The organism is Streptomyces sp. NPDC037054 (assembly GCF_055606745.1).
Genome location: NZ_JBVJSJ010000018.1, coordinates 56,290 through 112,098, shown reverse-complemented (window position 1 = coordinate 112,098; position 55,809 = coordinate 56,290). Strand labels below are relative to the sequence as shown.

The window sequence follows — 55,809 nt, the reverse complement described above, 5'->3', positions numbered from 1 at the left end:
CCGGCGGGCCAGCGCGGCGCCGATGCCGCCTCCCGCACCGGTGACGACGACTCCCGCATCCTGCACGGCTTCCACCATCGGTCTCCTTCGACACGGCCTGACACGAACCGGCGCTGACACGATCCGGCACGGCGCGGCGCGCACCGCCGCGACGCCAGACTAACCAGTCGGTATGTGACGGGGGAAGGGGTGCGCCGCAAGGGGTACTCACGGACGGGACACGGACAAGAAGGGCAGCTCGGAGTGGTATGGACCCGTGGTAAAGACCAATCTGCTCCGCACCGTTCCGCCGGGGCGCACCGCGCGCTAGCGTGCGTGGCCACGACACGGCCGCGATCACGGAGGTCACCGCATGAAGTTGTCGAGACGGAGCCTGCTCGCCACCACGGCCGCGGTGGCGGCCTCGCCCGGGGCCCTCGCGTCCGCCGCGCACGCGGCACCCGAGGGCGGCCGCCGGCTGCGCACCGGCTTCGAGACCCTCGTCGCCGACGGGTACGCCGTGCTCGACGGGCAGCGCGTCGGCGTCGTCACCAACCCGACGGGCATCACCCGCGACGTCCGGCACATCGTGGACGTCATGCACGCCGACGACCGCGTGGACCTGATCGCGGTCTTCGGGCCCGAGCACGGCTTCCGCGGCACGGCGCAGGCGGGCGGCTCCGAGGGCCGCTACGACGACCCGGCGACCGGCCTGCCGGTCTACGACACGTACCTCAAGAGCGGCCGGGCGCTCGCCGACATCTTCACGGCGTCCGGCGTGGACACGGTCGTCTTCGACATCCAGGACGCGGGCGCGCGCTTCTACACGTACATCTGGACCCTGTTCGACTGCATGGAGGCGGCGCGGCTCGCGGGCAAGCGGTTCGTGGTGCTGGACCGGCCGAACCCGGTGACCGGGCGCTCCGCCGAAGGCCCGGTGCTGCACAAGGAGTTCGCGACGTTCGTCGGGCGCCAGCCGATCTCGCAGGCGCACGGCATGACGGTCGCGGAGCTGGCCCGGCTGTTCAACGCGGAGTTCCTGACGGCGCCGGTGCCGCTGGAGACGGTGCCCATGTCGGGCTGGAAGCGGTCGGAGTTCTACGACGCCTCCGGGCTGCCGTGGGTGCCGCCGAGCCCGAACATGCCGACGCCGGAGACGGCGCTGGTGTACGCGGGGACGTGCCTGTTCGAGGGCACGAACCTGTCCGAGGGGCGCGGCACGACCCGGCCGTTCGAACTGCTGGGCGCCGAGGGGATCGACGGGCGCTGGGCCGCCGCGGCGAACGAACTCGGCCTGCCGGGCGTGCGGTTCAGGGAGGCGTACTTCGCGCCGACGTTCTCCAAGTTCCAGGGCAAGACCGTCGGCGGTGTGCAGCTCCACGTGCACGACCGGGACGCCTTCGACCCGGTCCTCACCGGGATCGCGCTGCTGGTGACGGCGAAGCGGACGTGGAGCGGCTTCGCCTGGCGCTCGGACAACTGGATCGACAAGCTGACCGGCTCGACGCAGGTGCGCACGGCGATCGACGCGGGCGCGGACCCGGACGAGGTGGTGGCGGGCTGGCAGGAGGAGCTGGCGGCGTTCCGGACGATGCGCGCCCAGTACCTGCTCTACAGGTGACCCTCTCCAGGTGATGTCCCACCGTGACCCGGAACGGGCCGGGGCAGGTTCCCCGGCCCGTCCGCCCGGTCAGCGGTGCGAGGTGAACTCCACGACCTGCTGGTAGGTCGGCCGGTTCTGCCAGCCGATCTTGCCGTGCTTGATGCCGCCGAGGCTGCGGTGGTTGATGGCGTCGGCGCACCACTGGTCGCCCGCCGAGCACACGTCGTCGCCGGGGTAGACCTGCGCGGCGGTCCGTCCGGCCGCCTCCTTGAGGGTGCTCAGGAGGATGTCGCGGCAGGCGTCGGCGTCGCCGCCGCCGCAGTACTCGCGGGCCAGGGGTCCGCGCACCTCCTCGCCGAGCACCGCCCTGATGTCCTTGTCGACATAGCTCCACCAGCCGTACTGGAAGGCGCTCCCGGCGTGCGCGCCGGTCGGGCCGTGCCCCGCCGACGGGGACTCGTCGACGGGCAGGTTGGCGGTGAAGGCGCCGTACAGCTCGCTGCCGAGGCCCGGTTCGAACTGGGCCCTCACCAGCAGCGGCCACCACGCGTCGAGGACACGGATCGCGTCGGCGTGGGCGTACGTCTTCGAACCGGCCGTCGTCTCGGTGCGCCGGGCGCCGTCGGCCAGCCAGGCCTGGAGCCTGCCGACGGCCGCGGCGGCGGTGGTGTCGGTGACCGGCGCCCTGTCGATCACCTTGAGCAGCTTCGGCAGCACCTGTTCGGCGCGCAGGTCGGCGAGGCCCGCGTCGGCCATCGCGCGGACCAGCGAGGCCCGGGTCACCCCGCCGTCGGCGACCAGCGCCCGCACCCGGTCGTCCAGCAGGTCGCCGCGGTGCACCGAGCCCTCGCCCCAGGGCGCGGCCGTGTAGTCCTTCGCCTGCTTGTTGTTCCAGGAGATGTAGTAGTCCTGGTCGACGGAGCTGGGGTGTTCGGCGGGTGGTGTGTACGCGGCCGTGTTGGTCGCGGGGTCCCAGTCCCGCCACTCGTGCGCCGGCCGCGCCCACACCGGGAACTCGGCGTCGACGCCGTTCGCCCGGACCGGGTTGTCGCCGCTGTTGTAGTACGCGCTGTGCTCGGAGTCGACGTAGAACCAGTTGAAGGTGAAGTTGATGTGCTGGACCGCCTTCTGGAAGGACGCCGGGCCGGTCACGTAGGCGGGGTCGTTGAGCATCTGGAAGCCGATGATCGAGTCGGCCTCGTGCAGGAAGGACGAGCGCAGGGTGGTGTAGGCGACCTTCTTGCCGTCGACCGTGGCCCGGTGGGTGACCGGTCCGTACGCGGTGCGCCAGACCCGCATTGTGTAGGAGCCGGCGGCGGTGCCGTCGGCGACGGTCGGCTTCCAGGCGTTCTTCCGCTCGACCTTCTCCATGGGTGTGCAGGTGCCGCGGTACAGGTAGTGGTGGTCGTCCCGGCACAGTTCGACGGCGTAGGTGTCGATGATGTCCTGGCCGGAGGTGGTGGCGCTCCACGCGTAGTCCTGGCCGCGGCCGAGTTCGACGTACATGCTCAGGCCGGCGAAGGAGGCGCCGCGGGCGCTGAGGCCGGGGCCCTGGATCTCCTGGAGCATGAGCAGCTGCGGCGCGAAGTAGCCGGTCTGCGGGCCGAACACGGCGACCGGGTGGCCGCTCGCGGTGTGTTCGCCGCTGACGACGAGGGCGTTGGACATGCCGCGCCGGGCCGATGATGCCGCGTTCTTGAGCGCGTCGGTGGTCGTGCCGGTGGCGGTCGTCGTGGCGGCGCTGCCGGTGCGGTCGTACACCAGCGGCTCCCGGACCACGGAACCGGCGTCGGGGAGGGCTGCGCCCTGCGGGTTCGCCGGCTTCTGCCCGTACGGGAAGCTGCCGTCGTGGACGGTGAGGACGGCCTCGGGGTCGTTGCGCTCGCGGAACGACTCCCAGACCTTCGTGCCCTCGACGACGCCGTACTTCTCCTGCGCGGCCAGCAGGGACAGGGCGTTGTTCACCTCGCCGCCGCCTCCGGAGCCGAACAGCGAGCCGATCACCGAGGCCAGCGCGACGAGGTCGGTGGCCCTGAAGTGCTCGATGGTGCCGGCGTTGGTGATCGAGTCCTTGTGGCCGGTGAGGACGTACTCGCCGGGGAAGTAGCGGCCCTTGTCGGAGGCGTCGATGTAGGCGTTGATGCCGTCGAGGTAGGCGTTGACGTCGGCCAGCGCCTGCGCGCCGCGCTCTCCGCTCCTGGCGACGGCGCTGTCTATCTGCGCCTGGAGTTCGGCCTCGGTGTACGGGGCGCTGCGCCAGAACTCCTGCTCCAGGCCCTGGTTGGCCGCGGCGCCGCCCGCGAAGGGCGTCAACTGGCCGCGTCCGACGTGCCGGAAGAGGTCCATGAGCCACAGGCGGTCCTGGGCGGCCGCGTAGCCTGCGCCGAACTCCGTGCCGTACCGGGTCGTTCCTGTGATGTGCGGCACACCGGTCTTCTTGTCGCGGACGATCGTGACGTCACCGCGTCCGGCCGGGCGGAGGGTGGAGGCGACCTGATCCTCGGGGACGCCGAACGAGGCGTCGTTGAAGAAGGTGTTGATCTTCTCGTTGGTGAGGGACGGATAGCCGCTCGCGAGGCGGGCGTAGGGCGCGAGCTGGTCCTCGGCGTGCGCGGGCTGGGTGCCGAAGGCCTGGTTGAGCAGGATCTGGGCGAGGGTGGCGTTGCCGTTCTGGCCGGGCGGCAGGATGTCCGAACACCGGCCGCCGCAATGGTCGTCGGCCGCCGCGGCGGGGGTCGCGGGCGCCCGCTCGGCCGCCGGTGCCGCGACCGCCGGGGAAAGCGGTGACAAAAGACCGGCAATCAAAGCGCATACGGAAGCGGTCTTCAGGAACCCGTGGATTCTCCGGGGAGTTCTCAGTCTGTCGAGGGCGGTGCGCGGGGTGCGCCGTGGCATGGCAACTCCTCCCGACGGGGTTGGCCGACGTTACCGCCGGTATCCCCGGGATTGAAGATGAACATGCGTCAGTTTTTGGAGGAAGCACAGTTGGCACACAGGCCACGGCAGTTGGCTCGCGTGTCGCCCCGCCCGGCTCCGGGGGAGCGCCGGAAAACGGATGGAGCCGAATCGCTTGTCGATACGTCTACTCGACGACGTCCTTACGACGACGCCGAAGTGACCGGAAAACAAGGTGCAGGTGTGACGGAGGTGCAGGACGATGGCCGGTTTCCGAAGTCTCGCGAGACAGGTCCGTGATCCACGGTGCGACCTGGCGCTACGGCGCTACTCGCTGCGCAAGTGCCTTGAGCGGTTCGCCCCTTACGGGCACAGGGCGACCTGGGACCATCTGAGTTCCCGGGCCGGGTTCGCCCCCGAGGACCGCTCCCCCGACCCGGTGCGGCTCGTGGCCGCACTGGAGGAACTGGAGGAAGCGCGCGCGGTGTGGCTGGCCTACGAGGTCGAGTTCGCCGAGCGCCGCAAGAAAGAGAAGCACGACGGGCTGCGCCGGCCGGGCAGCGTGGACGACTGGCACCGGCTGACCTGGGGCGGTTTCGGCGTGGCCTGGTGCGACGACCCGCGGCTGCACCCCCGTGAGCCGCTGGCCGAGGTACTGCGCCGGCTGATCGCCGCCCTGGAGCGCGAACCGGGCACGGGCTGCCCGGTGTGCGGCGGCGCGCGGCTCGTGTGGAAGTACGGCCTGGACCACGAGCCGTCGGCGGGCCCGGTCTGCACGGACTGCGGGATCCTGGTCCCGCGTCCGGTCCTGACCCCGGGAGCCCTGGCGGACGCCAGGCACGGGCGGATGCTGGTGTCCGCCTGACCGCGCCCGAGCGCGACGGGGGTGCGACGGGGATGCCGCACCCCCTCATCCGCCGGACGGCCCCTGACGCGGTGTGCCGCGGCGGCGGGCCCTGCCCTGCTCGACCAGCAGGCGGGAGCCCGTCAGGCGGTCGCCGAAGACGTCGTCCGGGTTGGACAGGACGCAGCCGTCCAGGGAGAGACAGCCGCAGCCGATGCAGTCGGTGAGGTGGTCGCGGAGCCGGTTCAGCTGGTTGATCCGCTCGTCCAGTTCGGAGCGCCACGCCTCCGACAGCCGGGCCCAGTCCTCGCGGGTCGGCGTGCGCTCCTCGGGGAGTTCGGCGAGTGCGTCGCGGATCGTGGCCAGCGGGATGCCGACGCGCTGCGCGGCCCTGATGAACGCGACGCGGCGCAGTGTGTCGCGGCTGTAGCGGCGTTGGTTGCCCGTGGTGCGGCGGCTGCTGATCAGGCCCTTGGACTCGTAGAAGTGCAGGGCGGAGACGGCGGCGCCGCTGCGCGCGGCGAGCTGGCCGACCGTGAGCTCGTGGATCTTCTCGGGAATCTGGGGCACTCCCCGAACCCTACCCACCACCGGCCCGCCCCGTTTCCGTTGACAGGGAGCGCCGAGAGGACCATGCTAAGCAGTCGCTTAGATGTAGCGAGCTTGGATGCAGCGACCGGACTTGTGACGCGGGAGGCCAGCGACATGGCAGAGCCGAGGATCTTCACCTCCGCCGACGAACTGAGGGCGGCGGTGGGCGAGCAGCTGGGGTACACCGACTGGCTGGAGGTCGACCAGAAGCGCGTCGACCTGTTCGCGGAGGCCACCGGCGACCACCAGTGGATCCACGTGGACCCGGAGAAGGCCAAGGCGGGCCCGTTCGGCACGACGATCGCGCACGGCTATCTGACCCTGTCGCTGCTGCCGCTGTTCGGGCCGCAGCTGATCGGCGTCGAGGGCGTGAAGATGGGCGTCAACTACGGCACGAACAAGGTCCGTTTCCCCGCCCCCGTCCCGGTCGGCTCACGGCTGCGGGCCACCGCGCGGATCGCGAACGTCGAGGACGTGCCGGGCGGCGTGCAGCTGACCCTCGCGTTCACCGTGGAGCGCGAGGGCGGCGACAAGCCGGTGTGCGTGGCCGAGTCGGTGGCGCGCTACTACCTCTGAGCGTCGTCCGCCTCACTCGCCGCGGGCCGTCCCGGCCCCGACCATGCGGAGCACGAGGTCGGCGTAGAGGGCGCCGACCTCGTCGGGCGTGCGCGGGCCGTCCACGTTGAACCAGCGGGCGACGTCGATGCACAGCGAGAGGACGGCCAGCGTCGTGCCGTGCACGTCGATGACGTCGAACTCGCCCGTGGCGACGCCGTCCTCGATGATCCCGCGGATCTCGCCGTCAACCTTGCGGCGCAGCGCGAGGATCTCGGCGCGGGCGTCGGGGCCGAGCGAGTCCAGTTCGTACTGCACGACCCGGGCCGTGGTGCGCCCGCCGGCGTGCCAGCGGACGAAGGAACTCACCGCGTCGGCGAGCCGCTCGGTGGCGCCGCCCTCGCCGCGTGACGCGGTCCGCAGGATCTCCAGGGCCTTCTCGTGGCCGATCCGGCTGATCCGGTGGAGCAGCTCTTCCTTGGTCTTGTAGTGGATGTAGAGCGCGGCCGGGCTCATGCCGGCGCGGCCCGCGATGTCACGGGTCGTCGTCGCGTGGTAGCCCCGCTCGGCGAAGGCCTCCACGGCGGCGATCAGCAGTCGCCTGGCCGCGTCGGGCGTGACCTCGCCCCACGCCTGCGCCTCGCCGCCGGCCGTCTCCTCCGCCGTACTCATCACTCACCCCTCACTGTCCGACAGGGGTATCACCATACCCCCGAGGGTGAGCGAGCGCTTAGCATGATCTCTCAGAGCTTCGTGATCCCTCAGAGCTTCGTGATCGGTCAGAGCTTCTGGAAGGGGTCGTGCTCGGCGAGGATCTTCTCGAGCCTCGCCTGGTCGACGCGGCTCACGATCTGGCCCGCCTCCTGGCGGTCCCTGATCACCTTGGCGAGGGTGAAGGCGGACGTGACGAGGTAGAGGACGGCGATGCCGAGGAAGGCGCGCACCCACACGTCCGTCTCGAGGTTGAGGATGCCGACGGCCGTGGCCCCGAGGGCGACGGCGAAGGACGCGACGGCCTGGCCGTAGAAGGCGGCCGTGCTCTGCTGCTTGACCGGTGTGTCACTCATGGGGAAAGGATCGGCGGACGTGGCCCGCGCCACATCCGCCGAGATACTCAGACGACGTACTCAGAACGCGGCAGAAGGCCGGTTCAGAAGGCGGAGACCCCCGTCAGCGCGCGCCCGATGACCAGCTTCTGGATCTGGCTGGTGCCCTCGTACAGGGTCATCACGCGGGCGTCGCGCAGCAGTTTGCCCGCCGGGTACTCGTCGATGTAGCCGTATCCGCCGTACACCTGGAGCGCGTTGTTGGCGGCGCGGACCGCGGCCTCGGAGGCGTACAGCTTGGCCTTGGAGGACTCCACGGCGAACGGCCGGCCCCGGTCGACGAGGTCGGCCACCCGCCAGGTGAGCAGCCGGGCGGCGTCCACGTCGACGGCGATGTCGCTGATGAGTTCCTGGACGAGTTGGTGATGGGCGATGGTCTTCCCGAACTGCTCGCGCTCCCCCGCGTACTTGACGGCCGCGTCCAGGGCCGCCTGGGCGATGCCGACGCAGCCGGCGGCGACCGACATCCGGCCCTTGGCGAGCGCGGACATGGCGACCTTGAAGCCCTGGCCCTCCTCGCCGATGAGCGCGGAGGCGGGCACGCGGACGTCCTCCAGGACCAGCTCGGCGGTGGCCTGGCCGCGCAGGCCGAGCTTGCCGTGCACGGTGCGGCGGGTCAGGCCGGGGGTGTCGGTGGGCACCAGGAAGGCGGAGACGCCCTTGTGGCCGGGCGCGTCGGTGGAGCGCGCGAAGAGCAGCACGACGTCGGCCCAGGTGCCGTTGGTGATGAACATCTTGCTGCCGTTGATGACGAAGTCGCCGCCGTCGCGGACCGCGCGGGTGGCGAGGTTCCCGGCGTCGGAACCGGTGCCGGGCTCGGTCAGGCCGAAGCAGCCGACGTACGCGCCGGAGGTGAGGCCGGGGAGCCAGCGGCGCTTCTGCTCCTCGTTCCCCCAGGCGGCGATGGTCTTGGCGACCAGGCCGAGCGAGACGGAGACGATGCCGCGCACCGAGGAGTCGCCGCGGCCGAGTTCCTCGGTGACCAGGCAGTACGCGAGGTGGTCGCCGCCGGAGCCGCCGTACTCCTCGTCGACGGTCAGGCCGAGGAAGCCGACCTCGCCGAGCTTCTTCACGATGCCGCGGTCCACCTCCTCGGCGCGGTCCCAGGCGACGACATGGGGGGCGATCTCGCGCTCCACGAAGTCCCGGGCGAGCTGCCGGACGGCGGTCTGCTCCTCGCTGAGCTCCAGGTTCATGCCGAGTCACCCCACTGAAGACGGATCTTGAAAGCCGTACATTTAAATTAGCACTGCTAGTTTCTCTGCGCAGCCCTACTATGTGCGCCATGGCCCGACCGCGCAAGCCCCTGCTCAGCACCGACCGGATCGTCGAGACGGCCCGTGCGCTCGTGGACGCGGAGGGCCTCGCCGCCGTCTCCACGCGCCGGCTCGCCGCGGAACTGGGGGTCAGCGGGCCCTCGCTCTACAACCACTTCCGGACCAAGGACGAGATCCTGGAGGCCGTCGCCGACTCGGTGAGCGCCCAGGTCGACCTGTCGATGTTCGAGGACGGCCGGGACTGGCGGACCGCGCTGCACGACTGGGCCGTCTCCTACCGGACGGCGCTGCGCGACCACCCCAACATCGTCCCGGTGCTCGCCCGCGGGCCCGGCCGCCGCCCGGCCGCGCTCCGGCTCGCGGACGCGGTGTACGGCGCGATGGTCGACGCGGGGTGGCCGCCCGCGCAGGCCACCTCGATCGGCGCGCTGATGCGGTACTTCATCATGGGCTCGGCGCTCGGTTCCTTCGCCGCCGGCTTCGTGGACGACGCCAGCGCCTACGACCCCGCCGACTATCCGCACCTGGGGCAGGCCCACCTCCTCGCCGAGCAGCAGGAGAAGATCGACGAGCGGGCCTTCGAGACGGGGCTCGCGGCGCTGCTGGACGGGCTCGCGGTGCAGTACGAGCAGGTGGCGCGCGCCGTCTGACGCCCGTCGCGCCCCCGGCGATCGTTCGGCGGGCGCCGAAGTGTGCGTACCGCATCCTGTACGCATGACCTCCAGGGACGCGCGGGCACCGCACCTGGCCCGGCTCGCCGCACTGCTCGCGGACGAGACGCGGGCCGCCTGTCTGCTGGCGCTGCTCGACGGGCGGGCGTGGACCGCCGGCGAGCTGGCGCGGCACGCGGGCGTGGCCGCCTCGACACTCAGCGAACACCTGGGCCGGCTCGTGGCCGGCGGACTGCTCGCCGAGGAACGCCAGGGCCGGCACCGGTACGTGCGGCTGGCCGACGCGCGAGTCGCGCAGCTCGTCGAGGACCTGGCCGCGCAGATCGCGCCGGACGCCGCGCCGTCGCGCCCGCGCTCGCTGCGGGAGGCGAGCGCCGGGTCGGCGATGGCCCGCGGCCGGACCTGCTACGACCATCTCGCCGGGCGGCTCGGCATCGCGGTGACCGACGCGCTCACGGCACGCGGACTGCTGCGGCAGGACACCGGGTTCGCGCTGACGGACGCGGGGCTGGCGTGGTTCGAGGCGGCGGGAATCGACCTGGACCGCCGCGGCCGGCGCCCGCTCGCCCGCGCCTGCCTCGACTGGACCGAGCGCCGCCCGCACCTCGCCGGCATCGCGGGCGCGGCCCTGTGCCGGCACGCTCTGGCCACGGGCTGGTGCGTGCGCGTCGGCTCCCAGCGGGCGGTGAAGGTGACGACGACGGGCGAGGCAGCGCTGTCCACGCTGCTGGGCATCGACCCGATGACACTGCGATGAACCGGGCCCCGACCCACCCCGCCCCCGCGCCGGGCGGCGGACACCCGCCACGCGAGACCTGCCCGACCGACCCGAACACGGCGGGCTCCAGGGGGAGGCATCCGACCGGCTCGATCAGCCGACGCCTGCCGCGAGGCCGCGCCGGAGGACCCGCCCCGGAACGACCGTCCGACCACCCCGCCGCCCGCGAAGCCCCCGGCCAGGGGCCCGCCGGCTCCCCGTCCGAAACACGCGAGACCCCTTCGCCCTCGCCTCCTAGTCTCTGGAGCATGATGAGCACCGCCCCTGACCTCTCCGTCTCCCCCGTGCGTCGTGGTGAGTTGCTTGCCGCCGGGGCCGCGGCCGTCACCGTTGTGCTGTGGGCCTCCGCGTTCGTCTCGATCCGCAGTGCGGGCGAGGCGTACTCGCCGGGCGCGCTGGCGCTCGGGCGGCTGCTGTCCGGCGCGCTCGCGCTGGCCGTCATCTGCCTGATACGCCGGGAAGGGCTGCCGCCGCGGGCCGCGTGGCGCGGGATCGCGGTGTCCGGCGTGCTGTGGTTCGGCTTCTACATGGTCGCCCTCAACTGGGGCGAGCAGCAGGTGGACGCGGGCACGGCCGCGCTGGTCGTGAACATCGGCCCGGTGCTGATCGCGCTGCTCGGCGCGCGGCTGCTCGGGGACGCGATGCCGCCCCGGCTGCTGGCGGGCATGGCGGTGTCCTTCGCGGGGGCCGTGACCGTCGGGCTGTCGATGTCCGGCGAGGGCGGCGCCTCGGTGCTCGGCGTCGTGCTGTGCCTGCTCGCGGCGATCGCGTACGCGGGCGGTGTCGTCGCCCAGAAGCCCGCGCTGGGCGCGGCGAGCCCGCTCCAGGTGACGACGTTCGGCTGCCTGGTCGGGGCGGTGGCCTGTCTGCCGTTCGCCGGGCAGCTCGTCCACGAGGCGGCCGGCGCTCCCGCGTCGGCGACCCTCAACATGGTCTACCTGGGCGTCTTCCCGACCGCGCTCGCCTTCACGACATGGGCGTACGCGCTCGCCCGGACGAGCGCGAGCCGCATGGGCGCGACCACGTACGCGGTGCCCGCACTGGTGGTGCTGATGTCGTGGCTGGCGCTCGGCGAGGTGCCGGGGCCGCTCACGCTGGTGGGCGGCGTGCTGTGCCTGGCGGGCGTCGCCGTGTCCCGGTCACGGTCCCGGTCCCGGTCGCGGGCGGCGGCTCGGGCCGCGGACTCAGCCCGCTGAGTCGGCCGCCGCGTCGGCCTGGGCCCGCGCCCGGTCCGACAGGACCTTGATGGACACCAGGGCGACGACCGCGAGCGCGACGATGTAGCCGGACACGGCCATCGACGTGCCCGTCGCCTCCAGCAGCAGGACCATCACGAACGGCGCGAGCCCGCCGCCGCCGACGGCCGCGATCTGGTAGCCGAGGGAGGCGCCGGTGTACCGCATCTCCGCCGTGAACAGCTCGGCGAACAGGGCGGCCTGAGGGCCGTACATGATGCTGAGGAAGCAGCTCGCGACGAACGTGCCGACGGCCAGCCAGAGCAGCGATCCGGTGTCGATCAGCAGGAACAGCGGCACCGCCCACAGGCCGATGCCGGCCGCGCCGACGGCGTAGATGCGGATGCGGCCGATGCGGTCGGACAGGGCGGCGGCGGCCGGGATCAGCACCAGCTGGGTGAGGCTGACGCAGAGCGAGACGGCGAGCACCGCGCCGCGTTCCATGCCGAGTTCGCGGGTCGTGTAGTCGAGGACGCCGGTGATGATGATGTAGAACGTCGCGGTGTTCACGGCGAAGGAGCCGCCGGCCAGCAGCACCGTGCCGAGGTGGCCGCGCAGGATCGTGCGCAGCGGCGAGGTGCGTGCCGCCTTCTCCGCCTGCTCCTTCTCGGCGAGCGCCCGTTCGGCGGCCCGGAACTCCGGGGTCTCCTCGACGCGGGTGTGGATGTACCAGGCCAGGCCGAGGACGAGCAGGCCCACGACGAACGGCACGCGCCAGCCCCAGGCGGTGAACGCGGACTCCGTGGTGAGCGCGCCGGCCAGCAGGAAGACCGAGTTGGCGGTGACGACGCCGATGGGCACGCCGAGCTGGACGACGCTGCCGTAGACGCCGCGCCTGCCCTCGGGGGCGTACTCGGTGGCGAGCAGCATCGCGCCGCCCCACTGCGCGCCGACGGCGACGCCCTGGGCGATGCGCAGCAGGACGAGCAGGATCGGCGCGGCGACGCCGATGGTCTCGTACGTGGGCAGCAGGCCGATGCCGGTGGTGGCGACGCCCATCAGGGTCAGGGCGAGGACGAGCATGGGCTTGCGGCCGCGCTTGTCGCCGAGGTGCCCGGCGACGATGCCGCCGAGGGGGCGGGCGAGGAAGCCGACGGCGAAGGTGGCGAAGGCGGCGAGGACGCCGGCGGTGGAGCTGCCGGCCGGGAAGTACAGGTCGCCGAGGACGAGCGCGGCGGCGATGCCGAAGACGAAGTAGTCGTACCACTCGACGGCGGAGGCGAGGGCGGCGGCGCCGGCGACGCGGCGCCGGTTCGGGGCGGTGGGGGTGGGGGTGGTGAGCGGTTGAGCGGAAGGGGCCGTGTCCATGAGGTGCACGCTCCGGGGAGTTGCGGGGACGGAACGGTGGGGGGCGGCTCTGGGTTCCGGGGAACGTACTGACCGGACGGTATGGACGTCAACGGGTCGTGCGGCAGGAGTTTCGACCGTGACCTGAGGGGGCGCGGGGCACGGGGTACGCGGGCATGCCTGTGGCCCCGGCCTCGCGGGGAGGCCGGGGCGGGTGCGGGGCGCGCCGTGCGGACGGGCACCGTACGGACGGGGCCGTGCCGTGACGGCGGGCGCTGTGGCGCGCCGTGCCGTGCCGTGTCGGCGGGGACCCGCTAGAAGATCACCAAGGCGCGTCCGCCCTTTCCGGCGAGCATGTTCTCGAAGGCCGCCGGGATGCCCTCCAGGGCGATGCGCTCGGTCACCAGGGAGGCGAGGTCGAGGCGTCCGGTGCGGATGTGGTCGGCGAGCACCGGGAGGTCCTGCGCCGGGTTGGAGTTGCCGTAGACGCAGCCGGAGAGGGTGCGGCCCCAGTGGAAGATCTCCAGGGCGTTGAAGGTGACCTGCTGGTCCTTGCCGCCGATGCCGACGACGGTGGTGCGTCCGCCGCGCCGGGTGGACTCCCAGGCGGTGCGGATGGTGACGGCGCGGCCCACGCACTCGACGGCCGCGTCGACGCCCTGCTTGCCGGTGAGGGCGCGGATCTCGCGGGCGGTGGTGTCGGAGGCGACGACGTAGTCGGTGGCGCCCGCGGCGCGCGCGAGGTCCTCCTTCTCCGGGGAGACGTCGACCGCGACGATCTTCGAGGCGCCGGCGATCCGCGCGGCCTGGAGGGCGGCGAGGCCCACTCCCCCGACGCCGAACACGGCCACCGTCTCGCCGGGACTGACCTTGGCGGAGTGGTGGACGGCGCCGTATCCGGTGAGGACGGCGCAGCCGAGCAGCGCGGCGTCGGTGAGCGGGACGCCGTCCGGCGCGGGCAGCACGCAGGACTCGTGGACGACGGTCTCCTCGGCGAACGCGGCGACGTTCAGGCCGGGGTGGAGGTCGGTGCCGTCGGAGGTGCGGCGGGCGTGCACCTCGGCGGCGCCGGCCAGGGCGTTGGCGCACAGCCAGACCTCGCCGAGCGCGCAGGCGTGGCAGTTTCCGCAGGCGGGCGCCCAGTTGAGGACGACGCCGTCGCCGGGCGCGAGGTGGCCGACGCCCTCGCCGACGGCGACGACGGTGCCCGCGCCCTCGTGGCCGAGGACGGCCGGGACGGGGAGTCGCAGGGTGCCGTTGGTCAGGGACAGGTCGGAGTGGCAGACCCCGGCGGCGACGAGCCGGACGCGGACCTGGCCGGGTCCGGGGTCGGGCAGGTCGATCTCGGTGATCTCCAGCGGGGAGCCGACGGCGGGCAGGACGGCGGCGCGAACAGCCATGGCGGGACAACTCTCCTGGGGCGGGAGGGAGGTGGACGAAAGCGTGCGTGGGCCTAGAACTGGAGCGACTTGGTCTGGAGGTACTCGGCCAGGCCGTGCGCGCCGAGCTCGCGGCCGACGCCCGACTGCTTGTAACCGCCGAACGGGGCCAGCGGGTTGAAGCGTCCGCCGTTGATGTCGACCTGGCCGGTCTCCATGCGGCGCGCGAAGGCCACCGCCTCGGCCTCGTCGCCCGCCCACACGGCGCCGGCGAGGCCGTAGATCGTGCCGTTGGCGATGTCCAGGGCCTCGTCCTCGTCCTCGTAGCGCAGGACGCACAGGACCGGGCCGAAGATCTCCTCCTGGGCGACGGTCATGCCGGGCTTGACGTCGGCGAAGACGGTGGGGCTGACGAAGTAGCCCTTGTCGTGCGGCGCTTCGGGGCCGCCGGCGACCAGGCGGGCGCCCTCGGCGACGCCCTTCTCGATGTAACCGAGCACCCGCTCCCGCTGCTTGGCGTTGACGACCGGGCCGATGCGGTCGCCGTACTTGGCAGCGGCGGCCGCGGCGAGTTCCACGGCCTCGTCGTACCGCGCGGAGTGCACCAGCATCCGGGTCCAGGCGCTGCACGTCTGGCCGGAGTTGGACATCACGTTGGCGACGCCGACGTTGACGGCCTTGGCGAGGTCGGCGCTCGGCAGGATGACGTTGGCGGACTTGCCGCCGAGTTCGAGGGCGACCTTCTTCACGGCCGCGCCCGCGGTGGCGGCGATCCGTCGGCCGACGGCGGTGGAGCCGGTGAAGGACACCAGGTCGACGCCGGGGTGCTCGGCGAGGGCCTGGCCGGCCACCGGGCCGAGGCCGGTCACCAGGTTGAAGACGCCGGCCGGGACGCCCGCCTCGTGCACCGCCTCCGCGAACAGCTGCGCGGTCAGCGGCGTGTCCTCGGCGGGCTTGAGGACGACCGTGCAGCCGGCGGCGAGCGCCGGGGCGACCTTGGCGACGATCTGGTGCAACGGGTAGTTCCAGGGCGTGATGGCGGCGACGACGCCGATCGGCTCCTGGTAGACGGTCGAGTTGCCGACCTTCTCCTCGAAGGCGTACGTGGCGGCGAGTTCGGCGTACGAGCCCGCCACCGCGATCGGGGCGCCCACGTGCACGGCCTGCGAGAACTTCAGCGGCGAGCCGAGTTCCGCGGTGACGGTCGCGGCGATCTCGTCCTTGCGGGCGACCAGCACGTCCCGCAGCGCGGCGAGGCGGGTGGCCCGCTCGGCGGGCGGGGTGGCGGCCCATCCGGCGAGGGCGGCGCGCGCGGCCCGTACGGCGGTGTCGACGTCCAGGGCGGTGCCGGCCGGTACCCGGCCGATGACCTGCTCGTCGGCCGGGTTCACGACCTCGATCGCGTCCTGGCCGGCGGCCGGGCGCCAGGCGCCGTCGATGTACATGCCGTCGTGTGCCTTCATGGCGTTCCCTCCGGGCGGGCCTCGTCGTCCGCCCCCAAACTAGCGCCGTTAGTTTTCCGGCACCAGGGGCGGCCCCCAGTGGTACGGCTCACCCTCCCCCGGTGGTTTCAGGCGCCCCCGAGGTCGGGCAGCCGCGCCGGGGCGGGGCAGATGCGTTCGCCGTCCTGGTCGAAGACGAACATGTGGCCGATGTCGACGAGGAGCGGGACCTGCATGCCGTGGCGCAGGGCGATGTCCGGGGTGGTGCGGACGATGAGGTCGCCGGGGAGCCGGGCATCGGCGCGGGCGGGTTCGGGCGCGTCGGGCTCGGGGTGGTCGAGGACGACCACCGGCCCGGCGCGCAGGCCGCCCGCCTTCTCCCTGAGCCGGTCCAGGACGGTGCCCTCGCGGCGGCGCCTGCGGACCGGGCGCTCGGGGCGCGGTGCCTCCAGGTCGGGCACGACGGCGGGGCGGGAGCCGGTGTTGAAGTGGACGAGGTTCTCGTGGCCCTGGTACTCCACGTGCTCCACGAGGCCGGTGATGGCCATCTCTCCGGGCCGGGCGGCGGCCGGCTGGGCGATCCGCACGGCCTCCGAGCGCAGGCCCACGATGACCTCGCGGCCCTGCTGGACGCGCAGCAACTGGTGGTCGAGGGAGAGCGGTTCGGGCAGCCGCAGGAACTGCTTGCCGAGGCTGATGGTCATGGCGCCGTCGAGCGGCGCGCGGACCAGACCGCGCAGCAGGTTGATGCGCGGGGTGCCGATGAAGGCGGCGACGAAGACGTTGGCGGGCAGCGCGTAGACCATGCGCGGGGTGTCGACCTGCTGGAGGACTCCGCCGCGCAGGACGGCGACCCGGTCGCCGAGGGACATGGCCTCCGACTGGTCGTGGGTGACGTAGACGGTGGTGACGCCCAGTTCGCGGGTGAGCTTGGAGATCTCGGCGCGCAGGTGGTTGCGGAGCTTGGCGTCGAGGTTGGACAGCGGCTCGTCCATGAGGAAGGCCGAGGGGTGGCGGGCGATGGCCCGGCCCATCGCGACGCGCTGGCGCTCGCCGCCGGAGAGCTGGCTCGGGAAGCGGTCGAGGAGGTCCTCGATGCCGAGCATGCGGGCGGTGGCGTCCACGCGCGGGCGGGGGTCGGTGCCCGGGTTCTCGATGCGCAGCGGGAAGCCGATGTTGTCGCGGCTGGTCATGCTCGGGTAGAGGGCGAAGTTCTGGAAGACCATCGCCATGTCCCTTGCGGACGGCGGGAGTTCGTTGCAGAGTTCGCCGTCGAGGAACAGCCGGCCCTCGTCGATCTCCTCCAGGCCCGCGATCATCCGGAGCACCGTGGACTTGCCGCAGCCGGACGGGCCGAGCAGCACGAGGAACTCGCCGGGCGATATGTCCAGGGACAACCGGTCCACCACGCGGACGCCGCGGGTGTAGGACTTGCTCACGTCGTGCAGGGAGATGGCGCGTGTCATGGCTGGTGCCCCCGGGGGCTCACTGGGCGCTGGTGCTCCGCGGTCGGATGCCCCGCACGGGTCGTACGGGGCTGTGGGTCACGGAAGTTAACGGAATGTGTGCACCCGGGGGAAGAGACAGGGCGGGATCGGACGCGCCTGCTCAGCAGGTGAGAAAGCGGACGCCCGGATTCAGTTGCCGTCGTGGGGCCTGCCGGGGTCGCGGACCTGGGTGAGGTGGGCGAAGACGACCACGTTGCCGGAGTAGCCCTCGCGCCGGTCGTAGGTGCCGCCGCAGGTGATCAGCCGCAGTTCGGGGCGGCCCCGGTGGCCGTAGACCTCCTCGTCGGGGAAGTCGTCCTTCTCGTAGGACTTGACGGTGTCGACCGTGTAGACGGCGGTGCGGTCGTCGGCGCGCCGGACCTCGATGCGGCGCCCGCGCTTCAGTTCGCCGAGGCCCGCGAAGACGGCCGGGCCCTTCGCGGTGTCGAGGTGTCCGACGGCGACGGCGGTGCCGTTCTCGCCGGGCGTGGGGCCGCCCTCGTACCAGCCGACCAGGTTGGGGTCGTCGTCGGGCGGGGCCGTCATCCGGCGCTGCGCGTCGAGTTCGAGGCCCATGATCGGGGCGTCGACGTCGAGGTAGGGGACGGAGAGCCGGGTGGCACGGGACGGCGGCAGCGGCCGGGGCGCGGCCGGGGGACTCGGCGTCGCGCGCGGGGCGGCCGGTGCCGCCGTCCGTGCGGGAACCCGCTCGGCGGCGTGGGACGTGCCGTCCGGGCGGGTCGCCGCGGGGCCCGGAGCGGCGGTGGCCGCTCCGGGCTCGTCGTCCTGGGCCCACCAGACGCCGCCCGCCACCAGGCTGACGGCCACGAGAACCGTCCGCGTCAGGCGGAAGGCGCGCGTCCGGCTGACGGGCCGGCCCCTGCGCTCAGGAGGCCGTGCCATCGGCACGCCGACGGAACCGGAGCCAGGCGACCCCGCCGATCGCGGCGACGCCGACGCCCGCGGCTCCGGCGACCGGGTTGAAGGCGTCGTCGCGGGCCAGGCCGCCGCCGCCCGCCGGGGGACCGCCGTTGGGCGGCGTGGTCGGGTCGTCGGGGCAGTCGACCTTGAACACCTTGTGCTTGCCGGCGCCCATGCCGCCGACGATCTTCCAGGTCAGCTTGTACTGGCCGTCGGGCAGCGAGATGGGCGGGGTCTGCCCGGCGCCGTTCTGCAGGGTCAGGCTGCCCTGGCGGGTCGGCCCGTTCGGGACCAGGGGCTGGGTCTGGATGGTCCAGGCGACCTGCTGGACGGTGTCGAAGTTGAAGGCGGCGAGATAGAACTTGCAGACCTTCGGCTCGTTGCGCGGGTCGTCGGGCGCCGTGCCGACCGAGTGGATCTTGACGTCTCCGTTGTCACCGGGGGCGGCGACGGCCGTGGGGGCCGCGAGGAGCGTGGTGCCCGCGGCGGCGAGAACCGCGAGCGCGGCGGCGCGGCGCGGACGGACCGAGGTGGTCATGTAGTTTCCTCCGAGTCAGGTGATTTTCATACAAATCACTCTTGGTCTGACTCTGAGTCACGTCCGACCCGGAATGGCGGTCACAACGCCGTACGAGCCGTCGAATGTCGCCCTTTCGGCTCAGCGGGGCGGGCCGGTGAGCGCAGCGCGACGCCCGAGGAGACCAGCAGCAGCGCGCCGAGCATCACGAACGGCGCGGCGACACCCGCGACCCCGGCCACCAGGCCCGCGGCGGCGGGCGCGGCCACCTGACCCAGGCGGTTGCCGGTCAGCCGCAGGGCGAGCGCCGTGGAGCGGGCGCTGTCGGGGGCGGCCCGCACGACGGTCGTCATCGACAGCGGCTGCCCCACGCCGAGGCAGAAGCCCAGCACCGAGAGCATCACCCCGAGCGCCCACACCGGCACCGGCAGCGCGATGCCCGCGCACAGCAGGGCGGCCAGCAGACAGGTGCCGGTGAGCAGCGGGGTGCGGCCGACCAGCCGCAGGAGGGGCGTGAGCGCCAGGCGGCAGGCGATGGTGGCCGCCGCGCGCAGGCTGAGCAGGACGCCGATGACGGACGGGGCGATGCCCCGGTGCTCGCCGACCACCGGGAGGTAGGCGGTGAGGATGTCGGTCGCGGACAGCACCGAGAGGCTGATGAGGATCCCCGCGGGCACGCCCCGGGCGCGCAGGATGCCCCGCACCGGCACCCGTTCCCCTTGCCCCGTACGGGACTTGGCCGCCGTACGGTGCTCGATGCGCCACAGCGTCGTGAACGCGACGGCGGCTCCCGCGCCCGCCACGACGAGCGCGAGGGCGCTGCTGCGGGCCATGTCGTGGCCGCCGATCAGCGCGCCCGCCGCGACGGGCCCGACGAGCTGGCCGAGGGAGGCGCCGATCGTGAAGTGGCCGAAGTTGCGGTCCTGTTCGTGGGGCGCGGACTGGCGGGCGACGAGCGACTGGGCGCCGATGACGAAGCAGAGGTGCCCGAGGCCCATCACGCCGCTCCACAGCGCCATCGCCCACAGGGAGCCGGCGGCGCCGCTCAGGGCGCAGCCGCCGGCGATCAGGACGACGCCGGCCGGCAGCAGGGGCGCGCAGCGGCCGTGGTCGGTGCGGCGGCCGAGGGGGACGGCGGCGAAGAGCGGCAGCAGCGCGTAGACGCCCGCGATGACGCCGATCGCCCGCTCGTCGGCGCCGAGCGCGAGGGCCCGGTAGGAGACGGCGGGCCGGGCCATCGACACCGCCCCCTGCGCGAAGCCGAAGGCGATGACGAGGCGGAGCAGCCAGCCGCGGTTCCCACCGGGCCTCATGTGTCGTGTCCTTTCTGGACGCCGGACGGCCGGGGGGTCAGATGATGCCGAAGAGGATGCCCGCCGCGAGGATGACCAGGCAGGTGAGGGCGGCCCACTTCACGACGAACCGGGTGTGGTCGCCGAACTCGACCCTGGCCATGCCGACCAGGACGTACACGGCGGGGACGAGCGGGCTGGACATGTGCAGCGGCTGGCCGACGATCGAGGCGCGGGCGATCTCCACCGGGGACACGCCGTGCGCGGCGCCGGCCTCGGCGAGGACCGGCAGGATGCCGAAGTAGAAGCCGTCGTTCGACATGAAGTAGGTGAGCGGCAGGCTCAGCAGGCCGGTGACGAGGCCCATGTGCGGGCCCATGCCGTCCGGGATGACGTCGACCATCCAGCGGGCCATGTGGTCGACCATGCCGGTGCCCTGGAGGGCGCCGGTGAAGACGGCGGCGGCGAAGACCATGCCGGAGACGTTCAGGACGTTGTCGGCGTGGGCGGCGAGGCGGGCCTTCTGGTCCGGGATGTGCGGGAAGTTGACGGTGAGCGCGAGCGCGGCGCCGAGGAGGAACAGCACCGGGATCGGCAGCCACTCCATGATCATGGCGGTGAGCAGGACGACCGTGAGGCCCGCGTTGAACCAGTACAGCTTGGGCCGCAGGGTGGGCCGGTTCGGGTCGAGGCCCTGGAGTCCGGCGTCCGCGTCGGCGGGCTCCTCGGACTCGGCGTCGGTGCCGGAGCCCGAACGCCCGGTGACGGCGGAGGACTTGGCGACGCCCTTGCCGATGCCGCCCGCGCTGCCCGTGCCGCCGGAGCCGGCCAGGACCGTCTCCGGCTCCTCGACGAGCACCTCGTCCAGGGTGAGCACGCCGAGCCGCTTGCGCTCGCGCAGGCCGAGGACGTACGAGAGGCCGATGACGCCGAGCAGGCCGACGGCGAGGGCCGGGATCATCGGGACGAAGATGTCGCTGGCGTCCAGCTTGAGGGCGGTGGCGGCGCGGGCGGTCGGGCCGCCCCAGGGCAGGGTGTTCATCACGCCGTTGGCCATCGCGGCGACGCCGGTCATCACGACCAGGCTCATCTTCAGGCGCTTGTACAGGGGGTACATCGCCGAGACGGTGATCATGAAGGTGGTCGAGCCGTCGCCGTCCAGCGAGACGATCGCGGCGAGCAGCGCGGTGCCCACGACGACGCGCATCGGGTCGGCCCGGCAGAACCTGAGGATCCCCCGGACGATCGGGTCGAACAGCCCGACGTCGATCATCACCCCGAAGTAGACGATCGCGAACATGAGCATCGCCGCGGTGGGGGCGAGGTCGGTCACGCCGTCGATGACGTAGCCGCCGAGCTCGGCGCCCTTGCCGACGAACACGCAGAACAGCGCGGGGATCAGCACGAGCGCCGCGATCGGCGACATCTTCTTCAGCATGATCAGGACCAGGAAGGTCGCGATCATGGCGAAGCCGAGGATGGTCAGCATGAAATGGATACCTAACGTTCGCCCTTGAACATCCCACCAGGGCCGGCGGTGCGAGCGACGTTAGGTCCCGTCGAGCGGCGTCACAAGACGTTGACCTGCGAGCAATAAGCGCAAAACTCCAGGTCACAGCTTTGCTCAGGTCATGGCGCCGAGCGTTTCGGGCACCGGCGCGAGCTCGACGGGGACGCCGTTGAGGACCGCGTTGCCGGACAGCGGGTCGAGGAGGCTGCCGTCGAGGAGCTGGTTGACGTTGACGCCGGGATCGGTGGCCGCGTGCCGGAGCCGGGTGCCGGGGCGGTCGTGGCCCCAGCCGTGCGGCAGGCTCACGACGCCGGGGCGGATGCCGTCGGTGACCTCGGCGGGGGCGGTCACCGCTCCCCCGGCGCCCGTCACCCGCACCGGGCTGCCGTCGGTGACGCCGAGGCGCCGGGCGTCGTCGGGGTGGATGTGGAGGGTGCAGCGGTTGGTGCCGCCGGTGAGGGCGGGCACGTTGTGCATCCAGCTGTTGTTGGAGCGCAGGTGGCGGCGGCCCACGAGGACGATTCCCGCGGCGCGCCCGGTCATGGCGGCGCGCAGGCGCGGCAGGTCGTCGGCGATCGGGGCCGGCAGGAGTTCCACCTTGCCGCTGCGGGTCTTCAGCGGCTGCGGCAGGCGGGAGGCGAGCGGACCGAGGTCGATGCCGTGCGGGTGGTCGAGCAGTTCGGCGAGGGACAGCCCGCCCGGCCGGGCGCCGAATCCGTCGCCGTACGGGCCGAGGCGGAGCATCATGTCGAGCCGCCGCTCGGGGCCGTCGACGCCGGTGAGCAGCGCGGCCAGTTCCTCGGGATCGCGTCCGTGCACCGGGGAGTGGGCCTCGCCGACCGCCTTGGCGAGGGTCTGCTCGATCACCATGGCGTCGACGGCGGCCGGGTCGGCGCCGTGCATGCCCGTCGCGGCGAGGATCAGCCGGGCCAGGATCTCCGTCTCGAGCATGCGGCCGGGCTCCAGCGGGACCGCGGGGCGGGTGTAGCGGACCTGATTGCGGACGGCGAGGGTGTTGAACGCGAAGTCGTGGTGCGGGCTCTGGCCGGGCGGGGGCGGCGGCAGGACGACGTCGGCGTGGCGCGAGGTCTCGTTGAGGTACGGGTCGACGCTGACCATGAAGTCGAGGGAGTCCAGCGCCTTGTCGAGGCGGTCGCCGTCGGGCGCGGACAGGACGGGGTTGGCGGCGACGGTGATCAGGGCGCGGATCGGCGCGCCCTCGGCGGTGGCGGTGTCGATCTCCTCGGCGAGCGCGGACAGCGGCAGCTCGCCCTTCGCCTCCGGGTGCTTGCTCACGCGGGAGCGCCAGCGGCCCAGGGCGAAGCCGCGGCCGGGTCCCGCGGGGCGCGGGGTGCGGTCGGTGGCGGCCTGCGGGAAGAGGGCGCCGCCGGGCCGGTCGAGGTTGCCGGTGAGGACGTTGAGGACGTCCACGAGCCAGCTGGCGAGGGTGCCGTGCGGGACGGTGCAGCTGCCGATGCGGGCGTAGACGGCGGCGGTGGGCGCGGCGGCCAGTTCCCGGGCGAGGGCGCGGATCGTGTCGGCGTCGACGTCGCAGGCGGCGGCGACGGACTCGGGGGTGAAGTCCCGTACGGCGTCCGCGAGTTCCTCCAGCCCCTGGACGTGCGGGGCGAGGTCGCCGAGGTCGGTGAGGCGCTCTTCGAACAGGACGGTCGCCATCGCCGCGAGGAGCAGCGCGTCGGCGCCGGGGCGGATCGCGACGTGCCGGTCGGCGAGCTTGGCGGTGCGGGTGCGGCGCGGGTCGATGACGGTGAGGGTGCCGCCGCGGGCCTTGAGGGCCCTGAGCTTGCCGGGGAAGTCGGGGGCGGTGCACAGACTGCCGTTGGACTCCAGCGGGTTGGCGCCGATGAGGAGGAGGTGGTCGGTGTGGTCCAGGTCGGGCACGGGGATCAGGTGGGCGTCGCCGTACATGAGCCCGCAGGACACGTGCTTGGGCATCTGGTCCACCGTGGAGGCGCTGAAGACGCTCCGGGTGCCGAGTCCGCCGATCAGGAGCGGCGGGTAGAGGCCGCCGGCCATGGTGTGCACGTTGGGGTTGCCGAGGACGACGCCCACCGCGTTCGGCCCGTCGCGCTCCACGACGTGGCGCAGGCCGGCGGCGACGGCGTCGAAGGCCTCCTCCCAGGTGGCCTCGCGCAGCTCGCCGTCGCGGCGCACCAGCGGGCCGCGCAGCCGGTCGGGGTCACCGTCGACGGCGCCGAAGGAGGCGCCCTTGGGGCAGATGAACCCCTTGCTGAACACGTCGTCGCGGTCACCGCGGGCGGCCGTGACGCGGGTGCCGTCGATGGTGAGGGTCAGCCCGCAGGTGGCCTCGCACAAGGGGCAGATTCGCAGAGCGGTGCGGGACACGTGGTCCTCCCGGAGGGTGGCGGCAGCAGTGACGCTCGATCGCCGTGAGCATACCGACCGGTAGGCATGTTGGGGAGGCCCTTGCGGACGGGGGTGCGCGCGGGGGGTCGCCGCGCCTCAGTCCAGGACCCGCGCCAAGTACGCCCGGAGGATCTCCCGGGTCTCCGCGATGATCTTCCGGTCGCCTCCGGGGGTCATCCGGAAGGCGAGGTGGACGAGGGTGTCGGCGGTTTCCACGGCGACCAGGAAGGTGCGGCGCAGTTCCTCGTCCGGCTCGCGGCGCAGGTGGCCGGCGAGCAGTTCGGTGAAGCGGTCGGCGACCCGGGTGTTCGGCTCACCCTCGCGCGCCCCGACCGGGATCTGGTTGCCGAAGTCGACCAGGGAGAAGCCGGGCGCGGTGCGCTTCATCTCCAGGTACTCGTCGAGCACGGTGTCCAGGGCCGCGCGCCAGCCCTCGCCGCCGGACTGCCGCAGCCGCTCCGTGACCCGGTCGGTGTAGCGCTCCAGGTTGCGCTGGGCGAGCGCGTCGACCATCTCCCGCTTGTTGCCGAAGAACCGGTAGACCGAGCCGATCGGCACGCCGGCGCGCTGCGCGACGTACCGGGTGGTCAGGGCGTCGTAACCGACCTCGTCGAGCAGGTCGGCGCAGGCGTCGAGGATCCGGGCCAGCCGTTCGGCGCTGCGCCGCTGTATGGGCGCGCGCCGGAGCGATGTCGGGTGGGGCACGAGGTTCATCATGCCGCTCCGCAGCCGTCCGGTGAACCTCGCCCCAAAGCTTGGACACCGTCTTCCGCACCACCCTTCAGAGGGTGAACGCCCTTCAGGGGGTGGGCGCCGAGACGGTGATGTCCGCGGTGCTCTCCACCGGCTTGCCGTCGACCACCCACACGGTGCCGTCGTCGGCGTACAGCCGGGCGGTGACGCGGTGGGTGCCGCGCGGGACGGCGGGGAGCCGGTGCTCGGGGGTGTGCAGCCGGGTGACGAGCCGGTCGTCCACGTAGAGGTGCGCGAGTCCGTGGCCCGGCACGGCGCGCTCGCGGGTGCCGGGCGGTGAGAGACGGAAGTCGCGCAGCGTCAGGCGTACGCCCCAGCCGCCGTCCTCCTCGGGCTGCACCTCGACGCCGACGCCGGGGGTGTTCTCCCCGCCGACCTCGCGGTAGGGGCGGCCCTGCTCGTCGGTCTCGTCGAGGAGCCGGCCGGCGGCCTCCGACGACTCCCCGTTCCCCGTCTCTCGCGCATCACCGGTGCCGCAGCCCACGGGTCCGGCCGACAGCGTGACCCAGACCGCGAGCGCCGCCAGGATGCCCCGCGTCCACGACATGCCGGGGAGCGTAGAACACGGGTGCGACCGGCCGTATCCCCCTGAAGTCTGGTTCTGGTCGTTCCTGATGAGGACACGGCGGGGACCTTCAGGAGGAGGCCCGTGCGCGGACGCCCGGCGCCCTCTTGCACAAGCGACGACGCAATCCTACGGTGTTGCATAGGAATCGGGAGCCGGTTCGGGCAGCCGTGTGAGGGCAAGGGAGCGATCATGAGCGATGGGGGCACCGCCCGCGGGAGCGTGTTCGAGCGCGGGGAGGTCAGGAAGACCGCCGAAGGGCTGACCTATCTCTCCGGCTTCGGCAACGAGCACAGCTCCGAGGCCGTGCCGGGCGCGCTGCCCGAGGGCCGCAACTCGCCGCAGCGGGCCCCGCTCGGGCTGTACGCGGAGCAGCTCAGCGGTTCGGCGTTCACCGAGCCGAGGGCCCACAACCGGCGCTCGTGGCTGTACCGCATCCGCCCGTCGGCCGCGCACCCGGCGTTCACCCGCACGGGCAACGGCGCGCTGCGCACGGCGCCCTTCACGCAGACCGTCCCCGACCCGAACCGGCTGCGCTGGAACCCGCTGCCCGAACCCCCCGCCGGGACGGACTTCGTGGCCGGCCTGTGGACCCTCGGCGGCAACGGCGACGTCACCCAGCGCACCGGCATGGCCGTGCACCTCTACCACGCCAACTCCTCGATGGAGCGCGTCTTCAGCGACTCCGACGGCGAGCTGCTGATCGTGCCCGAGCGCGGCGGACTGCTGCTGCGCACCGAGTTCGGCCTGCTGCACGCCGAACCGGGCGACGTGGCGCTGGTCCCGCGCGGCGTCCGCTTCCGCGTGGACCTGCTCGACGCCACGGCCCGCGGTTACGTCTGCGAGAACTACGGCGCCCCGTTCCGCCTGCCCGACCTCGGCCCGATCGGCGCCAACGGCCTCGCGAACCCAAGGGACTTCCGCGCGCCGGTCGCCGCGTACGAGGACGTGGAGGGCCCGGTGGAGGTGGTCAACAAGTACTGCGGCAACCTGTGGGCGGCCACCTACGACCACTCCCCGCTCGACGTCGTCGCCTGGCACGGCAACCACGTGCCGTACGTGTACGACCTGCGCCGCTTCAACGTCATCGGCAGCATCTCCTACGACCACCCCGACCCGTCGATCTTCACGGTGCTGACCTCGCCGTCGGACACGCCGGGCCTGGCGGGCGTGGACTTCGTGGTGTTCGCGCCGCGCTGGCTGGTGGGCGAGGACACGTTCCGGCCGCCGTACTTCCACCGGAACGTGATGAGCGAGTACATGGGCCTGGTGGAGGGCGCCTACGACGCGAAGGCGGAGGGCTTCGTGCCCGGCGGGGGCTCGCTGCACAACATGATGTCGGCGCACGGCCCGGACCGGGAGACCTTCGACCGGGCGAGCGCGGCCGAACTGAAGCCGCACAAGGTCGACGACGGCCTGGCGTTCATGTTCGAGACGCGCTGGCCGGTGACGCTGACGCCGCACGCGGCCCGCGCGGAGCACCTCCAGCGCGGGTACGACGACGTCTGGCAGGGCCTTCAGCGGCACTTCCGCCCCTTGCCCTGAGCAGTGCCGACCGGTACGGATGGGCCCGTGACCTCCTTCGCCCCGGACTCGATCGTCCTGAACCGCAAGCTGCCGCTCTGGTACCAGGTGTCGCAGTCGCTGCGCGCCTCGATCCTCGGCCGCTCGCCCCGGGAGCCGCTGCGCCTGCCCACCGAGGAGCAGTTGGCCGGGCATTACGGCGTGAGCGTGCTGACCATGCGGCAGGCGCTGAAGGAGCTGGAGGAGGAGGGGCTCATCACGCGGCACCGCCGGCGGGGCACGTTCATCGAGCCGCACGCCCGGCGGGGCGCCCCGGTCCGGCTGCTCGGCTCGGTGGACGCGATCGTGGCCCAGCAGTCCGGCATGACGACGGAACTGCTCGGCCACGGCAGGGCCCCGGTCCCCGCCGAACTGGCCGAGTACTTCCCGGATGCGGGCGAGGTGGGCACGTATCACCGGCTGCGCAGCGACGAGAAGACCGGCGAGCCGACCAACCACGCCCGCAACTACGTCCGTCCGGAACTGGCCGACCGCGTCGACGTGGAGGACCTGACCCGCTGGCCGATGACCAAGGTGCTGCGGGACGTGGTCGGCGCGGACATCAGCCGCATCACGGACACGGTGGAGGCCCGCCTCGCGGACCCGGAGACGGCGCGTCTGCTCCAGGTGCCGCTGCTGAGCCCGATCCTGCACTACACGGGCGTGACGTACGACGCCCGGGGCCGCGTCCTGGACGTGGCGGTGATCCACTACCGGGGGGACTGCTTCTCCTTCACGGTGACGCTGGACGCGACGTAGGGCCGGCCGGCGCCCCGGAGGGGTTCGCCGGGGACGGGGCCTCGCCCCCGGCGGGGCCGGGCGTCGTACGATGCCGGGCGTGACGTACGACGACGCTCCGCCGTTGGCGGACCTCATGCCGTGGTCCGTCGCACCGCCGCGCATCGGCCGGGGGTGGCCGACGGCCCCCGACCCGGCGTCCCTGAAGGCCCGCTGGGACGCCCTGATGAAGGCCGAAGGAGCCGACCGCGCGGCCCTGTTGGAGCCGACGCGCACCCGTACCCCGTACACGGCGGTGGGCCGGCTCCCCGGCCGCAGTGGCGGTACGGAGCGGCTGGCGCGGGCCTCGGGGCCGTGTCCGGAGCCGGTGCGGGTGCTGTCCGCGCCGTTCGACGAGCGGTGGCTGATCCCCGACCACCGGCTGATCGACGCGGCCCGTCCCGAGCTGTGGCGGGTGGCGGACGAGCGCCAGGTCTTCGTGGTGGAGACGGCGGGCCCTCCGCACCTCCTCGCGACATCCCTGTTCCCGACGCTGCGCACCGGCCGGATCCGCCCGCTGTACCGGCGCCCCGGCGGCGCCGAGCCCAATCTGGCCCCGGGGCTGCTGGAGCACCTCGGCCACTCCCCCGACCCGCTGGACTTCCTGGCCTGGACGCTCGCCACCGTGCGCCCCGACCACACCGTCCCCCTCACCCGGGACCCCGGACTCTGGTCCCGCGGCGTCGAACTGGGCCGCCGCGCCCTGTGGCTCCAGCGCCGTGACGGTGAACGCCCCAAGCTGCCCGGCGGCCGCCGCCCCTACGTCCGCGCCCCGCTCCCCGCCCGCCCCCTGACCCTCCACTACGACCGCGACGAGGAGAGCCTCCACCTGGACGAGGGCCGGATCTCCCCCGTCCCGCCAGAGGCCTGGGAGTTCGAGGCGGGCGGAGTCCGGGTGCTGGAGCAGTGGTTCACGGCCCGGACGACGCCGGGCGAGCCGGGCACGCTCGCCGCCGTCGGCCCGGCGACCTGGCCCCAGACCTGGACGTCGGAACTCCTGGAGCTGATCACGGTGACGGCCCTGCTCGCCGAACTGCTGCCGCGGCGGGAGGAGTTGCGGGTGCCGGACGGCATCACGGCGTCGGAGCTGCGCGCGGCGGGCGTCCTCCCGGTGCCGCACCACGCGCGCCGCCCGTCATCGGTCCTGACGCTGGACGAGGAGGGCCCGGAGGGCCAACTGGCGCTGCTGTAGGGCCCTTGGGACGCGAACGGGCGCGCCGCTCGCGGTGCGTTGATACGCGTGGCGAGCCGCGAGTGGCCGGACGGGGAAAGAACGGTGAACGATCCTGCCGGGCGGGGAGGGGGCAGGGGTGACGGGTGAAGGCCCGCGCTCAGGTCGCACCTGTGGCGCCGCGGGCGCGCCGTGGGGATGACGGACGGCGCGAGAGCGGTGCCGAGCCGGGACGGTGCGGCCGGCGAGCGCGGGTCTACCTGCTGCCGAAGAGCGTGCGACGCAGCCGGCGCAGTGGAGCGAAGAGCGAGACGCGCCTGACGCGCGCGCCCCTGCCGCTGCGGCCGTGCGTGGTGTCACGCGCGGTCAGCTCACGCATCAGCGACGTCGCCTCCAGCGTCTCCCGCTGCGGGACGGCGGGACCGCCCAGCACGGCGAGATGGCGGTCGAGACGCGAGCTGGTCGCGCTGCTCCCGCAGGTGATCGCAGGGACCCTCGCCCTGCTGCGCACTGTTATCTGTTCCATGTCACTCCCCACCCGTACGAGTCCACCCGGCCCGGGCAGAGTAACCCTATCGCCCTCATGGGGCACTCGTGTATCGCGGTCACAGGATTCACCTTCCCCGCAAGGGGGTTGACGATTACTCTCCGAATCCGACCGATTTCAGGGTGAGTTGGACAACCGGCTGGCCGGTGGGTTGCGGTGATCCGCCGTCGGGTTCGACCGTTACGGCGAGTGACGTCGCGGACCGCTCGAGACCGGACGCCACGAGGGGCGTGTCGCCGTCAAGGAGGCCGAGGGAGCGCGGTCGGGCGTTCGGGCGCATGAGCCAGAGCTGGTGGACCCGGCCGTCCGGCGGGTCGTCGTAGTCGGCGGCGGTGACGACTGCCCGCCCCTCGGAGGCGGAAGCGATTACTCCGATCCCGCGTCCCCGGGCGTCCCGGCCGGTCGCGGCCCGTGCGTCGGGCGCGGCGAGAACGTGGGCGATCTCACGTGCGCGGTCCCGTTCGGCGGTCAGCTCGTCCTGCGTGCGGGCGGCCTGCACGGCGAAGAGGGACGCGACGACGAGGGCCGCGGCGGCGGTCGCGGTGGCGAACGGCACGAGCAGGGGGCGCATGCGGGGCGCAGGTGTGCGTGCCGGGGGCGGCTCGGTCCCCCACACGTGCGGGGGCAACTGGCCCGCGCCGGCGCGTGCGGCGTGCTGCGCCGCGGATTCCTGGGGCCTCGCGCGTGCGGCGTGCTGCGGGGCGGGTTCCTGCGGCGTCTCGCGTACGGCGGCCAGGACGCGGTCGCGCAGGGCGGGCGGTGCCGGGACGGCCGTGGACCAGGCGAGCCGGACCGCGTCCTCGGTCAGCGCCCGCACCTCGGCGGCGCAGCGGGCGCAGCGGCCGAGGTGCTTGTCGAAGCGGACCCGTTCGGCGGGCTCCAGGGCGTCGAGCGCGTAGGGGGCGGCGAGGGAGTGCGGGTCCCCGCGCCGCAGCAGCCGGCCGATCACGCTCATGCGGCACCTCCCAGGCACTCGCGCAGCCGGGTGAGGCCGTCGCGCATTCTCGTCTTGACGGTGCCCAGCGGCAGGGACAGCCGTTCGGCGACCTCACGGTAGGTGTAGCCCTCGTAGTAGGCGAGGGTGACGGACTGCCGCTGGAGGGTGGTGAGGCGGTCCAGGCAGCGGCGCACCCACTCGCGTTCGAGGCCGGCCTCGACCTCCTCGGCGACCTGGTCGAAGGCGGGCCCGGTCGCGCGCCGCGCCTCGCGCTGCTCGCGTTCGTCGGCCGCGCGGGCGCTGCGCACCCGGTCCACGGCGCGGCGGTGGGCGAGGGTGAGGACCCAGGACAGCGCGCTGCCCCGGCCGGGGTCGAACCGCGCGGCGGAGCGCCACAGTTCGAGCAGCACCTCCTGGGCGACCTCCTCGGACTGCGCGGGGTCGCGCACCACGCGCCGCACGAGTCCGTAGACGGGCCCGGACACCAGCCCGTAGAGCTCCTCGAAGGCCTGCTGGTCACCGCGGGCCACGCGCACCAGCAGTTCGTCCGCCGCCACCCGGTCCCCCTCTCTCCGGCCGCACGCGTCCCGTCCCCACACCCGAGGCATTCCCACCGTCCCGTCCCGCACGAGGCGTTCGCAGCGAGCGCGCTGTCGGAGGGGATTACGGACGGGAGCGCCCGAAACGCGGGTCCGGGAGCGGAAATCGCGGTCCGGGGACGTGAAGTGGCGCCGCGCGGAGGCCTTTTCGGTTCTCGCCGCCGGGCGGCGTCCTTTCCGGTTCCTCAGGTGCGACCAATCCGGCCGCGGCCGCGCTCCGAATCACCGTGCGTCAGGCAAGTCGGCACGGAGGACGGACGGCATGACAGTCAACTCCAGGAGCGGTGCGGGACGCGGGGCACTCGCGACCCTCGTATGCGGTGCGCTGGCCGCCGGGGGGCTCGCGGCCGCCGGGGCGACCGCGCTGCGACCGGAGGCGGCCGCCGCCTCCAGCCACCGGGAGGCCCCGTTGGTCTCGGGGACTCCGCAGTACGACACCACGGACGTGTACGCGTTCGTGAGTCCGGACAAGCCGGACACGACGACCCTCATCGCGAACTGGATCCCGTTCCAGGAGCCCGCGGGCGGGCCGAACTTCTTCCCGTTCGCGGAGGACGCGCAGTACGACATCCACGTCGACAACGACGGCGACGCGCAGGGCGACGTGCTGTTCCGCTACACGTTCACGACGCACGTCAAGAACGACAAGACGTTCCTCTACAACACGGGTCCGGTGGAGAGCCTGGACGATCCGGACCTCAACGTCACGCAGACGTACGACATCGAGATGCTGAAGCCGGCGGACGGGAGGCCGGCGTCGAGGACGAGGCTCGCCAACGACGTGCCGGTGGCGCCGTCGAACGTGGGCAAGGCGTCGATGCCGGACTGCGGCAAGCTGCGCGGGCAGGCCGTGCACCGACTGGCGGGCGGGGTGACCACATTCGCCGGTCAGGCCGACGACCCGTTCTTCCTCGACCTCAGGGTCTTCGACCTGCTGTACGGCGGGGACCTGTCCGAGGTCGGGAACGACACCCTCAAGGGCTACAACGTCAACTCCGTGGCGCTCCAGGTCCCGCACCACATGATCACCGAGTCGGCGGAGCAGCCGGTGGTCGGGATCTGGTCGACGACGCGGCGCGAGAACGCGCAGGGGCACTTCCGGCAGGTCTCGCGGCTGGGCAACCCGCTGGTGAACGAGGTCGTCAACCCGCTGAAGGACAAGGACGCGTTCAACGCGTCGGCGCCGGCGGACGACGCGCGGTTCCTGCCGAACGTGACCAACCCCGAACTGCCGAAGCTCATCGAGCAGATCTACAAGATCGACGCGCCGGACGAGCCGCGCGACGACCTGGTCGACGTGTTCCTCAAGGGCGTCGAGGGTCTCAACCGCCCGCCGCACGTGACTCCTTCGGAGCAGTTGCGCCTCAACACGTCGGTGAAACCGGCCGCCGAGCCGAAGCGCCTGGGGGTGCTCGACGGGGACAACGCGGGCTTCCCGAACGGCCGTCGGCTCACCGACGACGTCATCGACGCCTCGCTCCAGGTCGTCGAGGGCGAGCTGCTGGGTGCGAAGAACGACCTGGGCGACGCGGTCGACGCCAACGACAAGGAGTTCGGGCACGTCTTCCCGTACCTCGCCGAGCCGACGGAGGGCTCGCGCGGACCGCTCGCCGAGGGCACGGCCGAGGGCAACGACGTGCGCAGCGGACTCGGCGACGCGCTCCGCCCGGCCGGGGCGGCGGGCTCCGGCGACCGGACCCTCATCGCCGTCTCCGCCGGGGCGGGCGCGGCCGGAGTCGTCCTGGTCGGCGCGGGGCTGCTGTGGTGGCGCCGCCGGGGCCGGGCGTACTGACCGGCCCCCACCGACCGGCGCGGCCCGCGCGAACGTATACATCCCCCACGGCGCGCGGGCCGCTCCGCTCCCCATCTTCCATACGGAACAAGCCACTTGGAGGGGGCATGGCCCCGCGTACGAACGACGGCGCCCCGGGGGCGGGCGGCACGCCGGAGTCCGACCCGAGTACGACCGACCCGCGTCCGGCCGACCCACGTCCGGCCGACCCGCCCGTGACCGGCCGGGAGGCCGGGGTCGGCCCGCTGCCGGGTCACCGGGAGCCGAAGGACGGTCCCCGCGGCCTCGGCCGCGGGGTGCGGCTCGTCGGGTGTGTGGGGCTGTTGGCCCTGGTGCTGAGCGCCGGGGGTGTGGTGGCCGGGGCGGGGCAGGACGGGCGGGAGGGGGTCGCCGTGGCCGCGCCCGGTGCGTGGCGCGGCACCGGCAGCGCAACCGACATCGGCTCGTTGCGGGCCCGGCCGACGGACTTCGCGGGCTGGGCCGCCCTCGGGACGGCCCATGTGGAGGCGGCCCGGACGCAGGGCGACCCCTCGCATTACCCCCGGGCCGACAAGGCCCTGCGGCGCTCCCTCGACCTGGCGCCCGGCAACGACCAGGCCCTCGCCGGCCGCGCCGCCCTGGCCGCCGCCCGGCACGACTTCCCGGGCGCCCTCGGCCTCGCGGACCGCGCCCTGCGGCGCAACCCCTACAACGAACGCGCGCTGGCCACCCGTGTCGACGCCCTCGTGGAACTCGGCCGTTACGACGCGGCGGCGCGCGCCGCCGACACCGCCGACGACCGGCGACTGGGCATCCCGGTGTTCACCCGGTACGCGTACGTGCGGGAGTTGCGCGGCGACACGGCCACCGCGCGCCGCGTGCTGGAACAGGCGCTCGCCGCGGCCACCGCCCCCGCGGACGTCGCGTACGTCGCCGGTCAGCTCGGTCAGCTCGCCTGGCGGGAGGGCGACCACGAGCGCGCGCTGCGGCACTGCGCCCGCGCCCTCGCCGCCGACGAGGACCACGTGCTCGCCCTGGAGGTCCGGGCCAGGGCACGGGCCGCCGGTGGTGACGTCGCCGGGGCCATCCGTGACCTGGAGACCGTCACCGCCCGTCGGCCGCTGCCCGGGCCGCTGGTCGCGCTCGGCGAGCTGTATGAGACGCGCGGCGCCGAGGGGGACGCGGCCAGGGCCCGCGCGCAGTACGCCCTCGTCGACGCCTGGACGCGCCTCGCCCGCGCGGGCGGCGTCAACCCCGACCTCGACACGGCGCTCGCCGCCGCCGACCACGGCGACCGGGCGGCGGCGCTGCGCGCGGCCCGCGCCGAGTGGTCGCGCCGCCGCACCGTGCACACGGCGGACGCGCTCGCGTGGGCGCTGCACGTCAACGGCCGGGACGCGGAGGCCCTGCCGTACGCCCGCCGGGCCACGGCGACCGGCTACCGCGACGCCGCGTTCCTCTTCCACCGCGGCATGATCGAGCGGGCCACGGGGCGCGCGGCGCAAGCCCGCGCCTCCCTGCGCGCCGCCCTGCGGCTCAACCCCCACTTCTCCCCCCTCGGCGCGCGCGAGGCACGCGCGGCGCTCTTCGGACCGGAGGCGACCCGGTGACGCCCCGCCGCGCGTTCGCCTTCGCGGCGGCCGTCCTCACGGCCGCCTGCGCGCTCGCGCTGGTGCCCGTCACCGGCGCGAGCGCGCACCCGCTCGGCAACTTCACCGTCAACCGTTACGACGGCCTCGTCGCCGCCCCCGGCGAACTCCGCGTCCACCACGTCGAGGACCTCGCCGAGATCCCGGCGACGCAGGCGCGGCCCGGCATCGACGGGCTGGGGCTCGCCGAGTGGGCACGGCGGCGCTGCGCCGACGCCGCGCGGGACAGCGAGGTCACCGTCGACGGGCGCCGCGTCGCGCTCTCCCCGGGGCGCGGGCACGCGCGCGTGCGTCCCGGCCAGGCCGGTCTGGACACGGTCCGGGTGGAGTGCCGGATGGCGGCTCCGCTGCCCGGGGACGCGGCGGTCGCGGTCGGGTTCCGCGCCGCTGGCGCCTCGTCCGGGCCCGGCTGGCGGGAGATCACCGCACGCGGCGACCGCACGACGCTCACCGCGTCCGACGTGCCGACGGCTTCGGCCTCGCGCGAACTGACCCGCTACCCCGAGGAGTTGCTCTCCTCCCCCGCCGACACCGCGACCGCGTCCCTGCGGGTGCGGCCCGGCGGCCCGGCCCTCTCCGATCAGGCACGCGGCGAGGAAACGAGCAGCGAAAGGACAAGCGGCGAGGAGACAAGCGGTGACGAGGGGCGGCCCGAGCAGGCCCGGGACGCCACCGGCGCCTCCGCCGTACTGCCGCTCGGCGCCGACCGCTTCACCCGGGTCCTGGACTCCCTGCTCGCCCGGCGGGACCTCGGCGCCGGGCTCGCCGCGCTCGCCGTGGCCGTCGCCGTCGCCCTCGGCGCGACGCACGCGCTGGCTCCCGGGCACGGCAAGACCCTGATGGCCGCGACCGCCGCCGCGCGGGGCGGCCGGGCCCGCCCGGGGGACGTCCTGCCCCTGGCCGCCTCGGTGACCGTCACCCACACCCTGGGCGTGCTCGCCCTCGGCGTGCTGGTCACCGCCGGTTCGGCCGCCACGCCCGCCGTGCTCGCCTGGCTCGGCCTCGCGAGCGGCGTCCTGGTGACCCTGGCGGGCGCGACCCTCGTACGCCGCGCCCTGCGCAACCGGGGGCACACGCACCCCCACGAGCACCCTCATGCCCACGCCCACCCGGACTCCGAAGGCCACGCGCACACCCACGACGACAGCCATTCCCAGGCCCACCCCCAGGCCCGTTCCGACGCCCATTCCCACGCCCAGGGCCATCCCCACCCGCCTCCCACCCTCCGCGGCACCCTCCTCCTCGGCTTCGCCGGAGGCCTCGTGCCCAGCCCTTCGGCCGTCGTCGTCCTCGTCGGCGCCGCCGCGCTCGGCCACGCCTGGTTCGGCCTGCTGCTCGTCGTCGCCTACGGCCTCGGCCTCGCCCTCACCCTGACCGCGGCCGGCCTGGCGGTGGTCCGGCTGGGCGGTGGCGTGGCCCGGCTGCTGAACCGGCGCCCGCGTTCCGGGCCGCTGGTGGCCCTCGCGCGCCGCACCGTGCCGCTGGGCTCCGCCTTCCTCGTCGTGGCCGTCGGGGCCGGACTGGTGTTCAGGGGGGGCGGCATCCGCACTCGGCTGAGCTACTTTCGTGAGGAAGCACAAAAGAAGCGGATGATTCGCCCGGCTGCGAATGGGGGCGCACGTGTCCGAGGAACCGGGCAGTGAGCGAGTGATCGCCGGTCGTTACCGACTGCTGTCGCCGCTCGGCGAGGGCGGCATGGGGACGGTGTGGCGCGCCCGTGACGAGGTCCTGCACCGCGAGGTGGCGGTCAAGGAGGTGCGCGCCCCGGCGGGGCTGCCCGCCTCCGACGTGCAGCGGCTGTACGCCCGTCTGGAGCGGGAGGCGTGGGCGGCGGCCCGGATCACCGACCGGAACGTGGTGACCGTGTACGACGTGGCCACCGAGGACGACCGGCCGTGGATCGTCATGGAGCTGGTGCGCGGCCTGTCCCTGGCGGACGTCCTGGACGCCGAGGGGCCCCTGCCGCCGCCGCGCGCGGCGGCGATCGGCGCGGAGGTGCTCGCCGCGCTGCGGGCGGCGCACGGGGCGGGGGTGCTGCACCGGGACGTCAAGCCGGCGAACGTGCTCATCGCGAACGACGGCCGGATCGTCCTCACGGACTTCGGGATCGCCACGGTCGAGGGCAGCTCCGCGCTGACCATGACCGGCGAGGTCGTCGGCTCCCCGGAGTTCCTCGCCCCGGAGCGCGCGCTGGGGCGCACGCCCGGTCCCGAGTCCGACCTGTGGTCGCTGGGCGTGCTGCTGTACGCGGCGGTGGAGGGGCACTCGCCGTTCCGTCAGGACACGCCGCTGAGCACGCTGCGCGCCGTCGTCGACGAGGAGTTGCCGCCGCCGCGCCGGGCGGGTCCGCTCGCCCCGGTCATCGAGGGCCTGCTGCGCAAGGATCCCGCCGAGCGGCTGCCGGCCGACCGTGCCGAGCGGGAGTTGCGGCTCGTGGGCGCGGGCGGCACGCCACGGGCGGACGCGCTGCGGGCGTCCCCGTACGCGCCGACGGTGGCGGGCCACCCTCGCCCGGCGCCGACCCCACCGATGCCGGCCCCGGTCGCCCCGGGCCCGGGTGGCGCGACGGCCGGCGGGGCGACGGTGGACGGCACGCGGACGGACGGGGAACGGCCGGAGCGCCGTCGCCGGGCGGGGGCGGCGCTGATCGCGGGTGCGGTGGCCGCGGTCCTGGCGCTGGGCGGGCTGACGTACGCGCTGCTGAACGACGGCGACGGGGGCGGCGGGGAGAGCGGCGCGGGCACCAACGACCCGGGAGCGGCGGTGAGTTCGCCCGCGGAGACCGGTGGCGACGCGCGGGAGACGGCCGGTCCGGGCAGTGCGGCCCCTTCTCCGGCGCCGAGCGGCAGTGGCCCGGCGACCACGCGTCCGCCGCAGTCGGTCACGGTGACCGTGGCGGGCGCCAACACGGCGTATTCCGGGAGCTGTCCGCCGCCGCACGGGCGAGCTCCGGCCTTCACGGCGACGTTCACGGTGGGCCGGCTGCCGGCGCTTGTGAGCTACCGGTGGGTGTCGCGGGACGGTGACGTCCTGGACTCGGGCTGGAAGACGCTGTCGTTCCCGCAGGGCGGTTCGCGCACCGGGCGGGACACCGCGGTCGTGACGACGTACGACGAGGGCGGGACGTTCGAGAACGCGATCGGCGTGGAGGTGCGGTCCCCGGTGCGGGTCACGTCGGGCTCGGTGCCGTTCTCGGTGACCTGCGTGGCGGAGACCCCGACGGACGAGGTCTCCGCCTCCGTGACGCCCTCTTCGTGACGGGTCAGTCCAGGCTGTTCAGGACGGGCAGGTAGCCGCCGGACTGGCCGGCCGCGGTGGGGTGGTACGACTCGCCCATGTTGGACCAGTTCACGCTGTGCAGCCAGGAGGCGCCGGAGCAGAGCTCGTGGCCGGTGAAGGTGCCGCGGACGTCACCGAAGGAGAAGCCGTAACTGCGGGCCACTTCGGCGGTCTTGTTGTTGAGGTGGTCGGAGGCGTCGTTGATGGCCTTGCGCTTGGTCTCGGACAGGCCGATGCAGGCGGTGCCGAGCTTGTAGAAGCGGGGGTAGCCCAGCACGACGACCTTCGCGGAGGTCGCCCGGCTGCGGATCGCCGAGTAGACGTTGCGCAGGCTGCCCGGCAGCGTCGAGTCGACGTAGGCGCGGGCGGTGGCGACGCGGTTCAGACAGGTGCTGTCGGACCCGAGCACACAGGTCGTCATGACGTCGGCGAAGCCCGCGTCGTTGCCGCCGATGCTGATGGAGACAAGGCTCGTCGAGGAGTTGAGCGGGCCGAGCTGACCTGACAGGACATCACCCGTTCGCGCGCCCGAACAGGCCATGAAGGAGAACGACGAGGGTGCGTTGGCGGCGGCCCAGAGATAGGGGTGGGCCTTCGTGCTGCGCTTGCAGTCGCCGCTGGTGCTGATGTAGCTGCCGGCCCCGACTCCCGAGGCGTAGGAGTCGCCGAGGGCCACGTACGGGCCCGTGGCGGCGCTTGCCGTGGTCGCCCCGGTGAGGACGGTACCTACGGCGAGCAGAAGCGAACTCATAAGGACGGCGATGCGGGAACGTCTCATGAAATCTCCCTTTTAGCAGGATCTCTGCTGCAACTCGGGCACCAGCTACGCGTGTTGACTGGTGGTGTCCATGCCAAGTCATTCCCCTCCCCCACGGCGTTCACCCATCGACTTCACGCCACCGCCATGCCTTCTTGTTACGTGCTCACGACAAATTTGTTGACGGCTGTTCAAACCTCTTGTTCTGCGCGGGAAGTAGATCCACTCTGTACCCGGCCCGCGAGCGGAACGCGACGTCTCCCGGGCCGTGCGGGCGATCACGCCCGCACCCCCCACAGACGCGTGCCCCACCCAGGCACGCGCGCCAAGAGGAGGACCCCCTCGCATGGCTCAGCTGCGTAGCAAGAGACTGCGGTTCGCCGCCACGACCACCCTGGCGACCGCCGCCCTCGTCGGCGGACTCACCGCCCTGCCCGCCCAGGCCGCCCCCGCCGAGGGCACCGTGCTGGCGGCCGGCTCCCCGACCGCGGTCAAGGACAGCTACATCGTCACGCTGAAGAAGGCGGCCGGCTTCAAGGCCTCCTCGACCACGGGCAAGAACCTCATCAAGGAGTACGGCGGCACGGTCAAGAAGACGTTCGGCACCGCGCTGAACGGCTACACCGCGACCCTCTCCGCCGAGGAGGCCCGCCGCCTCGCCGCCGACCCGGCGGTCGCCTCCGTCGAGCAGGACCAGCGCGTGCAGGTCACCGCCACGCAGACCAATGCGCCCTGGGGCCTGGACCGCATCGACCAGACCTCCCTGCCGCTCAACGGCACCTACACCTACCCGGACACCGCGGGTGCCGGTGTGACGGTGTACGTCATCGACACCGGCGTGCGCATCAGCCACAGCCAGATCTCCGGCCGCGCGGTCAACGGCTACGACGCCGTCGACGGCGACAACGTCGCCCAGGACGGCAACGGCCACGGCACCCACGTGGCCACGACGGTCGCGGGCAGCACGTACGGCGTCGCCAAGCGCGCCAAGATCGTCGCCGTCCGGGTGCTGAACAACAGCGGCTCCGGCACGATCGCGGGCGTGATCGCGGGCGTCGACTGGGTCACCAAGAACCACTCCGGCCCCTCGGTCGCCAACATGTCGCTCGGCGGCGGCGCCTCCAGCACCCTGGACACCGCGGTCCGCAACTCCATAGCCAGCGGCGTGACCTACGCCGTCGCCGCCGGCAACAGCAACACCAGCGCCTCCTCCTCGTCCCCGGCGCGCGTCGCCGAGGCCATCACGGTCGGCGCCACCACCAGCACGGACGCCCGGGCCAGCTACTCCAACTACGGCTCCGCGCTGGACATCTTCGCCCCCGGCTCCTCCATCACGGCCGGCTGGCACACCAGCGACACCGCGACGAACACCATCTCCGGTACGTCGATGGCCACCCCGCACGTCGCGGGCGCGGCCGCCGTCTACCTCGCGGGCCACACCTCGGCCACGCCGTCCCAGGTCGCCTCGGCGCTGGTCAACGGCGCGACCACCGGCAAGGTCACCAGCGCGGGCACCGGCTCCCCGAACCGCCTGCTGAAGCTCGTCCCGTAAGTCCGGCGGCGGCGCGGCAGCGGCGCCCCCGCCCGAACCACCGGTCCCCGGAGGCACTTCCGCCTCCGGGGACCTTTCATTCCCTCCGAAACCCTCCAATACAGCAAAAACGTGCTGGCTCGGTACAGGTCTTGCCATACGGGTTCATTCGTCAATACCGTCAGACACCTCACCCGCACCGGTCCGTCGGCTCACGGCTCCAGGGGAGGGCTCAGGGACCGCGACGCACCGGCGCGGGGCGCGGTAGGGGGGTGCCGTGCTCGGTGACCGTGACGGCCATCGAGTCGTGCCGCGCGGTCGGCCGCCGTCTCGGGGCCGGTCAGTTCTGCCAGCTCACCCGGCATGGCCAGGTTCCGTTCCGTCATGCCCCGGGTGAGAACCCCCCTTTCGAACCGGACGAAAAGCCGGGCGGCCCAGGGATGGGCCGCCCACCGGACGAGAGGGACCACCGTCATGACCTCAGTCCTGCCGCCGGCACTGACCGGCGAGGAACAGGAACCACCACCGGCCGGCCGGTACCGGCCCATCTCCTCGCACCTGGCGATCACCCCACCGGTGAGCGTCGTGATCCCCGCGATGAACGAGGCGGAGAATCTGCCGTACGTCTTCAAGACCCTGCCGCCCTGGATCCACGAAGTGGTCCTGGTGGACGGCAACTCCACCGACGACACCGTGGCGGTGGCCCGCGAGCTGTGGCCCGGGGTGAAGGTCGTCGGACAGCTCGGCCGGGGCAAGGGGGACGCCCTGATCACCGGGTTCCGGGCCTGCACCGGCGACATCGTCGTGATGGTCGACGCGGACGGCTCGGCCGACGGCGACGAGATCGTGTCGTACGTCTCCGCCCTGGTCGCGGGCGCCGACTTCGCCAAGGGCTCGCGCTTCGCCAACGGCGGCGGCACCGACGACATGACGTGGGTCCGCAGACTCGGCAACCGCGCCCTGTGCGCGGTCGTCAACCGCAAGTTCGGCGCCCGCTACACCGACCTGTGCTACGGCTACAACGCGTTCTGGCGGCACTGCCTGGACGAGATCGACCTCGACTGCACCGGCTTCGAGGTCGAGACGCTGATGAACATCCGCGTCGTCAAGGCCGGCCTGAAGGTGCAGGAGATCCCCAGCCACGAGTACCTGCGCATCCACGGCACGAGCAATCTGCGCGCCGTGCGGGACGGACTGCGCGTCCTGCGCGTCATCCTTCAGGAGCGGTCGAACCGGCGTGCGCTGCGCCGCGCGCGCCGGTCGCCGCGGTTCGGCCCGGTCCGGGGAGAGGTGTCTTGAGCGCACCCGGCAGCCCGGGCCCGGACGTCTCCGTGGTGATCTGTGCCTACACCGAGGACCGCTGGACGGACATCCTTGCGGCGGTCTCCTCGGTGCGGGCGCAGTCCCGGTCCGCCCTGGAGACCCTGCTGGTCGTCGACCACAACCCGGCCCTGCTGGACCGGCTGGCCACGGAGTACGAGGGGACCGCGGACGTGCGGGTGCTCGCCAACGCGGGCCCCCGCGGCCTGTCCGCCGGCCGCAACACCGGCATCGCCGCCTCCCGCGGTGAGGTCGTGGCGTTCCTCGACGACGACGCCGTGGCCGAGCGGGACTGGCTGCGCCACCTCGCCGCGGGGTACGCCGACCCGCGTGTCCTGGCCGTCGGCGGGCGGACGCTGCCCGTGTGGGCGTCGGGCCGCCGCCCGGCGTGGTTCCCGGAGGAGTTCGACTGGGTGGTGGGCTGCACGTACCGGGGCCTGCCGCCCGGCCTGGTCCGGGTGCGCAACGTCCTCGGCGGCAACGCCTCGTTCCGGCGCACCGCGTTCGCCGAAGCGGGCGGTTTCGCCACCGGCATCGGACGGGACGGCGACAAGCGCCCGCTGGGCTGCGAGGAGACGGAACTGTGCATCCGCCTCGGCCGGGCCCGTCCGGACGCCGTCCTGCTGATCGACGACCGCGCGGTGATCCACCACCGGGTGCCCGCGGCCCGGGAGCGCTTCGGCTACTTCCGCGCCCGCGCGTACGCCGAAGGGCTGTCGAAGGCACTGGTGGCGCGGAGCGTCGGCGCGGGCCAGGGCCTCCAGTCCGAACGCCGGTACGCCGCGCGGGTCCTGCCGGCCGGGGTGGCGCGCGGGCTGCGCGACGCCGTGCTGGCCCGGCGGGGCGGCGCGGGCCGGGCGGGCGCCATCGTCGCCGGGGTCCTCACGGCGACCGGCGGGTACGTGGTGGGCAGCGTGCGGGCCCGGCGCGGCCGGGCGGCCTTCACGGTGCCCGCGATCCCGGAGGCGGCCCGTGGCTGACACGCGCGTGCCGATCCTCATGTACCACTCGGTGGCGACCGACCCGAACGCCGCGACGCGCGCGCTGTCCGTGTCGCCGGAGGCGTTCGCGGCCCAGATGGCGCTCGTCGCCGACCGGGGGTTCACGCCCGTCACCACCGCGGAACTGGCGTCGAGCTGGCGCACGGGCGCGCCCCTGTCGGACCGCCCGGTGCTCGTCACGTTCGACGACGGCTACGAGGGCGTGCACCGGCACGCCCTCCCCGTCCTCGCCCAACACGGCTTCGCGGCCACGCTGTTCGTCACCACCGGCTGGCTGCGCGGGCCGTACGACACCGGGGGCGCCCTCGACACCATGCTGGACTGGGCGCAGGTCAGCGAACTCGCCGCCGCCGGTGTGGAGATCGGCGCACACAGCCACACCCACCCGCAGCTCGACCAGTTGCCCGACGGCCGTTTGCGGACCGAGCTGATCCGCTGCCGGGACCTCCTCGCCGACCGGCTGGACGGCGCGCCCGCCTCGTTCGCCCACCCGTACGGCCACTCCAGTCGGCGGGTGCGGCGGGCGGTGCGGGAGGCGGGCTACGCGCAGGCCCTCGCCGTCGGCAACGACCTCGCACGGCGCGCGCAGGGGCCGTACGCCCTGCGCCGGGTCACCGTGCGGCGCGGCACGGGGCTCGACGCGTTCGCGCGGCTCGTCGAGGGCCGCGCGATCGGCCGCGCTTTCGTCAAGGACCGCGCCCTCACCAAGGGGTACGCCGTGGTGCGCAGGGCCCGGCAGGTGGTGGCCGGGGTGCGCTGAGCGCCGTCGCAGGGGCGCGTGCCGCGTGGGCCGGGGAAACCGGGTGCACGCGGCGCCCGCGTGCCGGATCATGGGCGGCATGTCTGCGAACCCACACGACGCTCTGCCGATCCGGCTCAACGTCGACGACTCCGACTCCCCGTCCGACGTCGTCGACGCGCTGTTCCTCGGCCGCTTCGCGACGGGCGAGCAGCCGTACTCGCACGCGGCGAACATCGAGCGCGTCCGCTCCGGCGCGACGCTGCTGCCGCCGGGTGCCCGCGTGCTGCGCGCCGCCCGCGACGACGACCGCAGCGCGATCCTCGCGGAGGGCGACGGCTGGACGGTGCTGGTCTCCCGCTGGAACCGCGGCGCCGACGTCACGGTCACGGCGACCAGCGCCGAACTGGCCGCGAAGGTCCTCGACCAGGCCACCGACGGCGCGGCCGACGAGCCCGAACCCCAGCCGGAGAACGTGACGATGGGCTTCTGGTACGTCTCGCCGCGCCGCGGCCCGCACCGCACGACCCGGCAGATCTCGGCGGGCACCTGGGACGAGGTGCGGGACAACTACACGGCGCCGGTCGCGGACGCGATGGACCGCCTGATGAAGACGACCCCGGAGGACATCGCCGGGCGGCTGCTCCTGCTGCACGGCCCGCCCGGCACCGGCAAGACGTCGGCGCTGCGCACGCTCGCCCGGTCCTGGCGGGACTGGTGCCAGGTGGACTGCGTGCTGGACCCGGAGCGGCTGTTCTCCGACGTCGGCTACCTGATGGACATCGCGATCGGCGAGGAGGACCCCGCGGGCAAGTCCCGCTGGCGGCTGCTGCTCCTGGAGGACTGCGACGAGCTGATCCGCGGCGAGGCCAAGCACACGGCGGGCCAGGCGCTGTCGCGGCTGCTGAACCTCACGGACGGCCTGCTCGGCCAGGGCCGCAACGTCCTGGTCGGCGTGACGACCAACGAGGACCTGGAGCGCCTGCACCCCGCCGTCGTCCGCCCCGGCCGCTGCCTGGCCCGCATCGAGGTCGGCCCGCTGACCCGCCGCGAGGCCGTGAACTGGCTCGGCACCGAGGAGGGCGTCGGCCGCGAGGGCGCCACGCTGGCCGAGCTGTACGCGCTGCGCCGGGGCACGTCACCGACGGCGCTGCCGGAACAGCGGGAGGGCGCGGACGCGGGGCTGTACCTGTAGCGGAGCCGTACGCGCGGCAGGGTGCTTTGATGGACGTATGACCCTGTTCGTCGGGACGTCGGGGTGGCAGTACAAGGACTGGCGGGGCGTGTTCTACCCGGCCGGGTGTCCGACGCGGCTGTGGCTGGAGGAGTACGCGGCGCGGTTCGCGACCGTGGAGATCAACAACGCGTTCTACCGGCTGCCGTCCCGGGAGACGTTCGAGGCCTGGCGGGAGCGCACGCCGGCGGGCTTCGTCGTCGCGGTGAAGGCCAGCCGGTACCTCACCCACATCAAGCGGCTGCGGGATCCGGCGGAGCCGGTGGAGCGCCTGATGAGCCATGCCGCCGGCCTGGGCGACCGGCTCGGTCCGGTCCTGCTCCAGCTGCCGCCGACGCTGCGCTGCGACCCGGCCCTGCTGGACGACTGCCTGGCCCGCTTCCCGGCGTCGACGCGGGTCGCGGTCGAGCCGCGGCACGCGTCGTGGTGGACGGACGAGGTACGCGACGTGCTGACCGGCCGGGGCGCCGCGCTGTGCTGGGCGGACCAGCGGTCCCGGCCGGTGACGCCGCTGTGGCGCACCGCCGACTGGGGCTACGTCCGCTTCCACCAGGGCCGCGCCAGGGCGTGGCCGCGCTACGGCCGGCAGGCGCTGCGGACGTGGGCCGAGCGGATCGCGGGGACCTGGCCGGGCGGGGCGGACGTGTACGCGTACTTCAACAACGACCCGAACGGCGCGGCGGTCCAGGACGCGGCGACGTTCGCGAGGGCGGCGGACAAGGCGGGGCTCCGCCCCTCCCGTACGCCGTGAACCCACCCCTCCCGCCTCGGGCAGTCGTACCGCAGGGCGGCACGGGTGGGCGCGGCACAGCGGCCGGCGCCGGCCGTCGGCCCTACGAGCCGTTTCCGTAGGCCGCCCGCAGCGCGTCCCGGACGGCGGCGAGCGCCTCGGCCTCCGCGTGGCCGAGCCGGCGGGCCCGCTCGACGTACGCCTGTGCCGCCGACGCCAGTTCACGCTCCGCGGCCGAGCCGGCGGCGGCCACGAAGGTGCCGTTGCGGCCCCGCGTCTCGATCACTCCGTCCGCCTCCAGGGCCCGGTACGCCTTGGCGACCGTGTTCGCGGCGAGCCCCAGGGACTCGGCCAGCCCGCGCACGGTGGGCAGCCGGTGGCCGACGGGCAGCGCGCCCGACCTGGCCTGTTCGGAGATCTGGGCGCGCACCTGCTCGTACGGCGGGGCGCTGTCATCGATGTGGATCTTCAACGTCACGGCCCGATTGTCCCGCACCCGGAGGGAAACGACCCGCCGGAAGCAGCCGCGGAACGAAGGAGCCGCCGGAGGCAGCCACTGGAAGCAGCCGCTGGAAGCAGCCGCCCGAAAATGGGAGGCACGCGGCGGCGTGCGCCCGTAGCGTGCGCCTTCATGACCGTGATCGCGCGCCATCTGCGTCCCGACGTCCCGGCCGACACGGAGGGCTTCTCCCTCGTCCGCCGTCTGGCCCTGCCCTTCATGCTGTCCACGCCGGAGTCGGTGCGGCACGACGGGACCCGGACCCATCCGGACGCCCACTTCACGCAGCTCGTCGCCGAGGAGGACGGCGAGGTCATCGGCACGGCGCAGGTCGGCGTCGCGCACGACAGCCCGGAGCCGGGTCAGGGTTCGGCCAACATCTACGTGCGGCCGGACCGGACGGGGCGCGGCGCCGGATCGCTGCTCGTCCGCACCGCCGAGGAGCGGCTGGCCTCGCTCGGCGTGACGAAGGTCTTCTCGTGGGTGCTGGACGAGCCGGGCAACCGCGCCTTCGCCGAGCGGCGCGGCTACACGGCGAGCCGCTCGGCCCACTTCCTGCGGCTGGACCTCGCGAACGGCACGCTGCCGCCGCTCCAGAGTCCGCCGCCCGGTGTCGAGTTGCGCTCGGGCGCCGACTTCGCGGCCGATCCGCGGCCGCTGTTCGAGCTGGACGCGGAGACGACGTCGGACGAACCGAGCGACATCGACACCGAGTTCTCCGACTACGAGGCCTGGCTGGCGGAGACCTGGCACCATCCCCTCTTCAGCGCGGAGCTGACGTCGGTCGCGCTCGTCGACGGCCGGCCGGCGGCCTTCACCGCCGCCCGCACGGACGGCGGCACCCGCTACGGCACCGTCATGACCGGCACGGCCCGCGCTCACCGGGGCCGGGGCCTGGCCAAGCTCGCCAAGAACGACTCCCTGCACCGGGCGCGCGCCGCCGGGTACCGGGAGGCGTTCACGGGCAACGACACCGGGAACGGGCCGATGCTCGCGATCAACAAGTGGTTCGGGTACGAGGTGTGCGCGACGGAGGTGCGGTATGTCCGTGAACTCGGCTGACGGGGCGGCCCGCGTGGAGGTGGTCCTCGTCAAGGCGGGCCGCACGAAGATCCGTTACCCGGCGCGGCTGCTCTCCGACGACGGCACGCGCGTGGTCGTGCGGGCGCCCTGGGCGGGCGACGGGACCCGCGACTTCGGCTTCGTGCGCTTCGAACCGGGCGACGTCTTCACGGAGTACTACTGGCGGGACCGCTGGTACGCCGTGAAGGAGGTCAGGGACGGCGAGGGCGCCCTCAAGGGCTGGTACTGCGACATCACCCGCCCCGCCGTCCTGTCCGGCGGCGAGCTGGTCGTCGAGGACCTCGACCTGGATCTGTGGCGCTCCGCGGACGGCACCGACGTACGCCGACTGGACGAGGACGAGTTCACGGCGAGCGCCCTCCCCACCCGCGACCCGAACGCCGCCACACACGCCGTCACCGCCCTGAACGAACTGGAGGAACTCGCCCGCGGGGACGGCTTCGAGTCGCTGACGGCCTGAGCACCACCCTCCGACGGTCACTTTCTGCTCACCACGGGTCACACAGTGACGCTGCGGCTGGACCATGTGACTGCGCAGCGACTGTCACGGGGTGTCTCTTCCGGGTTTGCGAGGTGCGGTTCATGGTCATGCACCCCAGAGTGACACCCGCCACTGACAATCCCCTTCGTGACAGTCGCCACTGACAGACCCGCGCCGATGAGTAACTCTCGCCGAAAGTGTCTACCTCCGTGAGAACGCGGAACCCGGTAGCACTGAAGGAGGCAGCCATGCGCCGTGTGACCGTGCAGAAGCCCCTGAAGAAGACGGACGTCCGCCGAGTCCTGGAGGAGGCGGACGAGCGCCCCGCGGGACGACCCGAGGTCCGCAAGGACATCGCCCGCACCTGGTGGCCCGAAGGCTGACGCCCCGGCGCGGCCCTCCTGACGAACGTCGAACGCCGGTTGTCTGAGCGCAGCCTCAGCACTCCCTTAACGCGACCATAAGGATCCCCTCCACCGGCCCTCAGCAGGCGATTTCGCGGGTCCTCGGAGCTAGTTTCGGATCGCCCCCCACGGGATCACGCCCGGGGTTCGCCCCGGGTTCCCCCATGTGATCGCGATGCCGTCGCGGTGTGATCGCAAACGTGATCGCGGCGTGATCGCGCATCAGGACGTTCCGAGGAGTTCCGCATGCCCGTACGACGCATGTCCGCAGCCCGCGTGCCCGCCCGCCGCGGGGCCGCCGCCGTCGCCGCCGCCGTCGGCCTCGTCCCGCTCGCCCTCACCGCGCTGTCCGCCGCGCCCGCCGCGGCGCACGGCTCGATGGGCGACCCGGTCAGCCGCGTCTCGCAGTGCTTCGCCGAGGGCCCCGAGAGCCCCGAGTCCGCCGCCTGCAAGGCCGCGGTGGAGGCGGGCGGCACGCAGGCCCTGTACGACTGGAACGGCGTCCGGATCGGCAACGCGGCCGGGCAGCACCAGCAGCTCATCCCGGACGGCAAGTTGTGCAGCGCGGGCGACCAGGCGTTCAAGGGCCTCGACCTGGCCCGCGCCGACTGGCCGGCGACGAGCGTGAGCAGCGGCTCGTACACCTTCAAGTACCGCGTGACCGCCCCGCACAAGGGCACGTTCAACGTGTACATCACCAAGCCCGGCTACGACCCGGCGCAGCCGCTGGGCTGGGACGACCTGGACCTGGAGAACCCGGTCGCGACGGCCACCGACCCGGCGGCCTCGGGCGGCTTCTACACGTTCTCCGGCACGCTCCCGGAGCGCTCGGGCAAACAGTTGCTGTACGCGATCTGGCAGCGTTCGGACAGCCCGGAGGCGTTCTACTCCTGCTCCGACGTGACGTTCGGCGGGGCCGGGGCGAGCGACGGGGCCGGGGCGAGCGACGGAGGCAGCGGGAGCGGGGACAGCGGCTCCGGTGCCGCCGCCTCTTCCGCCCCCGCCCCCGCCGCCACCGTCCCGTCCGACGACCAGATAGCCGCCGGCGCAGACAAGTCGACCGTCGAGAACCACGGTCACGGTGACGACGACCCCGCCACGTCGGCGGAGCCGGCCGCCGCCGTGCCCGACGACGGCACCGCGAACCGTCCGAAGGCGGCATCCGCCGGGCAGAACCTCGCCGAGACGGGCGGCGACAGCAGCACGCCGTACATCGCGGTGGGCGGCGCCGCCGCGCTCGCACTCGGCTCGGCCGCCCTCTTCGCGTCGGTCCGGCGACGCGCGGCATCCGGCGGACGCACCGCCCGCTGAACCAACCACCCCGCCCCCCGGGGCCCGTCCGGCGGCTCAGACCGGACGGGCCCCGCACGCATACGTACGCGACACGCGACACGCGACACGCACGCCCCACTGGGACAACTGGGCCTCGCACCCGCAACGTCACCAGGCGGGCCGAATGGCTCCCCTCGGCGCGAGGCGCAGCAACTGACCGCCCAGCGACCGCACTTCACTCTCCCCCAGCGTCTCGACCCACGGCCGTACGGCCTCCGCCGCCGCCTCCTCCGCGGCCCGCGTGCAGGCCCGGCCGCGTTCGGTCAGCACGACCAGGCGGGCGCGGGCGTCGCCGGGGTGCGGGCGCCGCTCGGCGTAGCCCTTGCGCACGATCTCGTCGACGAGCTGACTGGCCGCCTGCTTGGTGACGCCGAGGTGACCGGCGAGCTCGGTGACCGTGGCGCCGTCCGGCGCGAGCCGGGCGAAGGCGAACCCGTGCGCGGGCCGCAGCCCCGTGAAGCCCCGGGCCACGACCCCCTCGTTGATGCGTTGCGTGAGCTCACCCGCGACGGCGAGCAGGGCGACGGACAGGGCCAGGGCTTCGGAGTTCTGCACGGAGGCATTGAAACACCCTTGACGATTCGGTCAAGCAGGTTGACCATATAGTCAACCTACTTGACCATCTGCCCCGTCCGCACCCGTCCGCACCCACTCTGGAGCCCGCATGCCCGTCGTCCGTTCGTCCGAGGCCGTGACCCACGAGATCCACGGCGCCCGCTTCGTCTCCCACGCCAACCCGCGCACCGGAAGCCGGGAGTTGTGCGCCTGGCGCGGGGAGATACCCGGCGGGACCAAGGCGCCCGCCCACACCGTCGACCGGGAGGAGATCTTCCACCTGCTCGCCGGTGAGCTGCTGATCACCCTCGACGGCCGCACCGAGCGGCTCGCCGCGGGCGACACGCTGATCGTCAACGCCGGCGCGACCCTTGCCGTCGAGAACCCCACCGAGGAGACCGCGGTCTCCTGGGTGACGACGTCCGTCGGCCTGGAGGCGGAGTTGGCCGACGGTACGCGGCTCAGGCCTCCGTGGGCCAACTGACCCGCGCGAGCAGCAACTCCGAGGTACACGACGGCGTTGGAGACGAGGGCCGGGCTGCCGGGTCCGGTCGGATCGTCGGCGTGCCGGACGGCCTGCCGCTGCTCCGCCTGCCGGACGGCCTCGTCGCCGCGGTGGAAGTAGTCCAGCGCCTTCCGGTGCGTCTCGGGCGTCACCACGGGACCGTCGCCGTCCACGGGCTCGCCGACGCCGGTGAGCAGGATCCGCAGCGGGCGGTCCTGGAGGTCCATGTCACCGAGGACGTAGACACGCAGGTGGGCGGGGACCGCCAGGTACGCCTTCCGGAGCAGCTCGCGGTGGGGTTCGGACGGCTCCCCCTGGTAGGTGCGGATCGCCTCGTCGAGCCGCTGCCGGGCGGTCGGGCGTCCGCTCAACTCCTCGATCAGGTCGGCCACTTCGCTCAGGAAGCTCTCGGGGGTGCACGGCTCGGGGCTGCGGGAGGTCCACTTGGGGGCGTCGGCCGGCCGGGCGGGCGCTTCGGGGTCGGTCACCATGATCCGGCCGGTGGCCAGCAGGTGCTCCAGGCCCTCCAGGTCGGTGCGCTCCCCGCAGTGGACGACACCGTCCGCGAAGACGACGAGGTCCTCGACGCCGTAGGTGTCGGCGTACGGGGGCCGCCGCCACACGTGGCACCAGGCCCCGTCGATCCGTTCCCCGTCCACCGTCCGGTACGTCGGTCTGCGCCAGCTCATGGGCGCACGCTATCCCCCAGGCCCGCGCCGGGCTCAGGCGGACTCAGGCGGACTCAGGCGGGCTCAGGCGGCCAGTGATCCCGGCATCACCGCGCGCGGCCCGAACTTCGCCCGCGCGCGGTCCGCGACCTCCTCGATGCGGCGGGCCTTCTCGTCCGCGGGGTCGAAGGTGAGCTGGTGGGAGGCCTGTTCGGCGGGGCCGAGCCCTTCGGCGCGCAGGGCGATCGCACGGACCCGGGCGCGTTGCAGGCCGAGCGCCTCGTACATGCCGTAGGCGGTCCTCGTCAGCGCCGCCGAATGCGCGGTCGGCTCGGGGAGGGTGCGGCTGCGGGTCGTCGCGGACCTGTCGGCGTAGCGCACGGTGAGGGTCAGGGTGCGGCACACCCTGTCCACGGCACGGAGCCGGGTGCCCAGTTCCCCGGCGGCGGACAGCAGGGCGCGGCGGTGCCGGTCGGGGCTCAACTCGTCGCGGTCGAAGGGGCGTTCCGTGGCGAGGGAGCGGGAGACGGCGTTCGGCACGACCCGGCCGCGGTCGACGCCGTTCGCCTTCTCGCGCAGTTCGCGTCCGACGCGCGCGCCGACCAAGCGCTGCAGGGTGGCGGGCGGCGCGGCGGCGACCCGGCCGAGGGTATCGAGGCCGTACTCGCACAGGGTGCGGGCGGTCGCGGCGCCGACGCCCGGCAGCGCGGTGACGGGCTTGCCGGCGAGGAACTCCGCGATGCCCTCCGGGTCGCCGGGCACCGCGCACGTCACGCCGGGCCGGGCGTCGCGCAGCGCCATGCGGGCCAGCATCGGTCCGGGCCCGGCGCCGATCGCGCAGTCGACGCCGTGCAGCGCGAGGGACCGGACGCGGATCACCGACGCCAGGGCGACCGCGTCGCGCCCGAAGTACCGCTCGGCGCCCCGCAGATCGGCCAGCGCCCCGTCGGGCGGCAGGGCCTCGACCACGGGCGTGAACTCCTCCAGCAGCCCGAGCAGCCCCGGCAGGGCCGCCTCGTCCGTCGCCGGCAGCTGGAAACGTACGCAGAGGATGGTCATCCCGCACTCCCCGGACTCTGGTGCCACAATTTCCTTCCGCCCGCCGGGCCTTCGCCCGCGGGACGCAGATCGGCCCAGGGGTGCATCTCGTACCCCGTGGGCATGCGGATCGTCCGGCCCGGCTCCGCGTCCTCCCCGCCGTCGCCGCCGGACGTCCGCGGCGCGGGCTCCGCCAGCCGTGCCGCCACCTCGTCCAGGCCGCCCCCGGCGCGCAGTTCGGCCAGTTCGGCGAGGTTCCAGGCGGCGGAGCCCACGACGCTGAGGCTGCGCGGGCCGCGGCGCTGCACGACACCGCGCACCAGCAGCAGCCAGGAGTGGAAGACGGTGTGGGCGCAGGCGTCGTGGGAGTCGTCGAAGAAGGCGAGGTCGACCAGGCCCGTGCCGTCGTCGAGCGTGGAGAAGATGACCCGTTTGCCGGACCGGACCGGCGGTGTCTGGGTGGCCGCCTTGGCGCCCGCGACCAGCACCGTCTCGCCGTGCCGCGCCTCGCGCAGCCGGCGTGCCGGGACCACGCCCAGCTCGTCGAGGAAGGCCCGGTGGTCGTCCATCAGATTGCGCGAGGTGTCCATGGACAGCACGCCCAGTTCGGCGCTGAGCCGCTCGGCCGAGGAGAGGTCGGGCAGCCCGGCCGGAGCCGTCTTCCGCCCGCCGGACAGCGGGAGTTGGTCACCGCGGCCGCCGCGCGCGCCGCGGTGCAGCTCGGTCAGGTGCAGTTGCAGGTCGCGCCGGTTGGCGCCGAAGGCGTCCAGCGCGCCGACCTGCGCGAGGCGTCCGGCGAGGGGGCGGCTCGGCCGGGCCCGTTCCCAGAAGTCGAGCAGGGAGGCGTACGGCTGCCCCTCGGCGATCCGCGCCGCCTCGGCCTCGCTGATGCCGTGCACGTCGGACAGGGCCAGCCGGATTCCCCAACGCCCGCCCGGAACAGCCGGTTCGGACACCCCGCCCGGAGCGGCCGGTTCGGACACCCCGCCCGGAACAGCCGGTTCGGACACCGTGCCCGAAGCAGCCGACCCCGAAGCAGCCGACTCGGACACCAGTTCGATACGGTGGGCGACGCCCGACTTGTTCACGTCCAGCGGCAGGATCGGCACCCCGCGCCGCCGCGCGTCCGCCAGCAGCAGCCGCTTCGGGTACATGCCGGGGTCGTGCGTGAGCAGCCCCGCGTAGAAGGCGGCCGGGTGGTGCGCCTTCAGCCACGCCGACTGGTAGGTCGGCACGGCGAAGGCCACGGCGTGCGCCTTGCAGAAGCCGTAACTGCCGAAGGCCTCGACGATCTCCCAGGTGCGCTGAATCGTTTCCGCGCCGTAGCCGCGCTCCGCCGCGCACTGCGCGAACCACACCCGGATCCGCGCCTGCGACTCGGGGTCGGACAGCCCGCGCCGCACCCGGTCGGCCTCGTCGCGCCCGCAGCCGGTCATGATGTCGACGATCTGGATGATCTGCTCGTGGAAGACGACGACCCCGTACGTCTCCTTCAGCACGCCCTCCAGATCGGGGTGCGGGTAGCGCACCGGCGCCCGCCCGTGCCGCGCCTCGATGAACGGCCGCACCATGTCGGCGGCGACCGGACCGGGCCGGAACAGCGAGATGTCCACGACGAGGTCGTGGAAAGTGGCCGGCTGGAGCCGCCCCACCAGGTCCCGCTGGCCGGGCGACTCGATCTGGAAGCAGCCCAGCGTCTCGGTGGAGCGGATCAGCGCGTACGTGCCGGGGTCGCCCTCGGGCACCGCGTCCAGGTCGACCCGCTCCCCCGTGGCCCGCTCGACCTCGGCGACGGCGTGCGCCATCGCCGACTGCATCCGCACGCCCAGCACGTCGAGCTTGAGCAGCCCGAGGTCCTCGACGTCGTCCTTGTCGAACTGCGACATGGGGAAGCCCTCACCGCTGGTCGGCACGACCGGCGTACGGGAGAGCAGGGAGGCGTCCGAGAGGAGCACCCCGCACGGGTGCATGGCGACGCCGCGCGGCAGGGCGTCGAGCGCCTCGACCAGCTCCCACAGCTTCCCGTACTTCTCCTGCTCCCCCGCGAGCTGCCGCAGTTCGGGCAGTTCCGCGAGGGCCGCGCGGGCGTCCCGGGCGCGGATGTGCGGGAAGGACTTGGCGATGCGGTCGATGTCGGCCGGGTCCATGGACAGGGCGGCGCCCACGTCCCGGACGGCGTGCCGCACCCGGTACGTCTCCGGCATCGCGACCGTCGCGACCCGCTCGGCGCCGAACCGGTCGAGGATCGCCCGGTAGACCTCGAGACGGCGGGCGGACTCCACGTCGATGTCGATGTCGGGCAGCACCAGCCGCCGCTTGGACAGGAACCGCTCCATCAGCAGCCCGTGCTCCACCGGATCGGCGTGGGCGATGCCCAGCAGGTGGTTGACCAGCGACCCGGCGCCGGAGCCGCGCGCGGCGACCCGCACGCCCATGTCCCGTACGTCGTCCACGACCTGGGCGACCGTCAGGAAGTAGGAGGCGAAGCCGTGGTGGGCGATGATGTCCAGCTCCTGGTGCATCCGCTCCCAGTACGCCCGTCGCCGGTCGTAGCCGCGCAGCACCATGCCCGCCGCCGCCCGGGAGGCGAGCGCGCGCTGCGCGGTGCGCCGTCCGGCGCCGACGAGGTGCGCCTCGGGGAAGTGGACGGTGCCGATGCCGAGGTCGCCCTCGGGGTCCACGCGGCACTCGGCGGCCACCGCCCGGGTCTGCTCCAGCAGCCGGTGGGCGGCCTCGCGCCGGAACCCCGCGGCCTCCACGACGCGCCGCGCCACCTCGGCCATCGCGTCCGGCCCCTTCAGCCAGGCCTCCCCGGAGTCCGGCTCCCCGAGGGAGCCGACCGGCACGAGGCGGCGCGCGGCGTCCAGCACGTCGGCGACCGGGCCGGCGCCGGGGTCGGCGTACCGCACGGCGTTGCTGAGCACGGGCCTGATCCGCTGCTCGGCGGCGAAGCCGACGGTGCGGGCGGCGAGCCGCAGGGAACCGGGTCCCGTGCCGGTGCGCCCGTGCCAGACGGCCTCCAGCCGCAGCGCGTCGCCGTACACCTCGCGCCAGGCGGCGAGCAGCCGCGCCGCGCGGTCGGGGCGGCCCGCGGCGAGGGCGCGGCCGACGTCGGAGTCCGATCCGAGCAGGACGGTCAGCCCGTCCCCGTGGCAGGCGGGCCGGGGCAGCAGGGCCGGGCCCGCGCCGCCCTCGTGCGCCGCCGTGACGATCCGGCACAGGTCGGCCCAGCCCCGGGCGCCGTCCCGGGCGAGGAAGGTGACGCGGGACGCCGGTTCGTCGACGAAGGCGCCGCCGCGCACCGGGGTCCGGCGCCGGGCGCCGCGCGGGGCCGCCCCGGGCTCCTCGACGTCGGCCACCGCGAGGTCCACGCCGAACAGCGGGCGGACCCCGGCCGCCGCGCAGGCCTTGGTGAAGCGGACCGCGCCCGCGAGGGTGTCGCGGTCGGTCAGGGCGAGCGCGTCCATGCCCCGCTCGGCGGCACGCTCGGCCAGCCGCTCCGGGTGCGAGGCGCCGTGTCGCAGGGAGAACCCGGAGACGGTGTGCAGATGCGTGAAACCCGGCACACGCACCTCCCGCACTCGCGGACCCGGGGATCGGTCCTTCGAACATCAGTTCCCAAGCTCCCCACCCCCACCATAGACCAATTCCCGAACATCTGTACGACATCCGTTCGGCCCCGGCCCACCTGCGCAAACACCCCCCTCCCCGGACCGTGGGGGCATGGCACAGAGCACCGACGGCGGCCCGGCGTCCGCGTCCCTCCTCACCGAGGTGCGGGACGCCGTCACCCCACGGGCCACGCTGCTCGTGATCGGCGTGATCGCGCTCCAACTGCTGTTCGTCGCCTCCTACGTGGGGGCGCTGCACCACCCGAGGCCGAAGGACGTGCCCTTCGGCGTGGTCGCCCCCGAGGCGGCGGCCGGGCGGGCGACGGCCCGCCTGGAGCGGCTGCCCGGCTCCCCGCTGGACCCGCGCCCGGTGGCCGACGAGGCGAGCGCCCGCGACCGGATCATGAACCGGGAGCTCGCCGGCGCCCTGGTGATCGACCCGTCCGGCACCGCCGACACCCTCCTGGTCGCCTCGGGCGGCGGCACCGCCCTCGCCACCGCGCTGGAGTCCCTCACCGCCGAGCTGGAGACGTCGCAGCGGCGGACCCTGCGCACGGTCGACGTGGCCCCGGCCTCGCCGCAGGACTTCAACGGCCTGTCGTCCTTCTATCTGGTCGTCGGCTGGTGCGTGGGCGGCTATCTGTGCGCGTCGATCCTGGCCATCAGCACCGGCGCCCGGCCGGCCAACCCGCGCCGGGCGGCGATCCGGCTGGCCACGATGGCCCTGGTGTCGGCCGTCGGAGGGCTCGGCGGCGCGGTGATCGTCGGCCCGGTCCTGGGCGCGCTGCCCGGCGGCGTGGCGGCGCTGTGGGGGCTGGGCGCGCTGATCACCTTCGCGGTGGGGGCGGCCACCTTCGCGCTCCAGGGCGTCTTCGGTGTCGTCGGCATCGGGCTGGCGATCCTGCTCGTCGTGGTGGCGGGCAATCCGAGCGCGGGCGGCGCCTTCCCGCTGC

At 73.6% G+C, this 55,809-nt stretch carries 49 protein-coding genes and 2 pseudogenes (2 of these 51 cut by a window edge); 25 read left to right on the top strand and 26 right to left on the bottom strand.

Annotation, left to right across the window (positions count from 1 at the left end; genetic code table 11):
- A protein-coding gene (locus tag ACZ7D7_RS32185) for an SDR family oxidoreductase (protein WP_470828930.1) crosses the window boundary here: on the bottom strand, positions 1 to 78 show its 5' portion. The gene continues 687 nt to the left of window position 1, outside the view; only the first 78 of its 765 coding nucleotides appear in the window; it begins with the start codon at positions 76 to 78; the stop codon falls past the left edge of the window.
- Between the two features lie 274 nt (positions 79 to 352).
- On the opposite strand from ACZ7D7_RS32185, the gene ACZ7D7_RS32180 reads away from it, so the two are divergent.
- Complete coding sequence (locus ACZ7D7_RS32180) at positions 353 to 1,600, top strand: exo-beta-N-acetylmuramidase NamZ family protein (protein ID WP_470828928.1); 1,248 nt, start codon at positions 353 to 355, stop codon at positions 1,598 to 1,600.
- Positions 1,601 to 1,669: 69 nt separating this feature from the next.
- Here ACZ7D7_RS32180 and ACZ7D7_RS32175 read toward each other — a convergent pair whose 3' ends face one another.
- Entirely contained in the window at positions 1,670 to 4,477 is a 2,808-nt protein-coding gene (locus tag ACZ7D7_RS32175) for a penicillin acylase family protein (RefSeq protein WP_470828927.1), read from the bottom strand.
- Between the two features lie 262 nt (positions 4,478 to 4,739).
- On the opposite strand from ACZ7D7_RS32175, the gene ACZ7D7_RS32170 reads away from it, so the two are divergent.
- A complete protein-coding gene (locus ACZ7D7_RS32170; protein WP_470828926.1) occupies positions 4,740 to 5,342 on the top strand; it encodes a hypothetical protein in 603 nt (200 codons plus the stop codon).
- A gap of 45 nt (positions 5,343 to 5,387) precedes the next feature.
- On the opposite strand, the gene soxR is transcribed toward ACZ7D7_RS32170, so the two are convergent.
- Entirely contained in the window at positions 5,388 to 5,891 is a 504-nt protein-coding gene (gene soxR / locus ACZ7D7_RS32165) for a redox-sensitive transcriptional activator SoxR (protein WP_470828924.1), read from the bottom strand.
- Positions 5,892 to 6,026: 135 nt separating this feature from the next.
- On the opposite strand from soxR, the gene ACZ7D7_RS32160 reads away from it, so the two are divergent.
- Positions 6,027 to 6,488: a MaoC family dehydratase gene (locus ACZ7D7_RS32160; protein ID WP_470828923.1), complete on the top strand. Its 462-nt coding sequence runs from the start codon at positions 6,027 to 6,029 to the stop codon at positions 6,486 to 6,488.
- 12 nt (positions 6,489 to 6,500) lie between these two features.
- Here the strand turns inward: ACZ7D7_RS32160 and ACZ7D7_RS32155 are convergent, their stop codons facing one another.
- The 3 genes from ACZ7D7_RS32155 to ACZ7D7_RS32145 all read right to left on the bottom strand — a co-directional run bounded on the left by ACZ7D7_RS32155 (position 6,501) and on the right by ACZ7D7_RS32145 (position 8,769).
- Entirely contained in the window at positions 6,501 to 7,139 is a 639-nt protein-coding gene (locus tag ACZ7D7_RS32155) for a TetR/AcrR family transcriptional regulator (protein WP_470828921.1), read from the bottom strand.
- 107 nt (positions 7,140 to 7,246) lie between these two features.
- Positions 7,247 to 7,534, bottom strand: coding sequence for a YiaA/YiaB family inner membrane protein (locus ACZ7D7_RS32150; RefSeq protein ID WP_470828920.1), 288 nt, complete (start codon positions 7,532 to 7,534; stop codon positions 7,247 to 7,249).
- Positions 7,535 to 7,617: 83 nt separating this feature from the next.
- Positions 7,618 to 8,769, bottom strand: a complete 1,152-nt coding sequence (locus ACZ7D7_RS32145) for an acyl-CoA dehydrogenase family protein (RefSeq protein WP_470828919.1) — start codon at positions 8,767 to 8,769, stop codon at positions 7,618 to 7,620.
- Between the two features lie 89 nt (positions 8,770 to 8,858).
- Here ACZ7D7_RS32145 and ACZ7D7_RS32140 point away from each other — a divergent pair, with 89 nt between their 5' ends.
- The 3 genes from ACZ7D7_RS32140 (at position 8,859) to ACZ7D7_RS32130 (ending at position 11,495) form a co-directional block, all read left to right on the top strand.
- On the top strand, positions 8,859 to 9,500 hold the full coding sequence (locus tag ACZ7D7_RS32140) for a TetR/AcrR family transcriptional regulator (RefSeq protein WP_470828918.1): 642 nt from the start codon (positions 8,859 to 8,861) through the stop codon (positions 9,498 to 9,500).
- A gap of 64 nt (positions 9,501 to 9,564) precedes the next feature.
- On the top strand, positions 9,565 to 10,278 hold the full coding sequence (locus ACZ7D7_RS32135) for an ArsR/SmtB family transcription factor (RefSeq protein ID WP_470828917.1): 714 nt from the start codon (positions 9,565 to 9,567) through the stop codon (positions 10,276 to 10,278).
- A 269-nt stretch (positions 10,279 to 10,547) separates the two neighbouring features.
- Positions 10,548 to 11,495, top strand: a complete 948-nt coding sequence (locus ACZ7D7_RS32130) for a DMT family transporter (protein ID WP_470828916.1) — start codon at positions 10,548 to 10,550, stop codon at positions 11,493 to 11,495.
- Here the strand turns inward: ACZ7D7_RS32130 and ACZ7D7_RS32125 are convergent.
- The 11 genes from ACZ7D7_RS32125 to ACZ7D7_RS32075 all read right to left on the bottom strand — a co-directional run bounded on the left by ACZ7D7_RS32125 (position 11,484) and on the right by ACZ7D7_RS32075 (position 25,057).
- Positions 11,484 to 12,842, bottom strand: coding sequence for an MFS transporter (locus ACZ7D7_RS32125; protein WP_470828914.1), 1,359 nt, complete (start codon positions 12,840 to 12,842; stop codon positions 11,484 to 11,486). The two genes, ACZ7D7_RS32130 and ACZ7D7_RS32125, sit on opposite strands and share 12 nt — an antisense overlap.
- Positions 12,843 to 13,135: 293 nt before the next feature.
- On the bottom strand, positions 13,136 to 14,221 hold the full coding sequence (locus ACZ7D7_RS32120; RefSeq protein WP_470828913.1) for a Zn-dependent alcohol dehydrogenase: 1,086 nt from the start codon (positions 14,219 to 14,221) through the stop codon (positions 13,136 to 13,138).
- Between the two features lie 53 nt (positions 14,222 to 14,274).
- Positions 14,275 to 15,663 carry an aldehyde dehydrogenase family protein gene (locus tag ACZ7D7_RS32115; RefSeq protein WP_470828911.1) on the bottom strand — a complete coding sequence of 463 codons (1,389 nt, stop codon included), beginning with the start codon at positions 15,661 to 15,663 and terminating at the stop codon, positions 14,275 to 14,277.
- A 107-nt stretch (positions 15,664 to 15,770) separates the two neighbouring features.
- The gene (locus ACZ7D7_RS32110; RefSeq protein ID WP_470828910.1) at positions 15,771 to 17,108 is read right to left on the bottom strand and encodes an ABC transporter ATP-binding protein; all 1,338 of its coding nucleotides are present in this window, start codon (positions 17,106 to 17,108) and stop codon (positions 15,771 to 15,773) included.
- A 171-nt stretch (positions 17,109 to 17,279) separates the two neighbouring features.
- Positions 17,280 to 17,957, bottom strand: a complete 678-nt coding sequence (locus ACZ7D7_RS32105; protein ID WP_470828909.1) for a class F sortase — start codon at positions 17,955 to 17,957, stop codon at positions 17,280 to 17,282.
- Between the two features lie 58 nt (positions 17,958 to 18,015).
- Entirely contained in the window at positions 18,016 to 18,588 is a 573-nt protein-coding gene (locus tag ACZ7D7_RS32100) for a hypothetical protein (protein WP_470828908.1), read from the bottom strand.
- An 80-nt stretch (positions 18,589 to 18,668) separates the two neighbouring features.
- Positions 18,669 to 19,880, bottom strand: a complete 1,212-nt coding sequence (locus tag ACZ7D7_RS32095) for an MFS transporter (protein WP_470828906.1) — start codon at positions 19,878 to 19,880, stop codon at positions 18,669 to 18,671.
- A 37-nt stretch (positions 19,881 to 19,917) separates the two neighbouring features.
- Entirely contained in the window at positions 19,918 to 21,348 is a 1,431-nt protein-coding gene (locus ACZ7D7_RS32090) for a CitMHS family transporter (protein ID WP_470828905.1), read from the bottom strand.
- Positions 21,349 to 21,483: 135 nt separating this feature from the next.
- Positions 21,484 to 23,736, bottom strand: coding sequence for a molybdopterin oxidoreductase family protein (locus ACZ7D7_RS32085; RefSeq protein ID WP_470828903.1), 2,253 nt, complete (start codon positions 23,734 to 23,736; stop codon positions 21,484 to 21,486).
- A gap of 117 nt (positions 23,737 to 23,853) precedes the next feature.
- Complete coding sequence (locus tag ACZ7D7_RS32080; protein WP_470828987.1) at positions 23,854 to 24,471, bottom strand: TetR/AcrR family transcriptional regulator; 618 nt, start codon at positions 24,469 to 24,471, stop codon at positions 23,854 to 23,856.
- An 85-nt stretch (positions 24,472 to 24,556) separates the two neighbouring features.
- Positions 24,557 to 25,057 carry a hypothetical protein gene (locus ACZ7D7_RS32075; RefSeq protein ID WP_470828902.1) on the bottom strand — a complete coding sequence of 167 codons (501 nt, stop codon included), beginning with the start codon at positions 25,055 to 25,057 and terminating at the stop codon, positions 24,557 to 24,559.
- Between the two features lie 210 nt (positions 25,058 to 25,267).
- Between ACZ7D7_RS32075 and hmgA the strand changes: the two genes are divergently transcribed.
- From hmgA to ACZ7D7_RS32060, 3 genes are all read left to right on the top strand, one after another.
- Positions 25,268 to 26,620: a homogentisate 1,2-dioxygenase gene (gene hmgA / locus ACZ7D7_RS32070; RefSeq protein WP_470828900.1), complete on the top strand. Its 1,353-nt coding sequence runs from the start codon at positions 25,268 to 25,270 to the stop codon at positions 26,618 to 26,620.
- Positions 26,621 to 26,647: 27 nt separating this feature from the next.
- The gene (locus ACZ7D7_RS32065; protein WP_470828899.1) at positions 26,648 to 27,397 is read left to right on the top strand and encodes a GntR family transcriptional regulator; all 750 of its coding nucleotides are present in this window, start codon (positions 26,648 to 26,650) and stop codon (positions 27,395 to 27,397) included.
- Between the two features lie 70 nt (positions 27,398 to 27,467).
- The gene (locus ACZ7D7_RS32060) at positions 27,468 to 28,607 is read left to right on the top strand and encodes a type ISP restriction/modification enzyme (RefSeq protein ID WP_470828898.1); all 1,140 of its coding nucleotides are present in this window, start codon (positions 27,468 to 27,470) and stop codon (positions 28,605 to 28,607) included.
- Positions 28,608 to 28,842: 235 nt separating this feature from the next.
- Here the strand turns inward: ACZ7D7_RS32060 and ACZ7D7_RS32055 are convergent, their stop codons facing one another.
- From ACZ7D7_RS32055 to ACZ7D7_RS32045, 3 genes are all read right to left on the bottom strand, one after another.
- Positions 28,843 to 29,112, bottom strand: a complete 270-nt coding sequence (locus tag ACZ7D7_RS32055; RefSeq protein WP_470828897.1) for a hypothetical protein — start codon at positions 29,110 to 29,112, stop codon at positions 28,843 to 28,845.
- A 115-nt stretch (positions 29,113 to 29,227) separates the two neighbouring features.
- Positions 29,228 to 30,088 (bottom strand): anti-sigma factor, encoded by an 861-nt coding sequence (locus ACZ7D7_RS32050; RefSeq protein ID WP_470828896.1) that lies wholly within the window; start codon positions 30,086 to 30,088, stop codon positions 29,228 to 29,230.
- Entirely contained in the window at positions 30,085 to 30,627 is a 543-nt protein-coding gene (locus tag ACZ7D7_RS32045) for a sigma-70 family RNA polymerase sigma factor (protein WP_470828895.1), read from the bottom strand. The genes ACZ7D7_RS32050 and ACZ7D7_RS32045 overlap by 4 nt, the downstream gene beginning before the upstream one ends.
- Before the next feature lie 304 nt (positions 30,628 to 30,931).
- On the opposite strand from ACZ7D7_RS32045, the gene ACZ7D7_RS32040 reads away from it, so the two are divergent.
- The 4 genes and pseudogenes from ACZ7D7_RS32040 to ACZ7D7_RS32025 all read left to right on the top strand — a co-directional run bounded on the left by ACZ7D7_RS32040 (position 30,932) and on the right by ACZ7D7_RS32025 (position 37,347).
- Positions 30,932 to 32,461, top strand: a complete 1,530-nt coding sequence (locus ACZ7D7_RS32040) for a DUF4331 domain-containing protein (protein WP_470828894.1) — start codon at positions 30,932 to 30,934, stop codon at positions 32,459 to 32,461.
- 107 nt (positions 32,462 to 32,568) lie between these two features.
- Complete coding sequence (locus tag ACZ7D7_RS32035; RefSeq protein ID WP_470828892.1) at positions 32,569 to 34,050, top strand: tetratricopeptide repeat protein; 1,482 nt, start codon at positions 32,569 to 32,571, stop codon at positions 34,048 to 34,050.
- A pseudogene (locus ACZ7D7_RS32030) lies at positions 34,047 to 35,646 on the top strand (urease accessory protein UreH domain-containing protein). The gene ACZ7D7_RS32035 and the pseudogene ACZ7D7_RS32030 overlap by 4 nt, the downstream one beginning before the upstream one ends.
- 51 nt (positions 35,647 to 35,697) lie before the next feature.
- Positions 35,698 to 37,347: a serine/threonine-protein kinase gene (locus tag ACZ7D7_RS32025; RefSeq protein ID WP_470828891.1), complete on the top strand. Its 1,650-nt coding sequence runs from the start codon at positions 35,698 to 35,700 to the stop codon at positions 37,345 to 37,347.
- Between the two features lie 4 nt (positions 37,348 to 37,351).
- Here the strand turns inward: ACZ7D7_RS32025 and ACZ7D7_RS32020 are convergent, their stop codons facing one another.
- Complete coding sequence (locus ACZ7D7_RS32020; RefSeq protein WP_470828889.1) at positions 37,352 to 38,146, bottom strand: SGNH/GDSL hydrolase family protein; 795 nt, start codon at positions 38,144 to 38,146, stop codon at positions 37,352 to 37,354.
- 325 nt (positions 38,147 to 38,471) lie between these two features.
- Here ACZ7D7_RS32020 and ACZ7D7_RS32015 point away from each other — a divergent pair, with 325 nt between their 5' ends.
- The 6 genes from ACZ7D7_RS32015 to ACZ7D7_RS31990 all read left to right on the top strand — a co-directional run bounded on the left by ACZ7D7_RS32015 (position 38,472) and on the right by ACZ7D7_RS31990 (position 44,701).
- Entirely contained in the window at positions 38,472 to 39,677 is a 1,206-nt protein-coding gene (locus ACZ7D7_RS32015; protein WP_470828888.1) for a S8 family peptidase, read from the top strand.
- Between the two features lie 453 nt (positions 39,678 to 40,130).
- Positions 40,131 to 40,955 (top strand): glycosyltransferase family 2 protein, encoded by an 825-nt coding sequence (locus tag ACZ7D7_RS32010; RefSeq protein ID WP_470828886.1) that lies wholly within the window; start codon positions 40,131 to 40,133, stop codon positions 40,953 to 40,955.
- Complete coding sequence (locus ACZ7D7_RS32005) at positions 40,952 to 41,956, top strand: glycosyltransferase family 2 protein (protein ID WP_470828885.1); 1,005 nt, start codon at positions 40,952 to 40,954, stop codon at positions 41,954 to 41,956. Before ACZ7D7_RS32010 ends, ACZ7D7_RS32005 begins: the two co-directional genes overlap by 4 nt.
- Positions 41,949 to 42,737 (top strand): polysaccharide deacetylase family protein, encoded by a 789-nt coding sequence (locus tag ACZ7D7_RS32000; protein WP_470828884.1) that lies wholly within the window; start codon positions 41,949 to 41,951, stop codon positions 42,735 to 42,737. The genes ACZ7D7_RS32005 and ACZ7D7_RS32000 overlap by 8 nt, the downstream gene beginning before the upstream one ends.
- A 79-nt stretch (positions 42,738 to 42,816) precedes the next feature.
- Positions 42,817 to 43,911 carry a DUF5925 domain-containing protein gene (locus ACZ7D7_RS31995; protein ID WP_470828883.1) on the top strand — a complete coding sequence of 365 codons (1,095 nt, stop codon included), beginning with the start codon at positions 42,817 to 42,819 and terminating at the stop codon, positions 43,909 to 43,911.
- A 37-nt stretch (positions 43,912 to 43,948) separates the two neighbouring features.
- Positions 43,949 to 44,701: a DUF72 domain-containing protein gene (locus ACZ7D7_RS31990; protein ID WP_470828882.1), complete on the top strand. Its 753-nt coding sequence runs from the start codon at positions 43,949 to 43,951 to the stop codon at positions 44,699 to 44,701.
- Between the two features lie 82 nt (positions 44,702 to 44,783).
- Here ACZ7D7_RS31990 and ACZ7D7_RS31985 read toward each other — a convergent pair whose 3' ends face one another.
- Positions 44,784 to 45,158, bottom strand: coding sequence for a GntR family transcriptional regulator (locus tag ACZ7D7_RS31985; RefSeq protein ID WP_470828881.1), 375 nt, complete (start codon positions 45,156 to 45,158; stop codon positions 44,784 to 44,786).
- A gap of 153 nt (positions 45,159 to 45,311) precedes the next feature.
- Here ACZ7D7_RS31985 and ACZ7D7_RS31980 point away from each other — a divergent pair, with 153 nt between their 5' ends.
- From ACZ7D7_RS31980 to ACZ7D7_RS31965, 4 genes are all read left to right on the top strand, one after another.
- The gene (locus tag ACZ7D7_RS31980; protein ID WP_470828880.1) at positions 45,312 to 46,241 is read left to right on the top strand and encodes a GNAT family N-acetyltransferase; all 930 of its coding nucleotides are present in this window, start codon (positions 45,312 to 45,314) and stop codon (positions 46,239 to 46,241) included.
- On the top strand, positions 46,222 to 46,722 hold the full coding sequence (locus ACZ7D7_RS31975; RefSeq protein WP_470828878.1) for a ribonuclease FAU-1 family protein: 501 nt from the start codon (positions 46,222 to 46,224) through the stop codon (positions 46,720 to 46,722). The genes ACZ7D7_RS31980 and ACZ7D7_RS31975 overlap by 20 nt, the downstream gene beginning before the upstream one ends.
- Before the next feature lie 269 nt (positions 46,723 to 46,991).
- The gene (locus tag ACZ7D7_RS31970) at positions 46,992 to 47,126 is read left to right on the top strand and encodes a hypothetical protein (protein ID WP_470828877.1); all 135 of its coding nucleotides are present in this window, start codon (positions 46,992 to 46,994) and stop codon (positions 47,124 to 47,126) included.
- Between the two features lie 267 nt (positions 47,127 to 47,393).
- Complete coding sequence (locus tag ACZ7D7_RS31965; protein WP_470828875.1) at positions 47,394 to 48,458, top strand: lytic polysaccharide monooxygenase auxiliary activity family 9 protein; 1,065 nt, start codon at positions 47,394 to 47,396, stop codon at positions 48,456 to 48,458.
- A gap of 129 nt (positions 48,459 to 48,587) precedes the next feature.
- Here ACZ7D7_RS31965 and ACZ7D7_RS31960 read toward each other — a convergent pair whose 3' ends face one another.
- Positions 48,588 to 49,034 (bottom strand): MarR family winged helix-turn-helix transcriptional regulator, encoded by a 447-nt coding sequence (locus ACZ7D7_RS31960; protein WP_470828874.1) that lies wholly within the window; start codon positions 49,032 to 49,034, stop codon positions 48,588 to 48,590.
- Between the two features lie 109 nt (positions 49,035 to 49,143).
- Here ACZ7D7_RS31960 and ACZ7D7_RS31955 point away from each other — a divergent pair, with 109 nt between their 5' ends.
- On the top strand, positions 49,144 to 49,518 hold the full coding sequence (locus ACZ7D7_RS31955; RefSeq protein ID WP_470828985.1) for a cupin domain-containing protein: 375 nt from the start codon (positions 49,144 to 49,146) through the stop codon (positions 49,516 to 49,518).
- A gap of 119 nt (positions 49,519 to 49,637) precedes the next feature.
- Here ACZ7D7_RS31955 and ACZ7D7_RS31950 read toward each other — a convergent pair.
- The 3 genes and pseudogenes from ACZ7D7_RS31950 to ACZ7D7_RS31940 form a co-directional block, all read right to left on the bottom strand.
- Positions 49,638 to 50,228: pseudogene (locus ACZ7D7_RS31950) on the bottom strand (DUF7639 domain-containing protein); the annotation flags it as partial.
- Between the two features lie 63 nt (positions 50,229 to 50,291).
- Positions 50,292 to 51,266, bottom strand: coding sequence for a DNA polymerase Y family protein (locus ACZ7D7_RS31945; protein ID WP_470828873.1), 975 nt, complete (start codon positions 51,264 to 51,266; stop codon positions 50,292 to 50,294).
- The gene (locus ACZ7D7_RS31940) at positions 51,263 to 54,811 is read right to left on the bottom strand and encodes a DNA polymerase III subunit alpha (protein WP_470828872.1); all 3,549 of its coding nucleotides are present in this window, start codon (positions 54,809 to 54,811) and stop codon (positions 51,263 to 51,265) included. The genes ACZ7D7_RS31945 and ACZ7D7_RS31940 overlap by 4 nt, the downstream gene beginning before the upstream one ends.
- A 157-nt stretch (positions 54,812 to 54,968) precedes the next feature.
- On the opposite strand from ACZ7D7_RS31940, the gene ACZ7D7_RS31935 reads away from it, so the two are divergent.
- On the top strand, positions 54,969 to 55,809 hold the 5' portion of the coding sequence (locus ACZ7D7_RS31935; protein ID WP_470828871.1) for an ABC-2 transporter permease. Its footprint extends 203 nt past the window's final position; the window shows 841 of its 1,044 coding nt (coding positions 1-841); it begins with the start codon at positions 54,969 to 54,971; the stop codon falls past the right edge of the window.

Bases quoted from the DNA above. Each gene is read 5' to 3' on its own strand.
- ACZ7D7_RS32180 (WP_470828928.1), top strand. From the start codon at position 353: ATGAAGTTGTCGAGACGGAGCCTGCTCGCCACCACGGCCGCGGTGGCG.
- ACZ7D7_RS32175 (WP_470828927.1), bottom strand. From the start codon at position 4,477: ATGCCACGGCGCACCCCGCGCACCGCCCTCGACAGACTGAGAACTCCC.
- ACZ7D7_RS32170 (WP_470828926.1), top strand. From the start codon at position 4,740: ATGGCCGGTTTCCGAAGTCTCGCGAGACAGGTCCGTGATCCACGGTGC.
- ACZ7D7_RS32160 (WP_470828923.1), top strand. From the start codon at position 6,027: ATGGCAGAGCCGAGGATCTTCACCTCCGCCGACGAACTGAGGGCGGCG.
- ACZ7D7_RS32155 (WP_470828921.1), bottom strand. From the start codon at position 7,139: ATGAGTACGGCGGAGGAGACGGCCGGCGGCGAGGCGCAGGCGTGGGGC.
- ACZ7D7_RS32150 (WP_470828920.1), bottom strand. From the start codon at position 7,534: ATGAGTGACACACCGGTCAAGCAGCAGAGCACGGCCGCCTTCTACGGC.
- ACZ7D7_RS32145 (WP_470828919.1), bottom strand. From the start codon at position 8,769: ATGAACCTGGAGCTCAGCGAGGAGCAGACCGCCGTCCGGCAGCTCGCC.
- ACZ7D7_RS32140 (WP_470828918.1), top strand. From the start codon at position 8,859: ATGGCCCGACCGCGCAAGCCCCTGCTCAGCACCGACCGGATCGTCGAG.
- ACZ7D7_RS32135 (WP_470828917.1), top strand. From the start codon at position 9,565: ATGACCTCCAGGGACGCGCGGGCACCGCACCTGGCCCGGCTCGCCGCA.
- ACZ7D7_RS32130 (WP_470828916.1), top strand. From the start codon at position 10,548: ATGATGAGCACCGCCCCTGACCTCTCCGTCTCCCCCGTGCGTCGTGGT.
- ACZ7D7_RS32125 (WP_470828914.1), bottom strand. From the start codon at position 12,842: ATGGACACGGCCCCTTCCGCTCAACCGCTCACCACCCCCACCCCCACC.
- ACZ7D7_RS32120 (WP_470828913.1), bottom strand. From the start codon at position 14,221: ATGGCTGTTCGCGCCGCCGTCCTGCCCGCCGTCGGCTCCCCGCTGGAG.
- ACZ7D7_RS32115 (WP_470828911.1), bottom strand. From the start codon at position 15,663: ATGAAGGCACACGACGGCATGTACATCGACGGCGCCTGGCGCCCGGCC.
- ACZ7D7_RS32110 (WP_470828910.1), bottom strand. From the start codon at position 17,108: ATGACACGCGCCATCTCCCTGCACGACGTGAGCAAGTCCTACACCCGC.
- ACZ7D7_RS32100 (WP_470828908.1), bottom strand. From the start codon at position 18,588: ATGACCACCTCGGTCCGTCCGCGCCGCGCCGCCGCGCTCGCGGTTCTC.
- ACZ7D7_RS32095 (WP_470828906.1), bottom strand. From the start codon at position 19,880: ATGAGGCCCGGTGGGAACCGCGGCTGGCTGCTCCGCCTCGTCATCGCC.
- ACZ7D7_RS32090 (WP_470828905.1), bottom strand. From the start codon at position 21,348: ATGCTGACCATCCTCGGCTTCGCCATGATCGCGACCTTCCTGGTCCTG.
- ACZ7D7_RS32080 (WP_470828987.1), bottom strand. From the start codon at position 24,471: ATGAACCTCGTGCCCCACCCGACATCGCTCCGGCGCGCGCCCATACAG.
- ACZ7D7_RS32075 (WP_470828902.1), bottom strand. From the start codon at position 25,057: ATGTCGTGGACGCGGGGCATCCTGGCGGCGCTCGCGGTCTGGGTCACG.
- hmgA (WP_470828900.1), top strand. From the start codon at position 25,268: ATGAGCGATGGGGGCACCGCCCGCGGGAGCGTGTTCGAGCGCGGGGAG.
- ACZ7D7_RS32060 (WP_470828898.1), top strand. From the start codon at position 27,468: ATGCCGGGCGTGACGTACGACGACGCTCCGCCGTTGGCGGACCTCATG.
- ACZ7D7_RS32055 (WP_470828897.1), bottom strand. From the start codon at position 29,112: ATGGAACAGATAACAGTGCGCAGCAGGGCGAGGGTCCCTGCGATCACC.
- ACZ7D7_RS32050 (WP_470828896.1), bottom strand. From the start codon at position 30,088: ATGAGCGTGATCGGCCGGCTGCTGCGGCGCGGGGACCCGCACTCCCTC.
- ACZ7D7_RS32040 (WP_470828894.1), top strand. From the start codon at position 30,932: ATGACAGTCAACTCCAGGAGCGGTGCGGGACGCGGGGCACTCGCGACC.
- ACZ7D7_RS32035 (WP_470828892.1), top strand. From the start codon at position 32,569: ATGGCCCCGCGTACGAACGACGGCGCCCCGGGGGCGGGCGGCACGCCG.
- ACZ7D7_RS32025 (WP_470828891.1), top strand. From the start codon at position 35,698: ATGGGGGCGCACGTGTCCGAGGAACCGGGCAGTGAGCGAGTGATCGCC.
- ACZ7D7_RS32020 (WP_470828889.1), bottom strand. From the start codon at position 38,146: ATGAGACGTTCCCGCATCGCCGTCCTTATGAGTTCGCTTCTGCTCGCC.
- ACZ7D7_RS32015 (WP_470828888.1), top strand. From the start codon at position 38,472: ATGGCTCAGCTGCGTAGCAAGAGACTGCGGTTCGCCGCCACGACCACC.
- ACZ7D7_RS32010 (WP_470828886.1), top strand. From the start codon at position 40,131: ATGACCTCAGTCCTGCCGCCGGCACTGACCGGCGAGGAACAGGAACCA.
- ACZ7D7_RS31995 (WP_470828883.1), top strand. From the start codon at position 42,817: ATGTCTGCGAACCCACACGACGCTCTGCCGATCCGGCTCAACGTCGAC.
- ACZ7D7_RS31990 (WP_470828882.1), top strand. From the start codon at position 43,949: ATGACCCTGTTCGTCGGGACGTCGGGGTGGCAGTACAAGGACTGGCGG.
- ACZ7D7_RS31980 (WP_470828880.1), top strand. From the start codon at position 45,312: ATGACCGTGATCGCGCGCCATCTGCGTCCCGACGTCCCGGCCGACACG.
- ACZ7D7_RS31975 (WP_470828878.1), top strand. From the start codon at position 46,222: ATGTCCGTGAACTCGGCTGACGGGGCGGCCCGCGTGGAGGTGGTCCTC.
- ACZ7D7_RS31970 (WP_470828877.1), top strand. From the start codon at position 46,992: ATGCGCCGTGTGACCGTGCAGAAGCCCCTGAAGAAGACGGACGTCCGC.
- ACZ7D7_RS31965 (WP_470828875.1), top strand. From the start codon at position 47,394: ATGCCCGTACGACGCATGTCCGCAGCCCGCGTGCCCGCCCGCCGCGGG.
- ACZ7D7_RS31955 (WP_470828985.1), top strand. From the start codon at position 49,144: ATGCCCGTCGTCCGTTCGTCCGAGGCCGTGACCCACGAGATCCACGGC.
- ACZ7D7_RS31945 (WP_470828873.1), bottom strand. From the start codon at position 51,266: ATGACCATCCTCTGCGTACGTTTCCAGCTGCCGGCGACGGACGAGGCG.